Source organism: Planktotalea sp. (assembly GCF_965659345.1).
Taxonomy (GTDB): domain Bacteria; phylum Pseudomonadota; class Alphaproteobacteria; order Rhodobacterales; family Rhodobacteraceae; genus Planktotalea.
On sequence record NZ_CBFHVK010000009.1, the window covers coordinates 112121 to 169791 of the forward strand.

The window sequence follows — 57671 nt, forward strand, 5'->3', positions numbered from 1 at the left end:
TCGTGCCTGACCATGTTTTCTTGGGGCTCACAGCAGGCCAAAACTTCGGACCGCCAAAAATGCGCCCTGCAAAATACCCTGCAACATCACTCACAATAACAACGATCAACAACCATGCCATCCAGACAATGCCAAAGTCATCGCGCAGCGCAATCAGGCTGAACCCCGCAATCAAAATCATCGCAGTGTAGCTCATAAAAATTCGACGGCCTGTAAATGGGCGCGGACCTGCGGACAGCAATGAAAAGCCAACAAAACTTGGGGCTAGCAGCAACGGTAGCAGCAGTGTCGCGTAAGGCGCATAGCTTGCAGCGAACAACGCAAAACCGCTAATGAAGGCAAGCCAGATCGCGCGCTGCGACCCCGCACCGTGCAACATACGCACCAACTCCCACACCATCAATCCGCAAGACAATGATACAAGACCATGTATCCAGACCCCGCCTGCCCAAACCGCGACAATGCCGATTACCAGCATACCAATCGCGCTGAGCAAACGCGGCGCCAGATCGCCCCATTTGGCGCTGGCATCGCTCATACTTTTACGCCGCCAAATCTGCGATCTTTTGTGCCATATTTGGACGTTAGTGCCCCAAACTCTTCTGCCGTGAAGTCGGGCCAAAGTGTATCGATAAACTCGTATTCAGCGTAGGCTGACTGCCATAACAAGAAATTCGAAATTCGTGCTTCACCACTGGTCCGAATTACAAGGTCTGGATCAGGTAAAACACATGTATCTAAATATCTTGGAAGCGTTTCTTCATCTACTGTTTCGGGATCAAGATTGCCGCTAGCAACATCCTGTGCAAGACGCTTTGTAGCGCGCGCAACCTCGTCGCGCCCCCCATAGTTCAAAGCAATAGTAAGATGAACTTTGTCGTTGCCTGAGGTGATCAGTTCTAAATTGTCCATCAACTCAATGAGCTTATTGTTCAGCCGAACCCGATCACCGATAAAACGCACCCGGACACCCGCGTCTGACAGTGCACGCGCTTCTTTTGTGATATAGCGTTGAAACAGCTTCATAAGGCCCGAAACTTCAACCTGCGTTCGCTTCCAATTCTCTGTCGAGAACGCGAAGATTGTCAGGTATTTCACGCCATTGGGGGGACAAGCTTCCACAATTTCGCGAACACGTCGCGCGCCAGCATGGTGCCCAAATAAACGCGGACGACCTCGCATTTGCGCCCAACGGCCGTTTCCATCCATGATGACGGCAACATGTCTCGGACCTGTAGCATCACCCTGCTCTGGGCTTACATCGGGATGACCTGATTTTTCCAGAGCAGCGACCACGCGTTAAACCTGCATGATCTCGGCTTGTTTAACTTCAAGCGCGGCATCAATGGCCTTGATCGCGTCATCAGTCATCTGTTGTACCTCGGCTTCCCAGAACTTTTGGTCGTCCTCAGAAATTCCGTCGGCTTTCGCCTTTTTAATCTGATCCATCCCGTCGCGACGCACATTACGCGTCGAAACCCGCGCGCTTTCAGCATATTGCGCAGCAACCTTAGTCAGCTCGCGGCGGCGCTCTTCATTCAGCTCTGGGATAGGAAGCATAATGATCGTGCCATTTAGTTGAGGATTAATCCCCAAGCCACTCTCACGAATGGCTTTTTCGACTTTGCCAACCAGCCCTTTATCCCAGACGTTAATCGTAACCATGCGTGGTTCAGGAACGTTTACTGTGCCGACTTGGTTGATCGGCGTCATGCTCCCGTAGGCATCGACCATGACAGGTTCCAGCATAGATCCAGAGGCGCGGCCTGTGCGAAGACTGGCAAATTCGGTCTTCAAACTCCCCATCGCGCCTTCCATACGGCGTTGAAGATCATCGGTATCGAGCATGAAATCGTCGGACATAGTGCTTTCTTAGCCTCGCAGAAGTCGTTTTTATTGTTTTAAGTCAGCATTTGCGACTTGTATAGGTCCGTTTCTTTGGCACACGCCTTAAGGCGCTCAATCTTGCACGCGCGTATACGTACCCTCGCCGGCAAGAATGCCTTTAAACCCGCCGGGCTCATCCAGCGAAAACACAATGATTGGCAGGTTATTATCACGCGCCAAAGCAATTGCGGACGCGTCCATCACACCGAGGTGTTTTTGCAAAACCTCATCAAAGCTTACTGTTTCATACCGCTTGGCATCTGCGTGCTTCACAGGGTCTTTGTCGTAAACGCCATCAACCTTTGTGCCTTTAAAGATCGCTTCACAAGCCATTTCATTAGCACGCAACGTCGCAGCAGTATCTGTCGTGAAGTATGGGTTGCCCGTGCCCGCAGCGAAAATACAAACACGTTTCTTTTCGAGGTGACGCACCGCGCGGCGGCGAATGTAGGGTTCTGCGACCTCATTCATAGTGATCGCTGAAATCACACGCGTATGGATCTTTAATCCCTCAAGCGCTGATTGCATCGCAAGTGCGTTCATCACAGTCGCGAGCATGCCCATGTAATCAGCTGTCGTCCGCTCCATCCCTTGCGCAGAGCCTTGCAAACCGCGGAAAATGTTGCCACCACCGATGACCATACAAATCTCAACGCCCATATCGTGAACGGTTTTGACTTCTCGCGCGATCCGCTCAACCGTTGGCGGATGCAGTCCAAAGCCCTGATCACCCATCAACGCCTCTCCGGAAATCTTAAGCATAACGCGGTTAAACGTTGTTCCGTCGGCGGTGGTGAGGTCGGTCATATTGAACTCCAAGTTCTGTGCTCTATTGTGGCGCAAAGTGCCTAACATTTCGACATTGTTCAATCATTGATCTGGGCATTTGAGGTGAATTGTTGGTTTCGCCTTAAACAGCACAGGTAAGAAATTGTCAGAACTAGATATTTCGACCATCGACAGCCAAGCTCCCGTGCTGATCGCGGGACCAACCGCATCGGGCAAATCTGCGCTCGCATTGGAAATCGCTCAGGCGCAAGGTGGTGTTATCATTAACGCTGATGCAAGTCAGGTATTTGACGGCTGGCGCATTCTGACGGCCCGACCAAGCGCAACAGATGAAGCGCAAGCGCAACACCTATTGTATGGACATGTTCCCTTTGATGCGGCCTATTCTGCTGGAAAATGGCTCCGCGATGTCGCGCCTTTACTCAATCGCGAAGGTCAACGTCCTATCATCGTAGGCGGAACCGGCCTATATTTCCTCGCGCTGACAGAAGGACTGTCAGATATTCCTGAAACATCTACCAGCGTGCGCCAACAGGCCAATGATCTGAGGCAAAATGGCGAATTGGCAGACATGATCGATGCTCTTGATGCCGATACGCGTGCAAAGATCGATCTGCAAAACCCCATGCGCGTGCAAAGAGCTTGGGAAGTGCAAACTCAGACTGGCAAAGGCCTTGCACACTGGCATTCGCTAACCCCTGCACCGCTGGTGTCACTGGATCACTGCAGCGCTTTGGTTCTAGATGCTGAGACTGAGTGGCTCAATGCCCGCATCGTGCAACGTTTTGATCTCATGATAGCGCAAGGCGCATTAGATGAAGCACGCGCGAATTTGGAGCGGTATGATCCGGACCTTCTATCATGCAAAGCGATTGGCGCGCCTGAATTGACGGCACATCTGCGCGGCGAATTGACGTTAGACGAAGCGCGCGACGCCGCAACTATCGCCACACGACAGTTTGCGAAACGGCAGCGCACATGGTTTCGGTCACGGATGAAAAAGTGGCGCTCCGTAAGGCTACCTTAGCGCATAAAAGACACATTTTTCGAATTTTATTCTGGAAATTGCAGAGATTTCTTGTCTAAACGCCACACATCTCGTGCTTTGCGCGCTATGAACATAGCATCTGACATCCAGCTCGACATCGGATCTATCGCGACGATCTCGCAGCGCGCGCAAGGCACGGCTTGGCGGCTCGGATTATTCCATGCGCGCGCGCAGCACCTATTGATTTGGGTCACGCGTGGGGCCGCGCGTTGCAATGTCGAAGCACAAAGCGCTGCGATGAGCAGTCACAATGCGCTCTTCATTCCTGCGGGTACGATGTTCTCATTTAACTTTGAGACATCATGCTTTGGTCAAACAGTGGCCCTGCCCGCGAGTTCCTTACTTGATTGGCCGGACGCGCCCCTTTTGCTGCGCGTCAGAGAGCCGCAAGCCCAGTTGACGCTAACGCACTTTGTCGAAGCTATTCAAAAAGAGTTGCTCGACGCAGAGCCCAAAGCGCGCATTGCTGCGGATGCCCACGCACAGTTGATGATGGTTTGGGCGCACCGCTATCAGCTACATCAAAAGGCTTCGCGCGAAGATGCGGCGCGACGACTTCTCAAAGCGTTTTGCGCTTTAATTGCACAGAGCGAACATTCAGATTTTGAGGGTGCAAGCATGGCCGAGTTTGCCGCTAAACTTGGCGTGACACCCACGCATTTAACACGTGTGTGTAAAACCGCTTGTGGCGTGACGGCCGCTGATTTGCTTACACAACATAGCCTTCAACGTGCGCGACGCATGTTAGAAGACGATGGGCTCAAAGCTGTCGACGTCGCCAAGCGACTTGGCTTTTCGACGCCTGCTTATTTCACGCGTTTTATAAAGACCCATACCGGTGCAACGCCGTCTGAGTTGCGAAATCAGGCAAAAGCTTCGCGCATCAAGTCCACCGCCTAATTTATCAAATGATCAAATAACAGAAGGTTCCAAAACGCTTTTATCGGTGTTTTTCAAAGAAGTGCGTTTACCGCTTGCATTTACCGACAATGTCGCATTTTCTAACACAATGTCGCAAACAGACCTTAAAACAGCGAAACTGTGAATTGACCTTAGACGTATTCTAGGGCCGAATGCGACTGGATTGGGGATGGATTTAAACGAGCGCGTGCGCGTCACGCATCGATCAAGTGTCCCCAAGAAAGTTTTAAAGAGAATGTGTCACAGGGAGAACAAGATGACGCACACTACCAAAATCCATCCAGCAGCGAAGATGTACGCTGATGAATTCAAAGCAGGTCTTCTAGATCGCCGCGAATTCTTGACACGCGTGTCCGCTTTGGGTGTTGCAACAGCAACGGCCTACACCATGGGCGGCCTCACGCAGCCTGCGGCGGCCGCAGGCCACGCCAAGCAAGGCGGCACCGTTCGCATGCAGATGGAAGTGCGCGCGATGAAAGATCCGCGTACGTTTGACTGGACGCAGATTGCATTCGTTGCAAACGGCTGGCTTGAGTATCTGATCGAGTATAACTCAGACGGTACATTCAACGGCTGGCTCGCGGAGAGCTGGGAGGTCAACGACGACGCGACTGTTTATACATTCAACATCCGCAAGGGCGTTAAGTGGAACAACGGCGACGACTTCACTGCCGAGCACGTTGCATATAACTTTGCACGTTGGGCCGAGGCAGACGCCGAAGGCAACTCCATGGCGGCACGCGTTGACGCGATTGTTGATCCAGAGACGAAAATGGCCGCCGAAGGCGCAATCGAAGTTGTGGACAGCCACACAGTTCGCTTGAACCTGCGTCAGCCAGACATCACATTGATCCCGGGCATTGCTGACTACCCTGCTTGCCTTGTTCATCCTGATGACAACGTTGAAGACCTGCTTGAAAAGCAGATCGGCACGGGCCCATACAAGAATGACAGCCACGAAGTCGGTGTGAAATCTGTTCTTGTACGCAACGAAGGTCACGACTGGTGGGGCTATGCGGCTGGCAAAGGCGCATTCCTTGATCGTATCGAGTTCATCGACTACGGCACAGATCCTGCAGCATGGGTTGCTGCGGCTGAATCTGAAGAAGTTGACGCGCTTTACGAAAACGTTGCTGACTTCGTTGACGTATTTGACGCACTTGGCTGGGAGAAATCCGAGCTTGCAACAGGTGCAACACTTGTCATTCGTCCAAACCAAGCTGCAACAGACGCAGATGGTAAGGTGATCTTTGAAGACAAGCGCGTGCGTCAAGCGATCGCAATGTGTGTCGACAACGCCGTTCTTCTCGAGCTTGGCGTAGCTGGCCGCGGTATCCCAGCGGACAACTGCCACGTTGGCCCTGTTCACCCAGAGCACGATGCATCTGTAACCCGTCTTCCACATGACCCTGCAAAGGCGATGGAACTTCTGACCGAAGCAGGCATGGCAGACTATGAGTTTGAGCTGCACTCCATCGACGATGATTGGCGCAAGAACACGACAGACGCTGTTGCGGCGCAAATGCGTGATGCAGGCATGAACGTGAAGCGTACAATCCTTCCGGGCTCTACATTCTGGAACGATTGGACGAAATACGCGTTCTCCTCCACAAACTGGAACCACCGCCCATTGGGTACACAGGTTCTTGGTCTTGCGTATAAGTCTGGCGTTGCTTGGAACGAGTTCGCTTGGTCCAACGAAGAGTTTGATGGGCTTTTGGCTCAAGCGAACTCTATCGCGGACGCAGATGCACGCCGTGAAGTGATGGCAAAGATTCAAGCGATCGTGATCGAAGAAGGCGTAACGATCCAGCCATACTGGCGTTCTGTCTTCCGTCACATCCGTCCAGGATTTGTCGGCATGGACATGCACGTTGCATATGCTTCCCAGCTTTATAAGTGGGGCGTTGCTGCATAAGCGAGCTTAACAAAAAGAAACCGCGCTCACCTGTGGGCGCGGTTTTTTTTGATGCCAAAGAGCAGACCACAAAGGTTTGCCAAACCCGTGGATCGCATCTCGATCCGCTTAGCCTTATCAACAGGGGCACGCATGGGACTGTTTATTCTTCGCCGTTTGGGGGTCATGATCCTCACGGCAATCTGTCTGACGTTCATCGTCTTTTTCCTAACCAATTTACATCCGAACCTCGAAAAGCTCGCCAAAACCCAAGGCGAGATGCGCATGAGCGACGAACAAGTTGAGCGCTGGCTCGCAAATCGCGGTTACGATCAACCATTGCCGGTCAAGTACGGCGAATGGCTTGGGGTTTGGCCATCCAAGATTATTGAGACAGATGATGGTCGCACCTATGGGCGATGCCTTGAAACCGATGTGTCCATTGAAGATACGCCGCGGTTTTGTGGCGTGATCCAAGGGGATTGGGGCTTTTCAACAGTCTTCAGAGATGAAGTGTCCAGCATCATCGCCACCCGTTTGTCCCTGACAGGCAAATTAATGTTTTGGGTGATGGTTCTGATGATCCCATCAGCGCTACTGATTGGTGTTTTGGCAGGCATGCGCGAAGGCTCACGCACAGACCGCTCCCTTTCAACGCTTTCAATCGCAACCACGGCAACGCCTGAATACGTCTCCGGTGTTATCTTCATTGCCATTTTCGCAGCCTCCGCATCGCCGCTCAACCAATGGCTCGCCTCGATGGACTGGATCGAAGGTCGTACCTTGTTCAAAGGCACAGCGACCTCTGCGATGGAGAGCGCGAACTTCAATAACTTCTTCCTGCCCGTATTGACCATTTCGCTCTACGGTATGGGATATATCGCTCGCATGACCCGCGCATCCATGGCGGAAGTCATGACAGCGCAATACATTCGCACCGCGCGTCTGAAAGGTGTGAGCTTTCCGAATATCGTGGTGAAACACGCATTGCGCAACGCGCTTATCGCACCGTTCACAGTGATCATGCTACAAATCCCATGGCTTTTGAATGGCGTGGTAATTGTGGAGACCTTGTTCAACTACAAAGGCTTCGGCTGGGTGCTTGTACAAGCCGCTGGCAACAATGACATCGAACTCTTGCTCGGCGTGTCCGTCGTGTCGGTGATCGTTGTTTTGATCACGCAGCTGATTTCAGACATCGGCTATGTTTACCTCAACCCACGCATTAGCGTCAGCTAAGGAATACTGGATATGGAACCGCTTTCTTGGGGCGCAATTTTCGCCGGCATGTTCACCCAGTTGATCCCTGTTTGGATCGCGCTGATTGCAACATTCACACTGTCTATCGTCTACAAGCGTCGTCTTGGGCTTTATGGCAAACTCTTTGACTCAACGATCGGGATGATCGGGTTTGCATTGGTTATGTTCTGGGTTTTCGTCGCCATTTTTGGCGCGATGGACCTGATCTTGACGCATGACCCCTTGTCCCAAGTTTCCGGGATGAAGAACAAAGGGCCAGGCACACCACTGCGCGGCGCTGAAGACGGCGATTACGCGTATTATCTTCTAGGGGGTGATAACCTCGCGCGCGATATCTTTAGCCGCGTGATGAGCGGTGCGACCATCGTGATCTTGATCGCGCCCTTGGCGACGCTGTTTGCTTATATGGTTGGCATCACTTTGGGCCTGCCTGCTGGGTACTACGGCGGTCGGTTCGACACGCTTTTGTCCTTTGTGGCAAACCTCGTTCTCGCCTTCCCTGTCATCTTGTTGTTCTACCTTTTGGTGACACCAGAAATCGTGAACACGGGTCTACCGCAGTATATGGCGATCGTCTTGTTCTTCTTCCCGCTCGTCTTTTTCGCGATCCTGATCCACACGCGCCTTAAGCAACAGCCGCAAAAGAATGTGATCTGGCTCTGTGCGTTTCTCATCCCATTGTCGATCATGTATATCGTGACAATCAACGCACCCGGCACAAAAATTGATGTTCTCGGCCCTGTCGATTTCTTTGATCCTGCGGCAGGTATCTTGGTTGTCTTTGTCTCTGTGGTCTTCGTGAACTCACCAACCGTGTTCAGAATTGTGCGCGGACTGACTCTGGACATCAAACAACGCGATTATGTGTCAGCGGCACAAACACGCGGTGAAGGGGCTTGGTACATTATGCTTTGGGAAATCCTGCCAAACGCACGTGGCCCGCTCATCGTCGATTTTTGTTTGCGTATTGGCTACACCACCATTTTGTTGGGAACCCTCGGTTTCTTTGGCCTTGGTCTGCCACCAGAGAGCCCAGACTGGGGCAGCACGATTAACGAGGGCCGCAAGCTTTTGTCGATCTACCTACACCCGGCTTTGCCGCCTGCTTTAGCATTGCTGTCGTTGGTCTTGGGCTTGAACCTTTTGGCAGATGGCCTGCGCGAAGAAAGCTTGCGTGATTGATTGAGAGGGTGGACGGGGGGCCAGCCCCCTCGACCCCCGAAGTTTATTTGGAAAAATGAAGCTAAGGGTTTGTTTTTCCGCTCCAAAGGGAGACTTGAGAATGTCTAAATTGGATTATGATGGGCCGATCCTAGAGATTGATAAGCTCTCTATTTCATTCTTTACGCGTTTGCGTGAAATTCCAGCGGTGATGGATTTCTCTGTTACTGTTCAGCCCGGCGAAGCTGTTGGCCTCGTCGGTGAATCGGGTTGTGGCAAATCCACAGTTGCACTGGGTGTGATGCAAGATCTCGGCAAAAATGGTCGGGTTGTCGGCGGTTCTATAAAATTCAAAGGTCGCGATCTTGCCGAGATGAGCGCAGAAGAGCTGCGCGATGTGCGTGGCAATGAAATTGCAATGATCTACCAGGAACCCATGGCATCTTTGAACCCTGCCATGAAGATCGGTCGCCAGCTTGCTGAAGTTCCCATGATCCACGAAGGTATCAGCGAGAAAGAAGCACAACAACGCGCGCTGCAGGTGGTCACGGACGTCAAACTCCCCGACCCTGCCCGTATCTTGAACAGCTACCCCCATCAGCTCTCTGGTGGTCAACAACAACGTATCGTTATTGCGATGGCATTGATGTCCAAGCCAGCATTGCTGATTTTGGATGAACCAACGACTGCTTTGGATGTGACCGTCGAGGCGGCGATTGTTGAACTCGTACGCGACCTTGGTAAGAAGTATGGGACATCGATGCTGTTCATTTCCCATAACCTTGGCCTGGTTCTGGAAACTTGCGACCGTATTTGCGTGATGTATTCGGGTGAAGCCGTCGAACGTGGCTCTATTGAGGACGTCTTTGACGAAATGCAGCACCCCTATACTCAAGCACTGTTCCGCTCGATTCCACTTCCCGGCGCGGATAAGAACGCGCGTCCCCTTGTTGCGATCCCTGGCAACTTCCCTTTACCCCACGAACGCCCAAACGGCTGTAACTTCGGCCCGCGCTGCGACTATTTTGAGGCAGGGCGATGTGATCAAAGTGAAATCGCGATGGTCAATGTTGCCGGCAATGATCGTCACGCAACGCGTTGTTTAAAACACGAAGAAATCGATTGGAATGCGCCGATCACGCTTGGTGAGCAAAAGGAAAAGGGCGAAATCGGCAAGGTTGTTCTGAAGATGGACAACCTCAAGAAATACTACGAAGTGTCCGCAAATGCGCTGTTCGGTGGGTCCAACAAAAAGGTTGTGAAAGCCAACGAAACCCTCAGTTTTGAAGCGCGTGAAAGCGAGACACTCGCAATCGTGGGCGAATCTGGCTGCGGTAAATCAACTTTTGCCAAAGTGCTGATGGGTCTCGAAACAGCGACGGATGGTGAAATTCTGCTCGACAATCAAAGCATCGGTAACACGCCAATTGCAGATCGTGACACCAAGACCGTCGCAGATGTTCAAATGGTCTTCCAAAACCCGTTTGATACGTTGAACCCGTCGATGACCGTAGGGCGCCAAATCATTCGCGCGCTTGAGATTTTCAAGATCGGAAACAGCGAAGCGGAAAGACGCGAGCGTATGCTAGAGCTGCTTGACCTCGTCAAATTGCCACGCGCCTTTGCCGATCGTATGCCGCGTCAGCTCTCTGGTGGTCAAAAGCAACGCGTCGGAATCGCGCGCGCTTTCTCTGGTGGTGCGCGCATTGTTGTCGCGGACGAGCCTGTTTCTGCGCTGGATGTTTCGGTTCAGGCTGCGGTGACTGATCTTCTGATGGAAATCCAGCGAAATGAGAAAACCACACTTCTGTTCATCTCCCATGACCTCTCCATTGTGCGCTATCTGAGCGATCGCGTGATGGTCATGTACCTCGGCCATGTGGTTGAACTTGGTACGACAGATCAAGTCTTCTCGCCCCCTTACCACCCCTACACCGAAGCGCTTTTGTCCGCCGTTCCAATCGCAGATACCAGCATTGAGAAAAAGCACATTGTACTAGAGGGTGATATCCCATCCGCAATGAACCCACCGTCTGGTTGCCCGTTCCAAACGCGCTGCGGTTGGAAATCGCAAGTCCCGGGCGGTCTATGTGAAAAAGAAGTGCCGCCAGTGCGCATTCTTGAGGGCAATCACCAAGTGAAGTGCCATCTGAGTGATGAAAAGCTTGCAGAAATGGAACCTGTAATCAAAATCGCCGCAGAATAGGCTTCATTTTTCTAAATAAACTCTGGGGGAATCTGCGCATGCAGATGGGGGCTAGCCCCCCTTTTCCTTCTGTTTTAGCCTCGATACTCTCGTGGTGTCTTTCCCGTGATGCGCAAAAATTCGCGGTTAAAATTCGACTTGGTGTTAAATCCAGAACCTAACATGGCTTCAGTGACGTTCTCGCCCTGCTCCAATGCCAAACATGCGGCTTTGATTCTGAGACCATTGATATAGCGGGAAACATTTTCACCCGTGACACGATTGATACTGGATGACATCGTCTTCGCGGGCAGACCGAGTTTGCGTGCTATGCGCGTCAGTGTCAGGTCTGGATCCAGATAAAGGCGACCCTCCTCCATCAATGTGTCCAAACGCTTAATAATTTCAGCGTCCTCCGGCGTCGTATCTTGGGAAGCACTAGGGGTTACGTCTGTATCAGTGCTTTGCTTAGGCACATCTCCCAAAGCGCGTGACAGGCTAAGCGCACTCAGCAGCAACAGCATACCAGTCGAACCGGCACCAATGATCCAACCACGCCATGCGTCCAAACCGGTGATGATTGCAGCAACAATCGCCAAATCTACGAGCGCCGAACAAATCAGTGCAATTCCTATCCAACGTAAAATACGACCAGACGCTTCTCCGCTCTCAAATCGCACTTGCCCAAGCGCATCAGCTCCTTTCAAAGAGCGCAAGACGATTGCACTGCCATAGCCCAAATATAAAGCTGGGATCAGCGCATCGAGTGCATACGGTTGGACCACCATCGCAACCACCGCGGCACCACCCCACAAAAGGTGAAGCCACAAACGCGATGTCACGGCACTGCCCAAACGCCGCATCGTAATCCACACCAATGGTGGAATAATCGAAGCAACAACCGGTTGGAAAAACGAAAGCGCATTTACTTCGTAGTGCTGAACCAGCGCGATCAAAGCAGATTGCACCGCACAAAGCGCCAGCAGCGCAACAAGCAACATCGAACGTTCCCGAGTCAATAACATCTGAAAGGCCAAAAAACCCATCAAAAGGGCACCGAACATCGGAAGTGGTAGGCTTGGCAGCATTAAACGCGCTCCAAAGGGACTAAAACCGGTTTTGCTACGTCCCAAAACCCGTTTCAGGACGCAAATTCAAGTGGGTTTGGCCAGTTTGAGGACATCAACATCAAATTGGAAAGACCGAAACAATGACTATCAGACGACGTATCACACAGCTCCTTTCAATCACAACATGTGGCGCTGCTGCTCTAATGGGCTTGGGTTGGGCGTTAAGCACGGCCACACCTGAGCCGCGCGAAACATCTGTGGGCTTCACCCAAATGCCTTTGGAAACACAACATCGCGACCGTGCGTTAGACTTGCATATTTGGTACCCTGCAGGCGCGCGCGGGAGTGCGGATTTGATTGCTCAAAATGCGTTGATGTATGGGTTTCAGGCGCAACGCGACGCCTTGCCGGAAAGTGGGGCGCATCCATTGATCGTGTTTTCACATGGCTCGGGCGGTCGCATGACCCAGATCGCTTGGATGGCGACGGCTTTGGCGGAACAAGGGTATATTGTTGCTGGGGTAAACCATCATGGAACCACCTCACGCGACAGTGATCCACATCAGACCGTGCAAACATGGATGCGTCCAAAGGATATGAGCGCAATCCTCGATGCCTTTGAAACAGGCGCAACAGATTTTACCGTCGATATGCAACGCGTTGCGGCCAGCGGTTTTTCCTTTGGCGGATATACCGCGCTGGCAATGGCAGGTGCTCAGGTTTCGAAGGCCCAATTCATAGACTATTGCACAGAGTTCAGCGGTGTTTTGGATTGCGGTTGGTATCAGGACGCTGGCGTTGATTTCACTTCAATAGACGCCTCGCTCTATGAGGCGGATTTCAGGGATGATCGTATCAGCGCGACCATTGCGATCGATCCAGCGCTGCCACGAGCGATGACAGAAAGCTCGCTGCGTGCCATGGAACACCCATCATTGATCATTAACTTTGGTCTTCGCGACGAGATTCCCGCAGGCGTGCGTGCAGATAGCATCGCTGCCACAATGCCAAATGCACTTTACATATCAGCGCGCGACGCATGGCACTTTAGCGGGATCAACGCTTGCAGTTGGCTTGGTTGGGCGATCATCGGGGCCTCAGGACTGCTGAGCGGAGAAGACAACATCTGCGCAGATGCAGGAAGAGCACGCGAAGATGTCCAGCGCGAGGTTCTCGAACCAATTCTCGCCTTTGCGAAAGAGAATATCTAGAGCTACAAAAAGTGGGGCGGCCGTTTAGCTGCCCCAGATCACTTTCACATAGTTGCGCGTTTCCTTATAAGGAGGCACGCCACCGTGTTTTTCAACAGCACCAGGCCCTGCGTTATACGCTGCAAGCGCGAGACGCCAAGAACCGAACTTACGGTATTGTTCTTTTAGATACCTTGCACCGCCCTCAAGGTTTTGCGCCGGATCATTTGGATCAACGCGCAAATACTTTGCAGTGCCCGGCATCAACTGTGCCAGACCTTGCGCGCCCGCATGTGAAACCGCGTTAGGGTTCCAATTGCTTTCTTGCTGCACAAGGCGCAGAAACAAATCCTCTGGAATACCATGTTTGCGCGCCGCTTCCCGCGCCATCTTGGCATACACGCCTTTGTATCGCCCTTTGTACTTTGGTGATTGGCTCTTTGTGCTCCACTTTGTGGGCGTTTCAACTGTCGGGGGCTTGAGCCGCACAGATGCTTTGTACTGTTGCGACGCGCGGTTATCCAAAACCTTGGCCTGCGATTTAAAGAGCTTTTGACGCGACTTTGATGATAGTCGATCCGCGGCAACAGGCGTCGCCAACGCGATGATAAGCAATGCCGAAAGGGCCTTGCCGCCATGCTTTAAGAAAACACTCATCTTTTAAATCTGCCCACCTGTTAACCAGTTGTTGAGCGCAATATAGTGGATTTTCGCCGCTCGCCTAGTGCTGGTGTCGTTATTCCGTTTTTAACCATGATATGGTGGTGTAGGTTCGGCAAAACTCCGCTGACTGAGTCGGTTCGGAGGCTGCACATAGATATCTTAAGGGGGCGTTATGGCCGGTTCAGTAAACAAAGTAATTATCATCGGTAACTTGGGCCGCGATCCAGAAGTGCGCACGTTCCAGAACGGTGGCAAAGTGTGCAACCTGCGCATCGCAACCTCTGAAACCTGGAAAGACAAAAATTCAGGCGAGCGCAAAGAACGTACTGAATGGCACTCCGTTGCAATCTTTTCAGAACCCCTCGCCCGCGTCGCAGAACAGTATCTGCGCAAAGGGTCCAAGGTTTATATCGAGGGTCAGCTTGAGACACGCAAATGGCAGGATCAGTCTGGTCAGGACAAATACAGCACAGAAGTTGTGTTGCGCCCCTATACATCCACACTGACCATGCTTGACGGTCGTGGCGACAATGCCGGCGGCGGCGGTGGTTACGGTGGTGGTCAAAGTGGTGGCGGCGGTTACGATCAAGGTGGCGGCTATGGCGGCGGCAACCAAGGTGGCGGCGGTGGCTATGATCAAGGCGGAGGTTATGGCGGTGGTAGCCAAGGCGGTGGCGGCGGTGCGCCTTCACGCGATTTGGATGATGAAATCCCGTTTTAAAGTAGTCCAAAGCCGGACCGGGGCTCTGCCCCGGACCCCCGGGATATTTATGGAGAAAGGAAGCGTTAACGTTGCTTTAACGCATCCTCTAGAACTGACAGAACTGCATTTTTAGGCACATCAGATGTCACAAAAGCATCTCCAATCCCGCGTGCGAGGATAAAGCGTAACTGCCCATCAACGACCTTTTTGTCCTGCCCCATCAGATCCAAAAGCGTAGCCGCATCAGGCAATTCACCTTCGATATCAGAAAGCTCAACTTTCATGCCCATGTCGCGCAGGTGCGCGCGCACGCGGCTCGGATCCTCTTGTGCGCAAAGACCAAGGCGCGCAGACAATTCAAACGCCAAAGCACAGCCAATGGAAACGCCCTCTCCATGCAAAAGGCGATCAGAATACCCTGTTGCAGCTTCAAGGGCGTGGCAAAACGTATGACCAAGGTTGAGCAATGCGCGATCGCCCTGCTCCGTTTCATCACGTAGCACGATGTCAGCTTTCATCTGCACCGAGCGCCGCACAGCTTCAATACGCGCCGCTTGGTCACCTTCGCGCAATTTGGGGCCATTGACTTCAAGCCAGTCAAAAAACGCCGCATCGCCGAGCATCCCGTATTTCGCGACTTCGCCGTAGCCCGACAGAAAATCGCGTGGCGTCAGTGTGTTAAGCGCATCCGTGTCTGCAAGAACAAGAGCGGGCTGATGAAAGGCACCGATCAGGTTCTTGCCTTGTGGCGCGTTGATACCTGTCTTGCCGCCTACAGAACTATCGACCTGCGCCAAAAGCGACGTCGGCATTTGTATGAAACGAATACCGCGACGCAAAACGGCAGCAGCAAATCCAACCAGATCACCAATAACGCCACCACCAAGCGCAATGACTATATCGCGGCGCTCGATCTTTTGCTCCAAAAGCCATTCAACGCAACGCGTGAATTCGGGCCATGCTTTCGTGCTCTCCCCAGCTGGCAATTCAAGGGCGACCATATCGATTCCTTCAGCGCTCAAACCAGCGCGCAACGTTTCGAGATGCAGAGGTCCGACGTTCGCCTCAGTCACCACCGCGACACGAGGACGTGCTAGAAAGGGCGCAACATGTTTTCCGGCCTGCGCAATTAGGCCAGGTCCAATGCGCACGTCGTATTCACGGCCGAGCAAAGGAACATGAACAGTTTCAAGCATCTGCTTTCTCCAAAACATCAGAGCGATCTTGCAACGCGTTCAAAACGCGATGCGCCATATCTTCGATTGAGTAGGCCGAACTCGCTTTTACAGACACATCAGCCAATTTATAGGTCGGTGAACGCGCCTCAAAAAGTTCGGTTAGTGTTGCTTTTGGATCCGCAGTTTGCAGCAACGGACGGGTGTCTTTGTTGCGCACACGGGACCACAAAAGCGGCAACTCTACTTCCAAACACACTGAAACACCGCGCGCTGAAATCAAATTGCGATTGCGTTCTGCCAAAAATGCGCCGCCCCCTGTTGAGAGCACACAAGGTGTTCCATCCAAGAGCCGCGTGATCACTTCACTTTCGCGCGCGCGAAAAAACGGTTCACCATCACGTTCAAATATTTCAGCGATGCTCATGTTGGCAGCGCTCACAATCTCTGCATCCGAATCAAGGAACGGCACATCAAGCAATTGCGCCAATGCTTTGCCCACAGCCGTTTTGCCCGCACCCATCATGCCGACCAGAACAACCGTTTTATGCAATTTCCAAACCATTTGAGCGAAATCCAATAAATGACGTCGGCCAATGCCCGCCAAATTTCGATTTGTATTCTCAATGACGTGAACTTACCAAAAAGGCCATATATAAACGTGACAAAAGACGGCAGGCAGGCAAGGATCAACCACATGTGGCGCATTATCAAATTGTTGTTGTATCTCGCGATTCTTGCAGGGCTTGGGTTGGTTGCCTATGCCTACCTTGGACCGTTCTTTGGTGCGGATTTTTCTGCGCCTTTGCAAGAAATACGCGTACCGGTGGATTTGAATGGCTCGAATTGATCGCTCATTCGCACTCGCTGGATTGCTATGTACAACGCTGTGCATGCCAGCAATGGCCAATGACCCACTTTCTGCGATTGAATGGCTTGAAAAGCGCCCCAAGCAGATTGTTGTACCGCTGAGCGAACTGCCCCAAGCAGAAGTGATTGACGAACCTGAATTTGCCGGATCAGTGGTAACGCCGCAAATCACGGTGTCCCCGCTCGGCGCACCAGTGCGCGCAGCTGCGGGCTTGCTACCAAGCAACGTAACCGGCTTGCCGCGAACACTTTGGCAAGGCAGCGATGTAGATACGCTAAACACGTTAATGAAAGCGCTTGATGTTGAGCAATATCCTGCCCTGCAATCACTGCTTTATACGCTGCTGCTGGCAGAGGCTGATCCGCCGCAAACGGATCAGGGCGAGAGCTTTATAAAAACAAGAGTTCAAAAGCTGCTGGACCTTGGGGCTTTAGACCCTGCGACCGCCCTTCTTGAGCGTGCAGACCCCGAGCACGTTGAACTGTTCGGGCTCTATTTGGATGTGGCCCTTTTGAATGGCGATGCGGAGGCACCCTGCGCGGCACTGCGCGCGAAACCAAGCCTGAGCCGTGATTTCGCACCTCGCATCTATTGCGATGCACTCGGGCAGAACTGGGACAACGCGGCGCTTATGCTCGCGACTGCGGATGCTATTGGTGCCTTGAAGCCATTAGATGTTGCACTGCTTGAGGGATTTTTAGATCCAGAGTTGTTCGACACTGTACCCGCAGTTCCACAGCGACCTACGGTTTTGCAATTCAGGTTGTTCGAGGCAATTGGGGAAAGCCTGCCAACCTCATCGCTTCCGCGTGAATTTACCGCGACCGATCTTGCTGGCGATGCTGGTTGGAAGCCGCAGCTTGATGCCGCAGAACGATTGGCGCGTGTCGGCGCGATCTCGGAAAATCGATTGCTTGGCATTTATACCAGCCGCATTCCCTCTGCATCCGGCGGCATTTGGGACCGCGTAGAGACGATGCAACGTCTTGAAACAGCTCTGAAATCTGGTGATCCGACGGCTATCCTCAAGCAACTCAAACGCGCTTGGGCAAAAGTAGAAGAGATCGATCTGGAAGTGCCGATAGCAACGCTTTTTGCAGACGCTTTATTGCGCGTGCCAAGCACGGGTGCGGATACAGATCTTATTTCACGTATTGCACTGCTATCGCCTGCCTACGAAAGCGTCGCGCAACGCCAAACAAAAGATCCGACGCTTAAAGTTGCGCAGAGTATCGCGATTGGTGAGCCCAAAGGGGATAACGCTGTCGCCATAAGCGCGGCCATAGAAGCTGGCTTTAGCGGATCCGGTGCCCCTGCTCGATTAAGCGAAATGGTGGCAGATGACCGTCTTGGGGAAGCAATCTTGCGCGCGATGGCCTTGACGGCTTCGGGGGCTGCAGGGGACGCTGCCGCCTTGCAAAACGGTCTCGCCTTCTTGCGCAGCGTTGGACTGGAAGACACGGCGCGACGTACGGCGCTTCAGGTCCTGCTCCTTGGCCAGAGAGATCAAGGGTGATGCCCACACAGGATCATCTGCGCTGGATCGCCACGTTTTTAGATGCTCAAGCCGCCGAACTTGGTGCCGCCAACAACACGCAACTCGCTTATGCGCGCGATCTCAAAGATTTCGCGGGTTGGCTTTCTGGTAAGTCCGTAAGCTTTGACGCCGCAAGCCGCGATGATGTCGAAGCCTATTTGATCTATTGCGATGCTCAAGGTTTGGCTAAATCCACCCGCGCGCGGCGGCTTTCAGCAATCAAACAACTTTATCGCTTCGGCTTTGAAGAAGGCTGGCGGGACGACAATCCAGCCATTCAGATTGCTGGGCCGGGCAAGGAAAAAAGACTACCCAAGACGTTGAGCATGGCAGAAGTCGATGGCCTGCTTGCCGCTGCGCGAGACGTGGGTCGCTCTAAAGCAGATCGTATCCGCAATACGTGCTTGATGGAGTTGCTCTACGCCACTGGGATGCGCGTGAGCGAGTTGGTGTCGTTGCCAGTTGCGGCAGCGCGCGGAAACCCGCGTATGCTGCTTATTCGGGGCAAAGGCGACAAGGAACGTATGGTCCCGCTGTCCCCACCTGCGCGCGATGCGTTGGCGGATTGGCTTGTCCTTTGGGAAGAAACCCAAGAAGTCGCCCGCTTAAAGGGCAAGACCCTCTCTCGCTTTTTGTTCCCTTCACGCGGCAAAGAAGGACATTTGACGCGGCATAGATTCTACATCTTGATCAAGGAACTTGCGGTACATGCGGGTGTTTCACCCGCAAAGGTCACGCCACATACGCTGCGCCATGCTTTTGCGACACATCTTTTGGAGAACGGTGCCGATCTACGCTCGATCCAAACACTTCTGGGACACGCGGATGTTGCTACAACAGAAATATACACACATGTTTTAGAGGCGCGTTTGCAAGAGCTGGTCCTTACCCATCATCCTTTGGCAAAGGATGAGGATTAGCGCTTAAGGTCCTGAGGCAAAACATCTTCTGACGGCCAGATGCCTGTGCGCAGCGCGTCATGATACCCTTGCACAAGGCCTGCATTTTCCATGTCGCGGATCGCCGCATCAACATCGTAGTATAGTCTTTCAAAGCGATACGCACCGCTGTCAGAGATGCGTAGGAATTCAGTCTGCGGCGTTCCATCATGCGGTGGCATTCCAATCACGCCCGCATTTATCCATCGCACCCCTGCGATTTCGCGCTCAAACGCGATGCCAGAATGACCTGCGATAACAACATCAACATCACCGCATAAAATATTCAACGCATCCAGCTCTTCCAAAAAATCCTGTTCGGGCGATGCGCTCCACAAAAACCGCGCTACGTCTGTGACACCACCATGCAAAAGCGCTGTCTTTCGCCCCCTCTGCGAAAAGGTGATAATATCAGGTAATCGGCCCATCCAATCACGCGCATCCGCGTCGACTTGAGTGTTCGCATAAGAATACCAAGCCGCCGACAATAAATCGCATGTGGTACCATCTTCAAAACCGCACCCACAATCCAACGCGTTGGCTGCAAGCTGCTTTTCGCAGTTCCCTGCAAGCACAGACACATCGCTGCTCCTGATCCGCTCAATCACAGCATTGGGTGCACCACAATAAGCCACCAGATCTCCGGTACAGATCAGCGTGCCGCGCGCGGTGTTCAAAAGCGCGTCAAGCGCTTGAATATTAGAATAAGGACCACCAAAAATCGTAATTTCACCGCTCAATTCGCCGAAATCGTCTATGCGCATGTCCCGTTCCCTTGAAGTGCTGACCGCCCGCCCCCATAAGATGAAGAACACAAAGAAAGACAAGCCCGATGGACTCCATTTCACCTGTTCTTGATAGCGCATTTTGGATCACAGCTGGATCAATCCTGCTGTTGTTGGTCCTGTCTGGCTTCTTCTCAGGCTCTGAAACCGCACTTACGGCTGCATCACGCGGCAAGTTGCGCGCGCAAGCAGACAAAGGCTCGCGCGGTGCACAGCGGGCTTTGGACATCACAGAAGACAATGAACGCCTGATTGGCTCTGTTTTGTTGGGCAACAATTTGGTCAATATTCTTGCTACGTCTTTGGCAACAGCCCTTTTCACACGCGCATTTGGCGAAAGCGGTGTCGCGCTGGCGACCTTGGTCATGACGCTGCTGGTCTTAGTCTTTGCGGAAGTCTTGCCAAAGACATATGCGATTACGAACGCAGAACGCGCGGCGGCGCTTGTATCTCCGGTTATTCAATTGGTCGTTAAAATTTTCTCACCTATCGTCTCGGCGGTTCGCTTCTTCGTACGCGGCGTGTTGCGGGTATTTGGGATCCAGACGGATCCTGATAGCCATATCCTTGCTGTTAAGGAAGAGATTGAAGGCGCGCTGAACCTTGGTCACTCCGAAGGTATTGTCGAAAAGGAAGATCGCGATCGCATTTTGGGGGCGCTTGATCTAAGCGAACGTACCGTAGAAGAGGTTATGCTTCATCGTTCAGGGATCGAAATGATTGACGCTGCGAAAGATCCAGCAGCGATTTTACGCCAGTGTCTAGAAAGCAGGCACACACGTCTGCCTGTCTACGACGGTGAACCTGAAAATATTGTTGGCACAATTCACGCCAAAGATTTGCTGCGTTCAATGCATCGCTTGATTGATGCAGATACGGGTTCGGTTGCTGGTCTAACCAAATTCGACATCCGCGAAGTTGCGATGCCGCCTTATTTTGTACCTGAAACGACGACCCTCGACGATCAAATGCGCAACTTTTTGCGCCGTCGCACGCATTTTGCGCTGGTGGTTGATGAATATGGAACGCTTCAAGGCTTGATCACGCTGGAAGATATCCTTGAAGAAATCGTTGGTGAGATAACAGACGAGTTCGACCTTGAAGAGGATGCAGCGCTCGTGCCTGATCAAGATGGTCACTACCAGATCGATGGCGCGATGACGATCCGCGATCTAAACCGCGCCGTTGATTGGAGCTTGCCGGATGATGAGGCGAACACAGTCGCCGGACTGGTCATCCACGAAGCTCAAATGATCCCGACGACCGGGCAAGTCTTTAGCTTTCATGGCTTCCGATTCGAAGTCGCCTCACGTTCGGGCAATCGGATCACTCAACTGAAGATCCGACCGCTCTGATCTTATTTCGCTGCGGCGCGCTTCGCGGCAACTTCCAGCATCGGCTTTAAGTAGTAGCCGGTGTAGCTGCCTTCCACTTCGGCAACTGCTTCAGGCGTCCCTGTTGCAACAACTTCGCCACCGCCATCACCGCCCTCAGGGCCAATATCGATAATCCAATCCGCGGTCTTGATCACATCCAAATTATGCTCAATCACGATGACGGTGTTACCTGCTTCAACGAGTTCATGTAACACTTCCAAGAGCTTACGCACATCTTCAAAATGCAAACCAGTTGTTGGTTCATCCAGAATATACAGCGTGCGCCCTGTGGAGCGTTTGCTTAGCTCTTTCGACAGCTTCACGCGCTGCGCCTCACCACCAGAAAGCGTCGTCGCTTGCTGTCCGACCTTGATATACCCGAGACCAACACGCATAAGAGCGTCCATTTTTTCGCGAATGCTTGGCACGGCTTTGAAAAAATCTTGAGCATCTTCGACGGTCATATTCAAGACATCTGCAATGCTTTTGCCTTTGAACCGGATTTCAAGCGTTTCACGATTATATCGCGCGCCTTTGCATGTCTCACACTCGACATAGACATCCGGTAAAAAGTGCATCTCGATCTTGATGACACCATCCCCTTGGCACGCTTCACAGCGCCCCCCTTTTACGTTGAAACTGAAACGACCGGGCTTGTAGCCGCGCGTTTTTGCTTCAGGCAGGCCAGCGAACCAATCACGAATTGGTGTGAAGGCACCAGTATAAGTCGCAGGGTTTGAACGAGGTGTGCGCCCAATTGCGCGTTGGTCGATATCAATAACCTTATCAAGATGCTCAAGCCCCTTGATCGTCTCACAAGGCGCAGGTGTTTGTCTTGCACCATTCAAACGCATTGATGCTGTCTTGAACAACGTTTCAATCGTCAATGTCGACTTACCGCCCCCCGAAACACCCGTAACACAAACAAATTTGCCAAGCGGGAAATCAACGCTGATATTTTGAAGGTTGTTCCCAGTCGCTTTCACAACTTTAATCTGCTTTTTGTTCCCCTTACGGCGCTCAGACGGCACAGCAATCTCTCGCTTTCCGCTCAAATACTGTCCTGTGACAGAATTTTCATCCGCAACGATCTGAGCAGGCGTCCCTTTAGAAACGACCTGTCCGCCATGCACCCCAGCACCAGGGCCGATATCAAAGACGTAGTCGGCTTCACGAATGGCTTCTTCGTCATGCTCAACAACGATGACTGTATTTCCCTGATCTCGCAGGTTCTTAAGCGTCAACAACAGGCGATCATTGTCGCGCTGGTGCAAGCCAATGGACGGTTCATCGAGCACGTAAAGCACGCCTTGCAAGCCAGACCCAATTTGGCTCGCCAATCTGATCCTTTGGCTTTCTCCCCCACTCAACGTTCCACTAGCGCGCGATAATGTAAGGTACTCTAAGCCGACGTTATTAAGAAAACCCAAACGCTCTTGAATCTCTTTCAAAATCGCTTTGGCAATTTCATTGCGTTGAACAGACAGCGCCGCAGGAACAGTCGCGCACCATTCATAGGCTTCGCGGATCGACATTTGTACGACGTGACCCACGTGAAGCCCTGCAATTTTGACGGCCAATGCTTCCTCGCGAAGCCTGTAGCCTTCGCAGGTGCCACATGGTCTATTGTTTTGATAACGCTCGAACTCTTCGCGAATCCAGTTGCTATCCGTCTCGCGGTAACGTCGCTCCATATTTGGAATGACACCCTCGAAAACGCGCGTCACTTGATAGACACGACCGCCCTCATCATAGCGAAACGGGATCTCCTCCTCACCTGAGCCATAAAGGAAGACTTGTTGAATTTTCTCAGGCAGATCTTTCCACTTTGTGCTTTGGTTAAATTTGTAATGTTTTGCAATGGCTTCAATGGTTTGCAGGAAATATGGCGACTTCCCCTTGCGCCACGGTGCTAAGGCACCATCAGAAATTTTCAGCGCCGCGTCCGGAACAACCAAACGTTCATCAAAAAATAACTCTTTTCCGAGACCATCGCATTCAGGACAGGCCCCAAACGGCGCGTTAAAACTAAACAAACGAGGTTCGATTTCAGGAATGGTAAAACCACTGACAGGGCACGCAAACTTTTCAGAAAACGTAAAACGATCTGGCTCTCCCTCTGCTGGCGCTGTCTCTAGGATGGCAATGCCATCTGCAAGATCCAAGGCGGTTCTCAGACTGTCTGCAAGACGGGTTTCCAGTCCTTCGCGAATAACGATCCGATCAACCACCACATCAATGTCATGACGGAATTTCTTGTCCAACGTTGGCGGTTCATCAAGCTCGTAAAACGCGCCATCTACTTTGACACGTTGGTATCCTTGCTTGCGCAATTCCATAAATTCTTTGCGATATTCGCCTTTTCGGTCACGGATAATTGGTGCCAAAAGATATCCGCGGGTCCCCTCGTCCATGGCCATAATCCGGTCGACCATGTCTTGCACTTGCTGCGCTTCAATCGGCAAACCAGTCGTTGGCGAGAACGGCGTTCCAACCCGTGCAAACAACAGTCGCATATAGTCATAAATTTCGGTCACTGTACCAACGGTCGAGCGTGGGTTTTTAGACGTCGTCTTTTGTTCGATTGAAATCGCTGGACTGAGACCACTGATGTGATCCACATCAGGCTTTTGCATCATATCAAGGAACTGGCGTGCATACGCGCTTAGCGATTCAACATAACGCCGCTGTCCTTCAGCATAGATTGTATCAAAGGCAAGCGATGACTTACCAGAGCCAGAAAGACCCGTGATAACAACGAGTTGATCACGCGGGATATCGACATCAATCGACTTAAGATTGTGTTCCCGCGCACCGCGTACTTCGATATTTTTCAACTCAGCCATTCTGCGCCCCTATGCTCTAGCACTTACACATAGGCAAAGCCGCAGATTCGACCAGCCCTGATGTAAGAAAGACAGGTAGAACAAATCAAGAATATACGGAAGTTTAATCTATTGAAGCGAGATATTTGGAGCGACGACGCGCAAGCAAGAGATGAACCAATATCCCGAAGAAACAGAACAAAATGATAAATCCGATCGTCCCTAAAATACCCGAAACTGCGATGATTGCAGCCAATAGTGGTGGCCCGCAGCTTGTTCCAACGTTTCCCAATTGCGCTATGGCACCCGTCGCATAGGCCCTGTCTTGATCACTTTGATTGAGTTCCGCCAAAGCCGCGAAAGACGCACCTGGTACGATCCCGGTCGATCCAATCAAAACTATGCTCAACGCAACGAACAAAGGATCATTCCCCACCACCAACAAAAGCGGGAACGCACTGATTGCGATCAAAACATAGCCAATAATGACGGCCTGAACCGCACTCACAAAACCGAGCAACACAACGCCAAAGGTGAGCGACACGACGATGGAAGCAAATGGTAAGCTCGCGGATAAGCCCGTTCGCCATTCTGGTGCAACAAATTCAGGGAGATAGGTCAGAAGCGCAATATAAAGGCCCGTATAGAAAACAAACCCCAATGCAGCCGCGCTGAGCCATGGGGATTGATAGATTTTTACATGCAGCTTCAGGAGATTGGCAAAATCAAAAGAGTCATGCGCATCTTTGTTTTTTGAGTGCGCAGCCCCGCTCTTCAACGATTTCGAAAGGCATAGACCAATGATCAGCATGTAAAACGCATGCGATAGCAACAAGCCTTGCAGCCCTGCCCGCGCAATGATCCACGGCGCTATTAATGCGACAATCATGTAGGATAGCCCGAAAAAGGAGCTCCAAAGCGTCATAATACCGGAGCGCGCGCGCAAAGAGCTGTGCCGCGCCATAAGAATTGGGCCAGCAACCACAATGAACAGATGGCTGGCCCCTTCAAAAATACGCAGAATGATCAAAAGGAAGAATGGCATAGAAAACGACTGCAAAGCTGACAAAACAGCGGCAGAAAATATGCCCAAAATGAACATTCGCTTGATGCCCAGTCTAGGGCTAAAAATCCCGCCGACCACGCCAAAAACCAATCCGACGAATCCGACACAAGAAATCAAAAAGCCTAACGCAACCTCACCGACTGGATAGATTTCTCGAAAGACATCAATCGTGACAGCAATCTTACCAAATTGCGCAGCAGCACCCAAGCCAGCGCCCCAGACAAGAAGAACAACCAACCAATGCGTAACGTCTTCACCCCTACTTTGGGCGACGTCCTTGGAATGAGAATTAGATTTTTTGAGCAAGTGCCCATGCCGTAATTGGAAAGTCGGAGTCGTTTGTCAGATCGTCGGTATCTGGTGCATGTTCCGGAGGCCAGACCTCTTCTAGGTTTCGAAGCGCAGCTGCGCGATTGCCCCATTGAGCGGTGCGAATGCCAGCTTCATCAAATCCACTTTCGACAAGCAAGTTTTTCAACCCACGCGCAGACCAGCGCGAGTTGTCTTGAGGCGCCGCATGAAATGGAATGTAAAATGGGGTCGCAATGTAGAAATAGGAGCCGCGTTTCATCATTTTGCGTACGTTTTTCGTCGCGGCATAGGGACGATCAAGATGTTCCCACACCTGATCCGCAATAATCAGATCGAATTTACGCGGGCGCCCGTCCTCACCTTCATAAGGTCCTTTGCAGATATCATATTTGGGATACCGAAATTGTTCGTAGGATCCAAAGTTGAAATACTTCCCCCATTGACCTGAAATTTCAGCAACAGACATTCCGCTTAATGGCAATTCTTTCAGCCAAGACCGGCTTATGCGTCGCATCTCGATGCGGTTCAAAGAGGGCATTTGCGATCCTTAGAAGTGTATCGCACGATCGAAAGCATCAAGAACGCTTTCATGCATCATTTCAGACAAGGTCGGATGCGGGAAGACCGTGTGCATCAGATCTTCTTCGGTCGTCTCTAACTGACGCCCGATCACATATCCTTGGATCATTTCAGTAACTTCCGCACCAACCATATGCGCGCCCAGAAGTTCGCCCGTTTTGGCATCAAAAATTGTTTTGACGAGGCCTTCCGCCTCACCAAGTGCAATGGCCTTACCATTACCCATGAACGGGAAGCGACCGACTTTGATGTCGTGACCGGCCTCTTTTGCAGCCGCTTCTGTCATGCCAACGCTCGCCACTTGCGGATGGCAATAGGTGCACCCGGCAATAGAACCCGGCTTGATCGGATGGACCGTTTTGCCTGCGATAAGTTCCGCGACAAGCACGCCCTCATGCGAAGCTTTATGCGCAAGCCAAGGTGCACCAGCGATATCCCCGATCGCGTAGATACCGTCAACGCCAGTACGGCAATATTGATCTGTCACAACATGCGTGCGGTCAATTGTGATGCCCGCGTCTTCCAAGCCCAAATCTTCAACATTTCCGACGATGCCAACGGCAGAAATGACTGTATCAAAGTCTTCTTGAGTAACCTTGCCGCCCGTTTCGATATGCGCAGTCACTTTGCCTTTGCCACGATCTAGCTGCTTCACCATCGATTTTTCGCGGATTTTCATCCCCTGTGCGGTAAAGCTTTTCTTTGCAAATGCGCTGATCTCTGCGTCTTCAACGGGCAGGACACGATCCATAACTTCGACAACCGTGGTGTCAGAACCAAGCGTATTGTAAAAACTTGCGAACTCGATCCCGATGGCACCTGATCCGATGACCAACAACTTTTTAGGCATGCGCGACGGCGTGAGCGCATCCTTGTAGGTCCAGACCAAATCACCGTCGCCTTCAAGACCAGGCAATTCGCGTGCACGGGCGCCCGTTGCGAGAATGATGTGCTTGGACTTTAGAGTTTGTTCGCCCTTGTCGCCCTTTACCACCACGCTTCCCTTGCCAGCCAATCGTGCTTGCCCCATCACAACAGTGATTTTATTCTTTTTCATCAGGTGAGAAATACCTGATGAGAGCTGGCCCGCCACTTTGCGAGAGCGTTTGACAACAGCGTCCAAGTCATACTCAATCCCTGTGGCGCTAAGGCCGAATTCCTTTGCGCGATGCATCAAGTGAAACACTTCCGCGGAACGCAGCATTGCCTTGGTCGGAATACACCCCCAATTAAGACAAATCCCACCCATGTGTTCACGTTCAATGATCGCAACGCTCAAGCCCAGTTGAGCACCGCGAATGGCTGCGACATAGCCTCCAGGTCCTGCACCAATCACGATCATGTCAAAGGAATCTTGGGCCATTCAGAGCTCTCCTGATTTATAAGTGTCATGGGCAAGCTAACCAGCGTGCGCACAAAAGAAAAGGGTGGCCGACTGATCACCCTTTTTAGAAATCAGGATAGAAGAGACTATGCGCTGACGAGCTGTAGATCGCGTACAGTGGAGCCGTATCCACCCGCGTGAATATACTCTTTTTCAGTCTGCGTGAAACGACGGGACAAAGCATCATTGCGGTAAGGAAAGCGACCAAACTTGCGGATCACTTCGCGATGCGCTTTGGCGTGTAACAAGTTGCTTTCGCCCGTTTTTGGCATACGTTCTTTCATCAAACGAATGCACCGTTCTTGATCGCAAAGGTTTTCAGAATGCATCAAGGGCAGATAGAAAAACTGACGCGCAGGTTCATCAATGCGCATATCCCACTTACGATCAATTGCGATTTTAGCTGCCGCAAGTGCCAAGCGATCTGATGCAAAGGCCTCTCCCGTGTCCCTAAACATATTTCGGGAAAACTGATCGGTCAGCAGGATGTAGGCAAGTGCCCCGCTTGGATACGTAAGCCAAAGACCGAATTTGCCATCCATCGCCGCTTGCCATGTCTCACAAAAACGATCACGAATTTCTTGATCTAGGCTATCATCTGCCTTGTACCAATCTTGTGGCTGTTTCTCATCAAGCCAAAAGCTCAATACGTCATCAGGGGCCGCAATCATTTTATTTCTCCCAATTGGGCGTAAACATTTACAAAAATGTTACATCCACAATAAACGCCGAATCTAGTAACAAAATGCGCCGTTTACGACATAATTAGGGCGAAATTTCCTCCATCTGCTCCTCAATTGCGTTTTCAATCGCAATTTCTTGCGCAACCTCAACAAAGACAGGCGAGGATGACGGCATAATTGCCTGAAACCCTGCTGTTTCATCAACGGACGGTGCGGCACGTTGTGTCATACGGAAGGCCGCGTAAACCGCAATGGCCAACATCAACGCCGCGATAAGACCAAAGAACGCTGCAGGGCCAATGCTCGTCATCAGCCAGCCGGTAAAAATGGGTCCAGAGATCGCACCAAGACCGTTAATAAAGACCATTCCACCAGACGCCGCAGCCATGTCTTCATGTTCAAGAAAGTCGTTCGTATAAGCAAGGAACAGAGAGTATAGCGGATTAGACGTCCCACCAATAAGAAAAGCGGCCAGCAGCAAGATCACGATATTGCCCCCACCAATGACGGCTACGATAGACGCGGCGCCACCCAAAGCTGCGGTCAGCAAGATCAGAAAGCGTCGATCCATCCGGTCAGAGATAAAGCCAAGCGGATATTGCATAAGCAACGCCCCAACATAGAATGCTGAAACGAAGAGTGAAATTTGAGGAATGCTCAACCCTGCTTTACCGCCATAAACGGCCGCCATCCCGAATTGCGCAGAAAACACACCGCCCAGCAGAAACATCCCGACAACACCCAATGGCGATACTTCGTAGAGCTTTTTCAAGGACATCGGTTTTGTTGTATCAAATGCAGGTGTCGGTGTGATCGAAAGTAAAATCGGTGCAAACGCGATCGAAACAAGAACTGACGGAACAATGAACAAGATGTAGCCAGATGGATCGCCAAGCAACAAAACACCCTGCGCGGCAACAATGCCAATCATTTGAACAATCATATAAAGCGACAAGGTCTGGCCGCGGTTTTCGTTCGTGGCAGAGTTGTTCAGCCAGCTTTCTGCTGTAACGTAAACGGCCGAAAAACAGAAACCAATGATGATACGGCCGACCATCCAAGCCTCTGCATTTGCGAGCGCCGGATATAGGATTAAAACCGCTGAAATAAGTGAGCCAAGCGCCGCAAAGACCCGCACATGCCCGACACGTCTGATCATATCAGGCGCAGCACGTGATCCGAACAAAAATCCGATAAAATAAGCCGACATTACGAGCGACATCTCGAAGGTCGAGAAGCCCTCGATTTCGCCACGAACGCCCAAGAGCGTGCCTTGCAAGCCATTTCCAAGCATTAAGAGCATCATACCGAGCAAAAGTGCCCATGAATTTTGAAGAACTGAGAACATCGTAAGCTCCGCTTGAGCGAATGGTTAAGATTCGAGCGCTATACCCGTTCGCACGAAACAAATGGTTTACACGCGACACCTGATGTCGCTGTGGCGAACTATCTTTGGGGGATCAACAGCGAGCTGTCTCCGTAGGAAAAAAAACGGTATTCGTTTTTGATCGCATGGCTGTAAATTTTGTCCATGCGGGTTTTCCCCATCAAGGCAGACACCAGCATCATCAATGTGCTTTTTGGCAAATGAAAATTGGTCATTAGTGCGTCTGCTACGTTAAATTCGAACCCGGGATAGATGAAAATATCGGTTTCACCTTCCCAAGGGGTAATTTGACCATCTTTTGCCGCTGCACTTTCAATCAGACGCAGCGCAGTCGTCCCAACAGGAATGACCCGTCGACCTTCCTGTTTTGCCCGCAAAATTTGATTGGCGGCAGTCGCACTAACTTGCCCCCATTCGGCATGCATTTTGTGGGTCGTGACATCATCCACTTTGACAGGCAGAAATGTCCCTGCCCCAACATGCAACGTCACATGTGCAAACTCGACGCCGCGTTCTTGCAGTTGTGCTAGCAAGTCCGCGTCAAAGTGGAGCGATGCCGTTGGAGCGGCCACTGCTCCGGAATGCTCTGCAAACACGGTCTGATAATCGTCTTTGTCCTGCTCGTCAGCCGCACGTTTGGCGGCGATATAGGGCGGCAAAGGCATCGCCCCAGCCAAGGCCAAAGCCGCGTCAAAATCATCGCCTTTCAAATTGAAGGAAAGGACGCCCTGCCCATCGTCTTTGGCAATCAAAGTCGCGCTCAGATCTTGTGAAAAGACTATAACTTCGCCTTCTTTCACTTTGCGCAAGGGTTTTATCAAAGCGCGCCAATCGCCCTCTTGCGCGCTTGGCTCTAGCAAAGTCACTTCGATCTTTGCCTCGCCTGATCCATGTGCGCTTTCACGACGGCGCAGTCCAAAAAGCCGCGCTGGAATCACTTTCGTGTTGTTCAGCACCAAAAGGTCACCAGGTTCGAAAATTTCCGGCAAATCAAAGACATGCCTGTCCTCAATCACGCCTGATTGAGCCAATAACAAACGTGCAGAAGAGCGCGGCGACACCGGGCGCGTTGCAATCAAGTGATCTGGTAAGTCAAAGTCAAAGTCACTCAGTTTCATGGGCATTACTGACTTAATTTAGGCGGCGGTCTGCGAAAAATCTCGCGAAACATTCCGGGGGTGAACAGGCTCAGTGGATTTACATCAAACTTTGGCGCACTCGCAGGTCCGAGTGCATTGAAGTTGAAGCCAATAAGCCCTTCACCACGGCGGGTAAAGATCGAACCAATTCCGTTAATCACAAAAAACGGCGAGACCACACCCTGCATATCAAGCTGTTTGCTAGCCACGTCGTAGTAACCATCCACCGAAAACCCAAGCGATGGCCCAATTGCGCTGCCCTCGGAAACGACAATCGTTTTTGGTGTAATCCTGAACGTGCTGTCCACATCTGTGAAAACTAGCCCCCGACCATCAAGTTGCTCAAGCAAGCCAATCCCGCTCGCTGCACTCAAAAGGGCCAATGCGGGCGGCGCATCGCGCAAGCGCAGATTTTTGATATTAAGCGTTCCGTCATAATGCCCTGCCGTCGCGCGCGGAAACAAACTTAACGTCATTGCCCCCTCATCAGCGCGCTTTAACAAGCCCGCATCGCTCAAGGTTGCGCCCGCATTTGAGCTTGTGATCTGTACGGCTGTTCGCCCTTCGCGGGGCGTCGTACGGCCTGTGATCCGTCCTTTACCGTTCAATCGCGCATTGAAAGTCCCGTTGAGACCGCCACTAGATTGAAACTGACCTTCGAAATTTTGCAACTCGATCTCTTTCGTGACTTGCAACCTTGAAAGCGAAACCTTCAAAGGCGTCGCACCAGCACTGGCCGCGCTGTCTTGCGCAGGAATGCGACGCAGATCCAAAAAGCCGCCATTCAGCGATACGGCAGGCGGCACATTGCGCCCCCGCCCTGTCAGCGTCACAGGAGAGTCGAGCCAATCACCTACTTGAACGCGCCCGAATTGCGCGCGCTCCAACGTGCCCGAAGAGCTTATCGTAATCGAGCCATTCGCCGTCAAACCCGGCGCATCGAAAGCCAAGCTCTCCACGACTGGTGGCCCAGTCTTTTCGCTTCCAAGAAGTCCGCGCACATTGAGTGATCCGCGCGCATCGGCGGACTTACGATATCCAAGCGGCGCAATGGCCACATTCAGCCCACGCAAGTTGGAACTCAACGCAAAGCGCGCAGGTAAATTCGCACGCAGATCCAGCGTGACGTCGCCACGTCCTTTGCCCGAAATCGAGCCGGGTGGTAATCCAATATTAAACGTTTCAACAAATTGCGCCGACAGTTCGACTTGGCCATTCAACTGACTGCCCGCTCCTGGCTTGCCAAGCGGCATGCGCCAGCCGCCCTCGACTGGCACGGCATCAATGCGTCCTGCCCCAGTAAGCGTGATTTCATCGGTCTTCGCGCGCAAAGTCAGTTTATCTGCCGCAATAATGCGCCCTTTAACCAAACGATCGCTTCGAACCTGCGAAATGTCACCCGCAATGTCAAAATTGATTTCAGAGGCTGGGATTTTCTGTTTCAGCGCGAAGCCAATATCACCGCGTAAGTCTGCACGCCCTTCCGCCAGATCTACCGCTTGCCCCGCCTTGCTCAGAAACGAAAACGGGTCTTGATCAAGCAAGGATAGGGCCGCTGTGACGCTGCTGTTTGTAACCAGCTTTACGTTTGCGGGCGCGCCACGCAGACTTACATCAGGAATTTCGAAAACCGTTCCGCTCACGTTGATACGTCCACCTTTAGGGGGCGTCACATAACCTGCCTCTGTTGCGGCTAAAAACCGTGATCCTTCAAGGCGCACATATCCCCGTGCCTCTGTGATTGCAGGCATCGACTTCATAAATCGCAGCGACGCATCCTCATAAGCGAAATCTAGATGTACATCAGGGGGCGTATCCGGCAGCGCGCGAAATGCGAGGCGGGCATTGTTGATGTCGCCCTTTAGGATGTTTTGCTCGATCCAATCGTGGGTTTTTGGCTTCACACTATCCGGCCAGACGTCTAGAACTCTCGTGATATCAAGAGTATCAGCGCGCGCATCAAGGGCAACGCGCCAGCCCTCGTCGCCAATGTCAGCGCGACCATTTGCAATAAGCGTTTGATCGCCCTCGCGCAGAACCAACTGACCGATATCGAGCCGAAACGGATCAAAGACGATCCGCATGTCCAGATCAGCCTGCTCTAACGTCACAGGGGTTTCGTAAAGCTGGTTGGGATTTGCGCGCACGCTGGTTAATCGAAACTGGCCCAGCAAAGCCTCTGGCCAGCCCTCTGGCGCATTTTGAAGCCGCGCCCGCCCTTCGCCGCGTGCTTCAAGCCACGCAGATTTTACACTGACTTCGGAAAACTCAAGCGTGTTTTCATTGGGATCAAAGGCGAAATAGGCCTGCGCGCCATCAAATGGAACCGGCTTTGCTTCATTCTCAGGCTGCACCACGCCTGCACCAATTCGCAACGTCGCATTCAATGGCCCCAAAGCACCAGCGTCATCAACTTCTGTACGCAATGAGCCAGAAATAGGTGCACGCAAGGCTTCCATCCACGCGAGCGCGCCGCTTTGACTTGCAATATCTTCAGATGGAGCGTCAGCAAGCGCGACCCCTATGCGCGCAGCTGGTGAGCCGATTTCGCTTTCATAACTTAACTCTAAAGTGGTTGCGTAATCTTGTCCGCCGAGCAACGCAAAATCAGCACCAATCGAGAGAACATCGTTCTTCGCCGAAACGCGCATACGACCGCCATCAACCGTCCACGCACGACCCGCACGTGCATCTTCATAGAGCACTGTCAGGCTCGTGGCATTCACATCGCGCAAATATCGAAGCTCAGGTTGCACAAGCAATTGATCAAGCCTTTCAACCAACTCGATCAAACTGCCCCCTTCGCCGCTCGCCTGCAGCGCAGAGCCTATGGTCAAATCAAAGCCGCCGTTGCGATCACGACGCAGCTTTATCAATGCCCCCGATAGCGAAATTTTCTTGGGCAAAAACTGACCCCTTAACGCGGCTGGAAAAGACGCGCGTACGCTAAGTTCCCCCAAGGAAGCAAAGGGCAAACCCGTGTCATCTTGAACGCTGACATTCTGAAAGAAAACACGTGGGCTCAGATCAGAGCGCTCAACGCGCAAAGACATTGTGCCAATGCCAACGTCCACACCAGGCAAAGCTTCCGCAATCTTGCGATCTATCTGGGCTTGAAGCCAATCAGGTGCTTCAATGTCTCGCCCAACAAGCAAGAGAAAGCCAATCGCCAGTGCCACGGAAAAGCCGCCCAAACCCGTCAAGATCGCACGTGTCGCGTACCATCCCCAAGGGTGTTTGACGCGCACATCCGGATCGGGCACATCTTCAGGCGTCTGCGGCGCATCGCTCATATCTGTTGGCTAAGCCCTTCGCGTCAAAGCTGGCGTTCTCTTGATCCGCCTCTTCTAATATGAAACGTAGTGCAAGCAAAACCAAGGGGATGAAGAATGATTGATATCGGTGATAAAGCGCCTGACTTTAACCTACCTGCGAGCGGCGACAAATCTCAATTAACTTTGGCGGATGCCAACGGGCCATTGGTGCTGTTTTTCTACCCACGCGATGACACGCCTGGCTGCACGAAAGAAGCGATTGCTTTCACAGACATGGAAGCCGAGTTTTCAGCTCTTGGCGTCACAATCTGGGGAATTTCAGCGGATAGCGTTGCCAGCCATGAAAAATTCGCGGCGAAGCACAATCTCTCGATGCCTTTACTTGCAGATGAAGAGAACACGGTTTGCGAAGCTTTCGGCGTCTGGAAGGAGAAGAACATGTACGGCAAAAAGTTCTTTGGAATTGAGCGTGCAACGTTCCTGATAAATGCAGACGGCACAATCGCCCAAGCCTGGCGCAAGGTAAAAGTACCTGGCCATGCGGAAGCTGTACTCGACGCGGCGAAAGCCCTCGCCACATGAAACCTTTGGCGCAGATGGCGCTTGATGTGTTGCAAACCGCTGATGGCCGCGAAAAGACAGCGTTGTCGCATAGGTACGCGGCAGATTGGCGCGCAGCACGCAAAAACGGGAATGCTGTTGAGATCGGCACAGCCAATCCGCCCATGCATCCTGCCCGCCCGTCTGCGCCAGAACTTCTCTCTCCGCGCGATGTGCCGCGCCGCAAGCCTGGCTCGCCTGACGGCCGTATCGCTTTGCTTCATGCTGTCGCGCATATCGAACTCAACGCAGTCGATTTACATTGGGACATTATCGCCCGATTTAGTCATATCCCGCTTCCCATAGGATTTTATGATGATTGGGTGAGCGCGGCGGATGACGAATCCAAACACTTCAATTTGATGTGCGACTGCCTTGAGGAAATGGGGAGTTTCTATGGTGCATTGCCTGCCCATGCCGGCATGTGGCGCGCAGCTGAAGACACCGCTGAGGACTTTATGGGGCGGCTTGCCGTTGTTCCAATGGTGCTAGAAGCGCGTGGCCTTGATGTGACACCGGGCATGATTAAAATCTTTAAAAATGCCAAAGCCACAAATGCGGTGACGGCACTCGAAACCATTTATGCAGAAGAAGTGAGCCATGTCGCTTACGGTTCTAAATGGTTCAATTTCATGTGTGGCCGCGAAAATCGCGATCCCAAAGAGGTGTTTCACGCGCTCGTACGCAAGTATTTCCACAGCACTTTGAAACCGCCCTTTAACGAAGAAAAGCGCGCGGATGCAGGCATTCCGCCGGATTTTTACTGGCCTTTGACAGAAGATTTACCGACAGAACAAGCAGATTGATCTAAGCGTCAACCCATTGAGTTCGGCGATTTATTGCCACAATTTGCCTATAAAACGTGCCACATTCGCACAGTAGTGTCCAAATAACTTGCGCCGTTGCACCCTGCTGGCTATTCAAGCTCTCAAGGTGCCGTGGGACATTCACTCAAGTCCCAAAATGAGCGCTATATGTTGGGCTGGGACGAAAAGGGATGCTGGTTTGCGAAAACGGCTTTCGATGAAAATTAATGGGCTCTTAGAGCGTCAATTCCCCGAACGCAGGTTGTTCCTGCGTTCTGATACAGACACGCGTTTTATCCGCCTGCGTCCTGTGACGCAGATGATCGGGTTTGCGGGTGCTGCCGCGATTGTGGCTTGGGCCATCATTGCAACATCAATTCTGTTGATGGACAGCATTGGGTCTGGAAATTTCCGTGACCAAGCAAAACGCGATCAAAACGCGTATGAGCGCCGCTTAAACGAACTATCTGCGGAACGCGATTCTCGCGCGGCGGAAGCTTTGGCGGCGCAAGAGCGCTTTAATGCTGCGTTGAGCCAGATTTCGATCATGCAATCTGAACTGCTGACCTCTGAAACGCGCCGTCGCGAATTGGAAACCGGCATTGAAGTCATTCAAACGACGTTGCGCAAAACGATGAAAGATCGTGAAGCCGCACGTGAGCAAGTGGCTGAGCTTTCAGACGGAGGGGCCACCTCTTCCGGTACAAGCGCTACGGACGACGCTGCGGTAAATTTCTTGACCACAGCTCTCGAAGCGACGGCGCAAGAACGTGATCAAGTTGTTGCTGACGCGCAAGACGCGCTTATCCAAGCGGATGAGATGAAAGCCGAAATTGAACAGATGGCCGACAAGAACGACCAGATTTTCCGGCAGCTCGAAGAAGCAATGACAGTTTCTGTCAAGCCGCTCGACAAGATGTTCCGCGCCGCCGGTATGAATACCGACCGCATTCTTAACGAAGTGCGCAAAGGCTATTCCGGCCAAGGTGGTCCTTTGATGCCGCTGAGCTTCTCGACACGTGGCAGTGCTGAAACCGCTGATACGAACCGTGCGAATGATATCCTCAAAGATATGGATCGCTTGAACCTTTACCGGATCGCGGCACAAAAGGCGCCCTTTGCGAACCCTGTTAAAAGCGCGTTCCGCTTTACATCAGGCTTCGGTCGTCGCTGGGGCCGTATGCATAAAGGCACTGACTTTGCTGCTCCGCATGGCACCCCAATCTATTCCACAGCCGACGGCGTTGTAACCCACGCGGGTTGGTTGTCTGGCTACGGGAAGTTGGTAAAAATTCAACACCAGTTCGGGATCGAAACCCGCTACGCCCATTTGTCAAAATTTCGCGTGAAGGTTGGACAAAGGGTCTCGCGCGGGCAACGTATTGGTGATATGGGCAACACAGGACGCTCTACTGGCACGCATCTACACTACGAAGTTCGCGTCGGCGGGAAAGCTGTCAATCCGATGATATTCATTAAGGCTGCAAACGATGTTTTCTAAAAGCAAAATCAATGAACCTGGCCCAAAAGCAGACGGTTCGACACCTAGCACAGCTGACGCACCAGCATCTGCGGCCCCTGCCGTTCCACCACGCTCGTCAGAATTCAAAGCGTCCGCACCAAAGGCAAAGCCGCCTGCGTCAACGCTGTCCGCTGATCTGCACATCACTGGTAATCTCAAGACAACCGGCGACATTCAGGTTGAGGGCACCGTAGAGGGCGACATTCGTGCGCACCTTCTCACAATCGGTGAAAGTGCAACGATCAAAGGCGAAGTCATTGCTGATGACGTTGTCATCAACGGTCGCATTGTTGGCCGCGTCCGCGGCTTGAAAGTGCGCTTGACGTCTACCGCGCGTGTTGAGGGTGATATCATCCACAAGACAATCGCGATTGAAAGCGGAGCACACTTCGAAGGCTCCGTGCAACGTCAAGACGATCCGCTCAACACCAAAGGCGCGGGCAAAGTTCCAACAGGCAGCACTGCGCCGAAAGCAGAGTGATCTTTGCACCTATCAAGAACTCAGAAAAGGGTCGCGTTTCGCGGCCCTTTTTCATGTCTACACAACACCAAACAGGCCAATCATGAGCGGCAAATACGACGCATTCTTTTCCAATACGACTGCCGTGTCGCCACCTGAAAACCCGCTCGAGCGTTTGGGCTGGTCCAGCTTTTTTGCGCAACAAACCGACGCTGACACACTTTTGCAAACCCCACCCGTACGCGTCACATCTGTGCACCGTAGCGGCTTGCAGGTCCAAGGTGCTGAGATCAATGCAGTGTTACCCCCGCGCAAAGATGCGACTGTGGGCGACTGGTTTCTCTACGATGCAGAGCTTCTTGCAGATAGCCAGTTGCTCGAACGTAAAAGCTTGATCAAGCGTCGTTCCCCTGGAAAAGACCGATTTGAGCAACTAATCGCGGCGAATATAGACACGGCGTTTATCGTCACCTCCTGCAACGCGGATTTCAATATCGCGCGGCTTGAGCGCTACGTCGCCCTTGCTTTTGATGCGCATGTGACACCGGTTATTTTGCTGACCAAACCGGACCTGTGCGACGACCCTGACCCGTTCAAAAGCGAAGCAAAAAGCATCTCTGACCTTGTCGCCGTTGAAGTGATCAATGCTAAGTTGGACACTGCGTCTGAACAACTCGCCCTATGGTGCAAAAAAGGCCAAACCGTTGCATTCCTTGGATCTTCGGGCGTTGGTAAATCCACGTTGTCCAATGCTTTGGCTGGCAATGAGAACATCGAAACTGGCGCGATCCGCGAAATTGACAGCAAAGGTCGTCACACCACCACACGCCGTGAATTGCATTTTGTAGACAGCGGCTGCGCTGTGCTCGACACGCCGGGTATGCGCGAGTTGCAACTGACCGATGCTGCCGCTGGTGTGGGGGATCTGTTTGCCGATCTTGAGACCCTGCAAACCCAGTGCAAGTTTCGCGATTGCGCGCATGACAGTGAACCGGGATGTGCTGTGAAAACCGCCCTTGCCAATGGCGACATCGATCAAGCACGTGTCACGCGCTGGCGACGACTTGTGGCGGAGGACGCGTTTAACACCCTGTCCTTGTCTGAACGCAAGCACAAAGAAAAAGACTTAAGTAAGATCATTAAGTCATTGGATTTAAAGAATAGAAATGAGCGACCTAAGTAAATTTATAACAAGGTCTGGCCATTTTTCCCTTGTTTTAACTTTGCAAAGTCAGACGTTGTTCAAGCAACACGCGCGGATCACAGGACATGATTTCATAAGTGTCGTTCAAACATAGCAACGTCTGCTGTGGATAGGTCTTCGCACACCTGAAATCCGTTCTTAATAAGCACACGAACTGATGCGTCATTGCCTTTCGCAACGCCACCGCGCAGGATGACGTGTTGGCTTTGAGCGATGACGCCCGCGACGAGTTCCGACGCATAGCCATGACCCCATGCAGCTTCTTTAAACATATAACCAATTGAAAAAGCGTTTGTTTTTCCGTCACTCTGGTCCATTAAGAACAAAAGACCTTGTAGTTCTTTGCTATGATACATGCGCACCGTGTAAATTAGCGCCGCATCCTTGCGCTCTTTGATCCAGTCAGAAATTGCGCTTTTGCCATCACCCAAAGCGAGCTGTGGCGGTAAAAACTCAACAACACGTGGAGTGAGCATGTTCACGAGATCACGTTCCAACGCTGTGCGCTCTTGCGCGTCTTCCAACGCTACACGCCAGTTTTGCACGCACAATCGCTCAGTGGTGAAGGTCTTAAACAGTGTCGCCCCCTACTCTTCCAGATCGGCACCCCAATACAGAAAATCTAGCCAAGTCTGGTGAAGTTCTTTTTGCACGCGGGCCAGTTTGCGCCCAACTTTATCCAATTCATGCGGTGATGGCGCGCGCGGTTTGCGTAGCAGTTTCATCCCCGCCTCACGCGGCGTTTTGTTGGCTTTGCGCAAGTTACACGACTGACACGCCGCGACGATATTCTCAAACGTCGCAGGCCCTTTTCGAGAGCGCGGAAGGACATGATCAAAGGTCAGATCTTTCGCCGCTTTTTTCGTCCCGCAATACTGGCAGCAAAACCCGTCGCGCAGGAACAGATTGTAACGCGTGAACGCGGCATTCTTGCGTTTGTGATATTGGCGCAGACATACAACAGCTGGCACCTCAAAGGCTTTAGACGCGCTGCGCACTGTCAATTCTTCGTATGTTTTGAGTTGGATAACACGGTCTTGCAACACAGCTGTCATCGCTTCTTGCCAAGACCACGTGGACAAAGGCATCCAGCTGAGCGGTTGCATGTCCGCATTCAAAACCAGCGTGCGATGCGTGTTAAGCTGATGCACATGCGGGTCGATTTCAATCAAGTCAGTGTTCATGCCAATTCCCCTTTGACAGGGTCATTTGGCAAGCGGCTTTGGCCGCCTTTAAACGATACTTTTTTGAAGCTTACATCCCCCATAGCCTACGCCGAGGAGCAGAATTAGCCCTGCTCCTTCCGACAATCACTATATCTAGGGAAAAACGTCTGACAAGCCGTAGAATTACGGCGTGTTTCAGAGACGTTTAAAGGTTCAGTTTGTCGCGCATGAACGCCAATGCAACGGACAGGCCATCAGGTGCAATACCGTGCGCTGTACCCTTCATAATATGCGCGTAAACGTCCTCAAAACCCGCTTTTTGCAATGCATCCGCTGCATCAGGAAGGGATTGAACAGGCACCACATCATCTGCATCGCCATGCACAAGCAGGATTGGCGGACGTACAACGACTTCATCGGCCAACAACTCAGGAGAAAGCAAACGACCAGAAAAGCCAACAACGCCAGCAACCGCATCTTCACGGCGTGGCGCGACATGCAGGCTCATCATTGTGCCTTGGGAAAAGCCGAAAAGAACGACCTGCTCAGGCAGCACATCCTCATCCACCATCAGAGCATCCAAAAATGCGTTTAGGTCTTCAACAGCGGCGTTCATGCCGCGCTCGGCCTCTTCTTCAGATGAGTTATCGATCCAAGGGATCGGGAACCATTGATAGCCCATCGGAGAACCAGCACAGTCTTCAGGCGCATCCGGAGCAACGAAAAGCGTGTCAGGCAGATGTTCCCCCAAAGGGTCCGCAAGCCCGAGCAAGTCCGCGCCATTGGCACCGTACCCATGCAAGAAAACCACGACGGAGTGCGTTTCACCCGAAACCGGCTCGCGCCGCTCTGCATTTAAAACTCGTGTCATCTGATCCCTTCCCGTGATTTTACAACGCGGTAGTAGGCCCAAAGCACGCGCGCTGCAACCGAACGCCAAGGTGACCAGTCTGCTGCGATCACTTTCATTTGCTTTTCTTTGGGCCGTTCTTCCAGCTCGAGCAATACGCGCGCGGCTTCTTGCAGGGCAAGATCCCCGTGCGCAAAAACATCAGCGCGACCAAGACTGAACATCGCGTAAATCTCAGCGGTCCATTGTCCGATACCTGTGACTTGCGTAAGCGATTTGATCACGGTCTCAGACGGCATATCGCGCAATGCATCATAGTCTATCCGGGCCTCGGCCAAAGCGCGGGCATAGCGCATCTTTTGCTGACTGAGCCCGGCTGCACGCAGGTCATCATCGCTCGCTTTGGCAATCGTGTCTTCAGTTGTCAGCTCAAGCCCAACCATGCGCCCCCAGATCGCATTTGCAGAGGCCACAGACACCTGCTGACCGATGATCGCGTTCAAGAGCTGGTCAAACCCTTCCGGCTTTAACCGCAACGGCAAAGGCCCGGTTTGCGCAAGGGCCGTTTTGAAACGCGGTTCAGAACTCGCAAGCCAGTCCGCCCCTTCAGCGACGCAAGTGTCTCCAATGATGATCCGTTCATCCATGCGCCTTACCCCACTCTATGGCCTGTTCAATACGCGACACAGTTGTTGCCACTGGCATCTTCGGGCGTTTGATCATGCCAACCTTGAGTTGAAGAGCGCGTGCCGCTTCAAGCTTGGAAAAGCTAGCACTGCCGCCTGCGTTTTTCACGATGAGCCAATCGACATTCAACCGTTTAAACAACGCAATCTCGTCAGAGACAGAAAATGGCGGTCTTCCGATCAGGTATTCGCCGTTTTCAAACGGGAACGCGCCGTCAGGCGGATCAATTTGGCGACAAATCAACCTGCATTTGGACAATGCAGCAAAGCGGTGAAGCGTTTTGCGCCCCGTCGCTAGAAAGACGGTTGAGCCCGCTTTGATGTGCTGCGCCGCGTCACTTTCGTCAGACAATTCAGTCCAATCATCTTCAGCATTCGCCGCCCACGGGGGTCTGAGGTATAAACAATAGGGCACGGCAAGGTCAGCACAGACCTGTGCTGTGCGCGAGGTGATGTTGTTGGCAAACGGATGTGTCGCATCAAGAACCGCAGTTATTTTCGCATCGTTTAAAAAGTCACGAAAACCTTGTGTGCCGCCAAATCCACCAATGCGCGTTGGCACAGCCTGCTGCTTTGGCTTGCGAGTTTCACCAGCTAAAGAGACCATTAAATCAACGCCTTGCCCATGCAAATCTGTTGCGATCTGGCGACCCTCGCCCGTTCCTGATAGAATAAGAAGCGTCATGCGCGCGCCAACACCTCACCCTTACGATCTATGACGACCACATCCGCCAACACGCTCTGGGGTAGCATTGAACGGATGGTCACCAGCGCGTTTTGTGCAACCCACTCAGCCATGGGCGCGCCTACGGCCTCGTAGGCTTGCAAAGCGGTGTTCATGTCAGCAACGTCTGCACGTCCTAAAACATCGGCCAACGCCTTCAGATCAACCTGCGAGCGCCCCGAATGCAAATCCCTCGCGCCCTGTGCAAGCTTGGTCATTTTGCCGATACCGCCACCAATCGTGACGCGGGGCAGCGGATGTTTTGCGAGGTATTTCAACAAACCTCCGGCAAAATCACCCATATCGAGCATTGCATGATCTGGCAGATCGAACATGCGCTGAACCACCTGCTCACTTGTTGCGCCAGTGCATCCTGCGACATGTGGCAAGCCTTCTGCAAAAGCCACATCAATGCCGCGATGGATGGAGGCAATCCAAGCGGCACAACTGAACGGGCGCACAATACCCGTCGTGCCAAGGATCGACAGACCACCGACAATTCCAAGCCGCGGGTTCCACGTTTTAAGCGCAAGCTCTGCCCCATTGGGGACGCTTAACGTAATTTCAACATCAGGCTTTTCGCCCAAACGTGCGGCGGTGTCTTGCACAACCGCTTGCATCATGTCGCGTGGAACAGGATTAATCGCTGGTTCGCCGACCGCGATGGGCAGACCGGGTCGTGTGACCTCTCCGATCCCTGTGCCGCCTTTAAAGACAACACCGCCGTTAGACATAGAAACACGCGCTTCAATCAACGCATGGTGTGTGACGTCAGGATCATCGCCCGCATCTTTGATCACTGCCGCACAGGCCCAGCCGTCGCCCATTTTGCTTTGGGCAATCTCGAACACTGGCGTTTCGCCGCGTGGAAGCGTAATTTGAACCGACGCCGGCACACGGCCTTCCCACAAGCCACCAAGTGCCGCTTGCACAGCAGCCGTCGCGCAAGCGCCTGTGGTCCAGCCACGGCGTAACTCAGTATCAGGCTTTCTACTCATCACACAGACTATAGGCGCGCATTTATGTGCCGCCAATTCCTCATTGCATGTCGCTTGCCCACTTTCGCAAGTTTTCTGCAAAGGCCATAAGGGGGTATGAGCGATTCACTTACATCCCTGCCCGTCTTGCCGGGCAACGACTGGCCCGAGTTCCAACCCGGTTGGGTTTGGCTTGCGGGCGCTGGCCCCGGTGATCCGGGACTTTTGACGTTGCACGCGCTTAACGCGCTGCGTCAGGCTGATGTAGTGGTCTATGATGCACTCGTGCAGGATGCGATCCTTGCGTGGGCCCCGCAGGCTGAACATATTTATGCAGGAAAGCGAGGTGGCAAACCCTCTGCCAAACAGCGTGATATTTCACTGCATCTGGTTGAACTTGCGCGCGCGGGCAAACGCGTTTTGCGACTTAAGGGTGGCGATCCTTTCGTCTTTGGACGTGGCGGCGAAGAAGGCCAGACGCTAGTGCAGCACGGCGTTCCTATCCGTATTATCCCAGGTATTAGCGCAGGTATTGGGGGCCTTGCCTACGCAGGCATCCCTGTGACGCACCGCGATGTAAACCAATCTGTAACCTTTGTGACAGGCCATGATCAGACAGGCGACACACCGTCGTCGTTGAACTGGAAAGCCATTGCAGATGGCGCGCAGGTCTTGGTGATCTACATGGGCATGAAGCATGTGGATCGGATTGCAAACGCCTTGCTAGACGCGGGCCGTGATCCCGATGAACCCGCAGCTGTTGTTACATCCGCGACAACGCCAGAGCAACATGTCTTGGAAACGACGCTAGGCACGATGGCGCATGACATTGAGCAAGCACAACTCAAGCCACCGTCAATCTTGTGCATCGGGCGTTCTGTTTTGATGCGCCAAACGCTGGATTGGCAGGCTATTGCACAAGGGCTTGAGCCTCGTAATGTTGATCCGTTGGGACGAGGCAGACCCGCCGAAGCATCATGAAAACGGGCACCGGTTTCATTGTTGCGGCACCGTCTTCCGGTTCTGGAAAAACGACCATCACACTTGGATTACTACGCGCATTCAAACGCTTAGGCGTCCAAATGCGTGGTGCGAAGTCTGGTCCTGACTACATTGATCCACGCTTTCATGAAGCCGCATCAGGTGCGCCATGCTTCAACTTAGACGCTTGGGCGATGACGCCTGAGCGCATAATGTCGCTCGCACGGCCTAACGCGCCGCTGATTGTCGAGGGCGCGATGGGACTGTTTGATGGCGCTCCGCCCGATGGACGCGGATCGGTTGCCGACCTTGCGCGCTTGTTGAAACTTCCTGTGATCCTGGTCGTCGATGCGGCCCGCATGGCGCACTCGATCGCGCCACTTGTGTCTGGCTTTGCACATTACGATCAGGACGTTCGTATTGCTGGTGTGATTTTGAATAAAGTGGGAAGTGAGCGTCACGAAAAGATTCTGCGGAGCGCGCTAGGGCCTTTGGGCATACCCGTTTTGGGCGCGATCCCTCGCAGCGCACAAATTTCCACGCCCTCGCGCCATTTAGGGTTGGTGCAAGCGCAAGAGCGTGATGATCTTGAACACTTTATCGAGCAAGCTGCTGATATCGTGGAACAAAGCGTTGATCTCAACGCCTTATCAAGCATTGCAGCGCCGCTACAAGATACCGATTTCGTTAAACGAACCGCGCCGCCTGCGCAGCACATCGCTATTGCCTCTGATCGCGCTTTTGCATTCGCATATCCTCATTTGTTACGGGATTGGCGCAACGCTGGCGCAGAACTTACGTTCTTCTCTCCGCTTGCCAATGACGCTGTCCCAGAAGCGGATTTCGTCTTTTTGCCCGGCGGGTATCCTGAGCTTTACGCAGATCAACTCGCAAGCGCTGACCGATTCATGAGCACATTGGGCAAACATGCTTTAATCAAGCCAATTTACGGCGAATGTGGCGGCTACATGGTATTGGGCGAAGGCTTGATCGACAAACAAGGCGTTCGGCATGAGATGGCAGGCTTGCTAAAGCTCGAAACATCTTTTGCACAGCGTAAGCTCCACCTTGGATACCGCGTGTTAGAAGCGGATCGAGGCCTGTTCAAAGGCAAATGGAGCGCGCATGAATTTCATTATGCAACGACAAAACGCGCGCAGGGAACGCCCTTGTTCAGAGCTCAAGATGCGGAAGGCACAGCCCTTCCTGACATGGGATTGATCAACGGACATGTCAGTGGATCTTTTGCACATATTATAGATTGTGCATGTGAGTCCTTGTGAAGACTGCGCAGCAGCACTAATGCTTTGACATGACTCAAGCTGTTTCCTCTCCCCGCCGCACTGTATTCATCCTAATTCTAGCGCAAGCGCTGCTTGGGGCGCAGATGCCGATGCTTTTCACGATCGCAGGACTAGCGGGTCAGTCCCTCGCATCTAACATCTGCTTTGCCACGATGCCGATTTCAATGATCGTGATCGGCTCCATGTGTGCTGCAACGCCGATTTCTTCGGTAATGCAGCGATATGGCCGCCGTGCGGGTTTCTGGATTGGCACTGCGGGCGGTGCGTTGGGTGGTCTAATCGGTGCAATCGCGCTTTATTATGCGAACTTTCCGCTCTTTTTGCTCGGCAGCTTTTTCACTGGCCTCTACATGAGTGCACAAGGCTTTTACCGCTTTGCTGCGGCCGATACTGCCTCCGAAGCGTTCCGACCCAAAGCGATTTCATACGTGATGGCGGGTGGCCTTGCGGCTGCAATCATTGGCCCGCAATTGGTGAAGTTTACCGCGGACGCATACGTCGTGCCCTTCCTTGGAACATATTTGGTTGTGATCGCGATCAACGTGATTGGCTCTGCTCTCTTTTTGTTTATCAACATCCCCCCTCCCGCAGCCCCTGATGCTGACGCCCCAGCGGCCAAAAGCCGTTGGGAACTGATCAAAACGCCGCGCATCGCAGTCGCTATGATTTGTGGAATGGTGTCTTATGCCTTGATGAACCTAGTCATGACGTCGACGCCATTGGCCGTTGTCGGCTGTGGATACACGACCAACACCGCAGCAGATGTTGTCTCGGGCCACGTCCTTGCGATGTTTATTCCGTCGTTTTTCACTGGCCATTTGATTGCGCGCTTTGGTGTGGAAAAAATCGTCGGTTCTGGTTTGATCATTCTCGCAGCCGCTGGCGCTGTCGCTTTGCATGATGTGGAGCTTGAAAACTTCTTTATCGCGCTCGTCTTACTGGGCATTGGCTGGAACTTTGGCTTCATCGGAGCCACCGCAATGCTGACCGCGGCACACGGACCACAGGATCGTGGCCGTGTACAGGGCATGAACGATTTGTTCGTTTTCGGCGGTGTCACCATGGCATCGCTCGCTTCTGGTGGTTTGATGAACTGCTCTGGCGGCGACCCTGTGCAAGGTTGGAACGCTGTCAATCTGGCGATGATCCCGTTCTTATTGCTCGCAGGGTCCGCGCTTATCTGGCTGATGATGCGCCCGAAAGATCCGTTACCAGCGACCTAACAGTGCCGCCTTTGAAAGCCTGAACGACCCTTGAAGTGCACCTACGTCAAGGCGGCCATCACCAACTGCATGTGGGTGTGACGCTGCTTGTTTCAAAATAGGTTCGGCGTGGGCCAGCGAAATGCAGGCGGCTTTGGCAAGCTTAGTGCGCCCTACCCGAGCACGCTTCAAACGCTCCAGACCGATCTGTGCCAGCTTAACAATCGCGTCGGCTCGGCCATCTAGTAATGGCACGCGCTTGGCGTCTTCGAGTGCTGGGATCGCTTGGAAAAAACCTGCAAGCCCAGCAGCGTATCCTGCATCCTTAGCAACCTCAAAATCAGCAGCCCCAAGTGCATCACATGCAGCAAACAGCAGTCCGCCTGATGTTTGCTCTAGGTAGGTCGTGAACGCAGCTTCGTCCTCGAACGGATCTTTATAAATGTCCCACCTACGGGCAGCGATCAGAGCATCGAGCGCCTCTGCCCCTTTTTTACTAAGAACACGCGCCAGCGGTGTTGCAACTTCATGGCGACGCGCATCTTGTTCTGTGACGATTTCTTCCATCACATCGCGCCACCATTGCAAGCGCATTTCAGCAATCATCGGTTCCTGCGTCACCCATGGGGCACGGGTGATTTCAACATTCGCAGCGTAAATCGGGAAAAGTACTGCGCGTGCGGCCGCGGGCGCCGCCATTGCTGCGCGGAAGCGAAATGGATCGCCCTTTTCCACAATAGCCGCACAGGCGTGCCAATCAGGAGCCTCGTTCACTTGAACACCGCCTTGATCGCTTCGGCGGTTTCATCAGCATCAATGATGCCAAGGTGATCCACACCATCTACGATTTTATATGTGCCTTTGTCTGTCACAGCGCTCATTACCTCTTCGTATTTCTCCGCATAGAACGCTTCGTCCTCACTGCCAACCACGAGGGTGAATTCCGGCATTGCGGTGATGTCTTTTAAGTAATCCGCACGCGGTGCAAAACCAGTGTTCAGACGGTAGGAATATGCTGTCGTCGCAAGGTTTCCATATGGGCCATCCGTGACTTCTGCAGGCATGTTAAACTGGATTGCGGTCAAATGGTTGAGCGCAGTCACGCCAAAGCCGTTCAAAATGCTCAACCCAATGACGCGACGCAAAAGCACATGTGCCCAGCCACCTGACGCTGGACGCGTTGAGGGCGCGTCATGTTTCAGAAACGGCGCAAGCAAGACAGCCTTGTCCATCAAAGCGCCATGCGCGCCACCTGCAAAGCGCACCACAAGACCGCCCCCAGAGGAATGACCGAGTAGAACAACCTTCTGTCCATCAAGCGCTTCAGACGTAATCAAGTCAGCCAAGTCGTCTTCCATTTGACCAATGTAGTCCACATCGCCACGACGCTCAGGCGTTGCACCATGACCGCGCAAATCGACGGCAAGCACATGTGCATCCTGTGCAAGAGTTTGCGCCACTTCATTGAATTGCAGCCCATTCCAACCCGATCCATGCACCAGAATGAGCAACGGTTTGGACACATCTTGCGCGCCATATTTACGCACTGGCATTTGCCAACCATCTCGCATCGCAATCATCTCAGGCTTTGGCGCAGTTGTCAGATTTGAGGCCATCGAAGCTTCGAAGTTCAGCGTTTCACCGTTCTGTACGTCTTTCATTTTCATTGGCCATTGCGATGCAATTAGGCCGAAAGATATCAGCGCGGTAATCACTAAGCTTACCGCAAGAAACTTCAATAATGTCATAAGCATGTTAGTCGTCTTTCACGTAAAATATGTCATGGACCGAACAGTCCAGAGCGATAGAAATCTGCAACGCAAGCAGCGTTGATGGTGTGAACACACGGTTTTCAATCGTGTTGATGGTTTTGCGTGAGACACCGACGGCTTCCGCCAATGAGGCTTGGGTAAACCCCTTCTCGGTGCGATGCGCTTTGAGAGTGTTGTGCAGCTCTGCCATGTCTCAGGACCGCAATGAAATGATGCAAAACGCGAGCATCGGCGACGCGCCGTAGGCCGTCCCAAAAGCCGCAACACCAGTGCTTTGTGAGATCATCCCTTTTGCAACGGCAACTGCGGCCAGAATGAACAAAACAATGCCAAACCAATAGGAGAATTGAACAGACAGCCCCCATTCACGTTTATAAAGCTCATCCATGGCGATGCCCGTGTTGCGTTCACCTGCAACAAAAGCAGACACCCAAATGACGACAGACGCGGTTATTCCTGCTGCCGCCGGACCCCAAACTGTAAAAGGTTGTGGCGTGTTCCAAAGAACCGCAAGCAGCGCGTAAGCGGCGCAAATAGCCCCCGCCAAGCCAAGCACAACCAAACGAATGCGGGCAAGCGTATCAGCATTCATCACTTAACCCTCCGCCAGCTTAAGACCAGCAATGCCGATCACGATCAAAGCGGCACTCGCAAGGCGCAAAGGACTGGCCGCTTCGCCAAAAGCAACGATGCCAATGATAAAAGAGCCAACAGCGCCAATGCCCACCCACACTGGATAAGCCGTGCCAAGCGGCAAAGACTTCATCGCATAAGCCAAGAGCCAAAAGCTCGCGAAGGCGGCAACCGCCACGATCACGCTATAAAGCGGCTTGCTAAACCCATCTGACGCTTTCAGCGCGGAGGCCCAAACCACCTCGAGCCCACCAGAAATTGCAAGTACCAACCAAGCCATCACAGCCTCCATGCAACCTATGGGTGACATGAGTAGCTAAGGTGACATGTAACGTCAAGGTTACTCGATTACTTTTCTTTCGTATCGTGAATGAGCTTCCACTGGATCGCATCGAGCAAAGCCTCAAAGCTCGCGTCCACAATATTGGGCGATGCCCCCACTGTGCTCCAACGATTCCCTTTAGAATCAGCGCTGTCGATGATCACGCGGGTGACCGCTTCGGTGCCGCCTTGGGTAATGCGCACCTTAAAATCGACAAGACGCATATCGTCGATCATCTCTTGGTATTGCCCCAAATCCTTCGCCAAAGCTTTGGACAATGCGTTCACAGGACCCCTGTCAGAACCGGTTTCATCCATAGATTCGCTGACAGAGAGCTTCTTTTCACCGTCGACTTTCAGCACGACGACGGCCTCGGAAAGCGAAATCATCTTGTCATATTTGTTCTTACGTCGCTCAACGGTCACCTTGTAGCGTTTGACCTCGAAAAATGTTGGAAGCTGACCCAGCGCTCTGCGCGCGAGCAGCTCAAAACTCGCTTGCGCTGTGTCGTAAGAATACCCCTGCGACTCGCGCTCTTTGATCTCATCAAGCAAGAAACCAAGCGCTGGATCCCCTTTAGCAACGCTGAGCCCTGCATCCGAAAGTCGTTTGCGCAGGTTTGATTGACCAGCTTGATTCGACATTGGAATGATGCGTTCGTTGCCGACGATTTCCGGCTCGATATGCTCATATGTGCTTGGGTTCTTGAGGATCGCCGACGCATGAAGCCCCGCTTTATGGGCAAACGCGGACGAGCCGACAAACGGCGCTTGGCGCAATGGCACACGGTTCAAAATATCGTCCAGCGTGCGCGAAATCTGCGTGAGCGTTTGCAAGTTTTCCAGCGGCACACCTGTTTCAAACGCACTGGCGTAGGGTTCTTTGAGCAACAAGATAGGAATGAGAGTTGTCAGATTGGCGTTGCCGCAGCGTTCCCCCAAACCGTTAAGCGTCCCTTGAACCTGCCGCGCACCCGCATCAATCGCCGCGAGCGAACAGGCCACCGCATTCGCCGTATCGTCATGGGTGTGGATGCCAATGTTGTTGCCGCTGATCCCTGACGCAATCACCGCTTTGGTGATCGCATTGATTTCATTGGGTAAAGTACCACCATTGGTGTCACACAGCACAACCCAACGCGCCCCTGCTTCGATGGCGGTATGCAGCGTTTCAAGCGCATAGTCAGGATCGGCTTTGTAGCCATCAAAGAAGTGCTCGGCATCGAACAATGCTTCGCGGTCCTCGCCGGTGATGTGCGAGATAGAGGCAGCGATGTTGGCCGTATTTTCTGCCTTGGTGATACCGAGCGCGTCGGAAACGTGAAAAGCTGACGCTTTGCCAACGAGACAGACCGCGCCTGTTTCGGCTTGCATGACCTGCGCCAAAACGTCGTCATTTTCAGCAGAGCGTCCGGAGCGTTTGGTCATCCCGAACGCCGTCATTTTGGCGCGGGTCTTTGGTGCTTTCTCAAAGAATTCGCTGTCTGTCGGGTTCGCACCCGGCCAGCCGCCCTCGATATAGTCGAGGCCTAGCTGATCGAGCATTTCTGCGATCTGGATTTTCTCCTGCGTGGAAAACTGCACACCTTGGGTTTGCTGCCCATCGCGCAAGGTTGTGTCGTAGAGGTAGAGTTTTTCTTTCATCGCACTGCGCTTTCCGTAAGTCCGTGCTCTTGGCACGGACGGCCCCCGACCGCCCCCATGGGCGGGGGCTTCAGCCCCACCCGCGGTCGGGGGCTGTCCTGTATTTGGCAGAAATTCATAGGAGGCCCTCCAGTTTTGAAGGGTCAAAAGTCGAAGTAGGAAGAAGTTCAACGGCTTCTTTCGACATGCGGACCTCCACGCCCGCTTCAGTTAGCGCACGCTTTAAGGCATCTAGCGCCGAAAAGTCTTTGCTTTGCATCGCTTTTTCACGCGCGTTGCCCAGTTTTTCAGAGAAAACACTGAGGTCGACAGCACCTTTATCGATCCAAGCGCCCATTTCATCACCGAGCAAACCAAGCAGCGCTCCAGCCGACTTCAACTCAGCGACATTCCCGTCATTCGCGAGTTTGTGCATCAGTGTAAGCGCTCCAGCCGTGTTGAGGTCATCAGACAAGGACAAGAGGATATCTTGAGGCACGTAAGAGCCATCAACATTTTCGACCAATAACCGCCACTTCCTCAACGTCTTCTCCGCCTCTTCCCGCTTCTTCTCTGTCCAATCCATAGGCTTGCGATAATGCGTGCTTAGCATCACGAAGCGGATCACTTCCCCCGGCACGCCTTGGTCGAGCAAATCGCGCACGGTGAAGAAGTTGCCCAAGGACTTGGACATCTTCTTGCCCTCGACCTGCAACATCTCGTTGTGCATCCAAATATTCGCAAAATCGTGGCCAGCGCATTTAGACTGAGCAATCTCATTTTCATGATGCGGGAACATCAAATCATTGCCGCCCCCGTGAATATCAAAACTCTCACCAAGCAATTCATGCGCCATGGCAGAGCATTCAATATGCCAGCCCGGACGCCCCTTGCCCCATGGGCTATCCCAACCAGGCGTGTCGGCATCAGAGGGTTTCCAAAGCACAAAATCCATCGGATTGCGCTTGTAAGGTGCGACTTCAACGCGCGACCCTGCGATCATATCGTCAATGCCACGACCTGAAAACTTGCCATAATCCGCATAACTTTCCACCGCGAAGAGCACATGACCTTCCGCCTCATAGGCGTATCCCTTGTCGATCAAATCCGCGCTCATCGCGACCATCGGCGCGATATACTCAGTGGCACGGGGCATGTGGGTCGGGTGCAGTGCACCGACAGCGTCCATATCAGACAAATAAAGACCAATCGTACCATCCGTGATTTCACGAATGCTTTGTCCCGTTTCAGCCGCCCTTGCATTGATCTTGTCATCCACGTCGGTGAAGTTGCGCACATATGTGACGTTCGCTTCGCCGTAGACATGGCGCAAAAGACGAAAGAGCGTGTCAAAGATGATCACAGGGCGCGCATTTCCAAGGTGCGCACGATCATATACCGTCGGGCCACAGACATACATCGACACTTCACCGGATTTAACCGGCACCAGGTCCTCTTTTTGACGGGTCTTGGTGTTGTGCAGTGTGATCTTGGTCATGTCACAAGTCCTTTTGGCGCGCGCGAATGGTGCAGCGGACTTAGCAACTCAGATCAATGAAAGAAATGTAAAACCAGCCCGCCTAACGAAGTTAGTGGGAAATACAGCAGATAATTGTGGTGTTCTTTGTCTGGTTCATAGGTTTCGCATAGCGATATAAATCTCATCCGTCCAGTGTGTTGACGAATCCTGCGCGGCTTGGCCATGTGAAGCGTCGCGCTTGAGGAGCATAGCATGCCAATTTTGTCCCCCACTTTAACCAATATTTCCGAAGGTGGATCAGATGGATGGGAAATTCTAACCCGCGCCCGCGAGATGATTGGGTCGGGTACACCTGTGACGCAGCTCACAATTGGTGAACATGACATTCGCACCGATCCGAGCATTTTGGCGGCGATGGATCAATCTGCGCGTGGCGGTCACACAGGATATGCGATGGTCCCTGGCATCACAGAATTGCGCACAGAAGTCGCCGCAAGGGTCCAAGCGCGCACAGGTGTTGCAACACGTGCAGAGAACGTAATGATCACGCCTGGCGGGCAATCTGCACTTTTTGCCAGCCATCTTGCTGCCTGCCCATACGGTCAAAAGGCGCTCTATCTTGATCCATATTACGCCACCTACCCTGGCACATTGCGTGGCATTGGCGCAGTGGCGACGCCTGTTCAGGTCCACGCGGAAAACAGGTTTCAACCGAAAGCCAGCGATATAGAACCCTTCGCTCAAGGAGCCGCAAGCCTGTTGATCAATTCGCCCAATAATCCGACGGGCGTGATCTACACACGCGACACGCTGGAAGGAATCGCAGATCTGTGCAAGCGCCACGATCTTTGGCTGATTTCTGACGAAGTTTATGACACGCAGGTATGGGAGGGCGAACACCTCTCCCCGCGCGCACTGCCGGACATGGCGGAACGCACACTTGTCATCGGTTCGATGTCGAAAAGCCATGCAATGACGGGAAGTCGCTGTGGTTGGATCGTCGGGCCCGAGGAAGCGATTGCGCATATTGCAAACCTTGCGACGCACACGACCTACGGCGTTGCTGGCTTTATCCAAGACGCCGCACTTTTTGCGCTGCGCGAAGGTTCAGAGCTAGAGCAAAAGATCGCAGCACCGTTTGAACGTCGTCGCGCGATCACGCTCGATATTCTCAAAGACCAAAACCATATTACCCTGATCCCAGCGGACGGCGCGATGTATGTGATGCTTGATTTGCGCGCCACTGGGCTAAGCGGTGAAGAGTTTGCCAATCGTTTGTTAGACGAAAAGCACATCGCGGTGATGCCCGGCGAAAGCTTCGGCAAAGCGGCGGCCGGACATATCCGCGTTGCGATGACGATTGATGATGAGCAGTATGGCGCTGCACTGCGCACGCTTTGTGCTTTCGCAGCGGAGCTTTGTGAATAAGCAAACTTAAGCTATGCTCTGGGCATTCACCTTTAGAAAGCCTTTTGAAATGACACGTTTGCTTGCGATTTTAGCCTTTATTTTCACGGCCAACACGGCCTTTTCCCAGTCATATCCGGATTACGCCTCAACGACTGTGAACGATTACGCTGGACTTTTGGACGATGCGTCCGAAGCGCGTTTGGTTAAACAATTAGAGGAATTGAAGAAAGACACTGGCGTTGAGATGACCGTTCTAACGTTATCGCGCCAAGAGATGTTTGCGCCAGATCAAACGCTTGAACAATTTGCGACAGGCCTGTTTGATGAATGGGGCATTGGGGATAAGACACGCAATGACGGTGTTTTGGTGATGGTTTTGCACACGGATCGCGCCATGCGTATTGAGCTTGGCAAAGCATATGGGCGCGATTGGGATCGCACTGCGGCGCGTGTCATAGATCGCTCATTCTTACCCGCATTTGCAGAGGACCGCTATCAGGACGGTATCGAAGCTGGTGTGACGGAAACTATCAACACCATCGTAACCCCCTTCCTTGCGGGCGAAGACGCACCCAGCGGAAGCGCTGAGAACAACTGGGTCTGGGCAATTGTTATGGCAGTCGTCGCTGGCATGGGCGCACTGATCTTCAAAGACAAATTCGTAAAGCTAAAGAAATGCCCCGAATGCGGTACGCGCCACTTGAACCGCACACGTCATGTCAAAAATAAAGCCACCAAAACCTCGACTGGCGATGGCGATATGATTACGGAATGCTCAAATTGCTCTTATCGCTCAGTGGTTCCCTACACGATCAGTCGGGTCAGCTCTTCAAAAAGCTCAAGCTTTGGTGGCGGCTCTTCCGGTGGTGGCGGTGCAAGCGGTAAGTGGTAAGGTCTGAAAACGACCTTTCGTCGCATTTAGCGTAGCAGACGCTCAAAATTCGCTCTCAACTCGTCTTTAGAACGTAGGGAGTAGGCGTTTGATTAGCTCGATTTGGAAGCTCACATTAACACGTGTGACGATTGGTGCCCGCCGCGGACGTGCTGCGCGCGGGCGGCCCTGACGAAAGCTTAAACCTTTTCCTCAGTCCGTTTCGAAAGTCTACACTATGAATGATCAATCCCCATCCCGTCGCGCTGGCGGTCGCTCTGCCCGCCGCGAAGCTCGTTCCAACAAGTTGCCCGATCACATGCGCCCTATTCGCGCTGGCATGGAGGGTGGAAAATACAAACCGCTCTCAGACACTGATGTCGAGAAGATCCACCAAGCCGCTCTCACCGCGTTAGAGACGATTGGCCTTGCCGATGCGCCCGCGTCTGGCGTTGAAATCTTAACCAAGGCTGGCGCAATTCTTGGCGATGACGGGCGTATTCGTTTCCCGCGCGCGTTGGTCGAGGATGCTTTGGCGAAAGCCAACCGCGATGTGACGCTTTTCAGCCGCGATGGTTTGAACGATCTCGATTTGTCAGGGCAAAGGGTGCATTACGGAACCGCTGGTGCAGCCGTGCACTTGGTCGATGTTGAAGGCAACGAGTACCGCGAAAGCACGCTGCAAGACCTGCATGACGCCGCGCGCATTTGCGATGTCCTCGACAATATCAATTTTGTGCAGCGCCCTATGGTCGCGCGCGACATTCTGGATACGATGGAGGGCGAGCTGAACGCGATTTATGCCTGCATGAGCGGCACGACAAAACACGTTGGCATTTCCTTTTCCGAGGCGAGCATCGTGCCCCATGCAGTCGAAATGCTTCATCAAATCGCTGGTGGCAAAGATAAGTGGTTAGAGCGCCCTTTCATGTCGAACTCGAACTGCTTTGTCGTTCCTCCGATGAAATTCGCAACCGAATCTTGCGAAGTTATGGAAGCCTGCGTTGAGGGCGGCATCCCTGTTTTGCTTTTGTCGGCGGGCATGGCTGGCGCAACTGCGCCGTCTACGATTGCAGGCGCTATCACCCAAGCCTGTGCGGAATGCTTGGCAGGTCTGGTATACGTAAACGCCATCAAACCAGGGCATCCAGCGATTTTTGGCACATGGCCTTTCGGTTTGGATTTGCGCACAGGCGCGATGTCTGTGGGCTCGGGCGAGCAAGCTTTACTGTCTGCCGGCTGCGCGCAAATGCATGCGTTTTACGGGATCCCGGGCGGTGCTGCTGGCGGTGCGTCAGATTCCAAAATGCCCGACATGCAGGCTGGATGGGAGCAGATGTGCTCTAATGTGATGGGCGGTCTTGCGGGCCTGAACATGGTCTATGAAGCGGCTGGGATGCATTCGTCGCTTTTAGGATTCTGCCATGAAAGCTTGATCCTCAGCGATGATCTTATTGGCCAAGCCATGCGCTGTGTGCGCGGGATTGAGGTGAACGATGAAACCCTCGCGCTCGATCAAATTGCAGACGTTTGCATGGGTGGCCCAGGTCACTACCTAGGAACGGATCAAACTTTGGGACGCATGCAGATCGATCACGTCTACCCAACCCATGGCGATCGAACGTCGCCCAAAGAATGGGTTGAGCTGGGTAAGCCGGTGTTGCTTGAAAAAGCCAAAGCCAGAAAAGAAGAGATTTTGGCAACGCGATCTGCCGCAAGATTCGATGCGGCTTTGGACAGTGCTATCCGTGAGCGGTTCAAGATCTATTTGCCCGCGTAATCTGGGTTTATTGGCAAGAAAAAGCCGCGTAACGTGCTCTATTAAGGGTGCGGCGCTATTTCACTGGCCTTTTGAGCGGCGTCCCTATAACGGGGGCGCAACTCAGTTAAAGGCAGACCCAAATGGACCTTCGCAATATTGCGATTATCGCACACGTTGACCACGGCAAAACGACGCTTGTTGACGAACTTCTTAAACAATCCGGCGCATTCCGCGAGAACCAAGCAGTCGCAGAGCGCGCCATGGACAATGACGCCATCGAGCGCGAGCGCGGCATCACGATTTTCGCCAAGCCCACTTCCGTCGAGTGGAAAGGCACACGCATCAACATCGTGGACACGCCCGGCCACGCGGACTTTGGTGGTGAAGTTGAGCGTATTCTGTCCATGGTTGACGGTGTTGTCTTGTTGGTAGACGCGGCAGAAGGCCCGATGCCACAAACAAAGTTCGTGACGTCCAAAGCTTTGGCGCTTGGTTTGCGCCCGATTGTTTGCTTGAACAAAGTAGACAAGCAAGACGCCGAACCTGATCGCGCACTAGATGAGTGTTTCGATCTATTTGCGTCTTTGGATGCAAATGACGATCAACTTGATTTCCCACATATGTATGCTTCTGGCCGTAATGGTTGGGCGGACAATGAGCTTGACGGTCCACGCAAAGACTTGTCGGCTCTGTTTGATCTCATTGTGAACCATGTTCCAAAGCCACGCCAGATTTCGCGCCAAGACGAAGACTTTTCCATGTTGGCGACAACGCTTGGCTCTGACGCATTTGTGGGACGCTTGCTAACGGGTCGCGTTGAAAGCGGTAAGTTGAAGGTTGGCGCGACTGTTCAAGCGCTGAGCCGTATTGGCCAAAAAATTGAACAGTTCCGCGTGACACGCATTCAAGCGTTCCGTGGCCTTGCAGAGCAAGACATCGATGAGGCATTGGCAGGCGACATCGTCTCCATCGCAGGCATGTCCAAAGCGACGGTTGCAGACACGATTTGTGCGTTGGCCGTTGACACCGCCCTGCCCGCACAACCAATCGATCCGCCCACTATCACAGTTACTTTTGGTATCAACGACAGCCCACTGGCAGGCCGCGATGGTAAAAAAGTACAATCGCGCGTCATTCGTGATCGCTTGATGAAAGAAGCGGAATCCAATGTTGCGATTAAAATCGGAGAAACACCCGGTGGCGAAGCGTTT

54 protein-coding genes (2 of these 54 running past the window's edge) are annotated in these 57671 nt (G+C 52.7%); 24 read left to right on the plus strand and 30 right to left on the minus strand.

What is annotated here, in order from left to right; translation table 11 throughout:
* The 4 genes from ACTG3Z_RS09245 to pyrH all read right to left on the minus strand — a co-directional run.
* Positions 1–538, minus strand: the 5' portion of a protein-coding gene (locus ACTG3Z_RS09245; RefSeq protein ID WP_439142705.1) for a phosphatidate cytidylyltransferase. 281 nt of this gene lie to the left of the window's left edge; the window shows 538 of its 819 coding nt (coding positions 1–538); its start codon is at positions 536–538; the stop codon falls past the left edge of the window.
* Entirely contained in the window at positions 535–1284 is a 750-nt protein-coding gene (gene uppS, locus ACTG3Z_RS09250; RefSeq protein ID WP_439142793.1) for a polyprenyl diphosphate synthase, read from the minus strand. The genes ACTG3Z_RS09245 and uppS overlap by 4 nt, the downstream gene beginning before the upstream one ends.
* A gap of 15 nt (positions 1285–1299) precedes the next feature.
* Positions 1300–1863 carry a ribosome recycling factor gene (gene frr, locus ACTG3Z_RS09255; protein WP_439142706.1) on the minus strand — a complete coding sequence of 188 codons (564 nt, stop codon included), beginning with the start codon at positions 1861–1863 and terminating at the stop codon, positions 1300–1302.
* A gap of 96 nt (positions 1864–1959) precedes the next feature.
* Positions 1960–2694 (minus strand): UMP kinase, encoded by a 735-nt coding sequence (gene pyrH, locus ACTG3Z_RS09260; RefSeq protein WP_439142707.1) that lies wholly within the window; start codon positions 2692–2694, stop codon positions 1960–1962.
* Between the two features lie 124 nt (positions 2695–2818).
* Here pyrH and miaA point away from each other — a divergent pair, with 124 nt between their 5' ends.
* The 6 genes from miaA to ACTG3Z_RS09290 all read left to right on the plus strand — a co-directional run bounded on the left by miaA (position 2819) and on the right by ACTG3Z_RS09290 (position 11169).
* Positions 2819–3703: a tRNA (adenosine(37)-N6)-dimethylallyltransferase MiaA gene (miaA, locus tag ACTG3Z_RS09265; protein WP_439142709.1), complete on the plus strand. Its 885-nt coding sequence runs from the start codon at positions 2819–2821 to the stop codon at positions 3701–3703.
* A gap of 51 nt (positions 3704–3754) precedes the next feature.
* Positions 3755–4624 carry a helix-turn-helix domain-containing protein gene (locus ACTG3Z_RS09270; protein ID WP_439142710.1) on the plus strand — a complete coding sequence of 290 codons (870 nt, stop codon included), beginning with the start codon at positions 3755–3757 and terminating at the stop codon, positions 4622–4624.
* 277 nt (positions 4625–4901) lie between these two features.
* On the plus strand, positions 4902–6563 hold the full coding sequence (locus ACTG3Z_RS09275; RefSeq protein WP_439142712.1) for an ABC transporter substrate-binding protein: 1662 nt from the start codon (positions 4902–4904) through the stop codon (positions 6561–6563).
* 132 nt (positions 6564–6695) lie between these two features.
* The gene (locus ACTG3Z_RS09280) at positions 6696–7781 is read left to right on the plus strand and encodes an ABC transporter permease (protein ID WP_439142713.1); all 1086 of its coding nucleotides are present in this window, start codon (positions 6696–6698) and stop codon (positions 7779–7781) included.
* A 12-nt stretch (positions 7782–7793) separates the two neighbouring features.
* Positions 7794–8984, plus strand: a complete 1191-nt coding sequence (locus ACTG3Z_RS09285; protein ID WP_439142715.1) for an ABC transporter permease — start codon at positions 7794–7796, stop codon at positions 8982–8984.
* Between the two features lie 100 nt (positions 8985–9084).
* Positions 9085–11169, plus strand: a complete 2085-nt coding sequence (locus ACTG3Z_RS09290) for a dipeptide ABC transporter ATP-binding protein (protein ID WP_439142716.1) — start codon at positions 9085–9087, stop codon at positions 11167–11169.
* 74 nt (positions 11170–11243) lie between these two features.
* On the opposite strand, the gene ACTG3Z_RS09295 is transcribed toward ACTG3Z_RS09290, so the two are convergent.
* Positions 11244–12173 carry a helix-turn-helix domain-containing protein gene (locus tag ACTG3Z_RS09295; RefSeq protein ID WP_439142718.1) on the minus strand — a complete coding sequence of 310 codons (930 nt, stop codon included), beginning with the start codon at positions 12171–12173 and terminating at the stop codon, positions 11244–11246.
* A 185-nt stretch (positions 12174–12358) separates the two neighbouring features.
* Here ACTG3Z_RS09295 and ACTG3Z_RS09300 point away from each other — a divergent pair, with 185 nt between their 5' ends.
* A complete protein-coding gene (locus tag ACTG3Z_RS09300; protein ID WP_439142720.1) occupies positions 12359–13429 on the plus strand; it encodes an alpha/beta hydrolase family protein in 1071 nt (356 codons plus the stop codon).
* 24 nt (positions 13430–13453) lie between these two features.
* Here the strand turns inward: ACTG3Z_RS09300 and ACTG3Z_RS09305 are convergent, their stop codons facing one another.
* Positions 13454–14065, minus strand: a complete 612-nt coding sequence (locus ACTG3Z_RS09305) for a lytic transglycosylase domain-containing protein (RefSeq protein WP_439142721.1) — start codon at positions 14063–14065, stop codon at positions 13454–13456.
* Between the two features lie 178 nt (positions 14066–14243).
* Between ACTG3Z_RS09305 and ssb the strand changes: the two genes are divergently transcribed.
* A complete protein-coding gene (gene ssb, locus ACTG3Z_RS09310; RefSeq protein WP_439142722.1) occupies positions 14244–14792 on the plus strand; it encodes a single-stranded DNA-binding protein in 549 nt (182 codons plus the stop codon).
* A 65-nt stretch (positions 14793–14857) separates the two neighbouring features.
* Here the strand turns inward: ssb and aroB are convergent, their stop codons facing one another.
* The gene (gene aroB, locus ACTG3Z_RS09315; RefSeq protein ID WP_439142724.1) at positions 14858–15970 is read right to left on the minus strand and encodes a 3-dehydroquinate synthase; all 1113 of its coding nucleotides are present in this window, start codon (positions 15968–15970) and stop codon (positions 14858–14860) included.
* Positions 15963–16514: a shikimate kinase gene (locus ACTG3Z_RS09320; RefSeq protein WP_439142725.1), complete on the minus strand. Its 552-nt coding sequence runs from the start codon at positions 16512–16514 to the stop codon at positions 15963–15965. Before ACTG3Z_RS09320 ends, aroB begins: the two co-directional genes overlap by 8 nt.
* 132 nt (positions 16515–16646) lie before the next feature.
* On the opposite strand from ACTG3Z_RS09320, the gene ACTG3Z_RS09325 reads away from it, so the two are divergent.
* The 3 genes from ACTG3Z_RS09325 to ACTG3Z_RS09335 are packed head-to-tail and all read left to right on the plus strand — an operon-like array spanning position 16647 to position 19277.
* Positions 16647–16799, plus strand: coding sequence for a hypothetical protein (locus ACTG3Z_RS09325; protein WP_439142726.1), 153 nt, complete (start codon positions 16647–16649; stop codon positions 16797–16799).
* Positions 16786–18336: a hypothetical protein gene (locus tag ACTG3Z_RS09330; protein WP_439142728.1), complete on the plus strand. Its 1551-nt coding sequence runs from the start codon at positions 16786–16788 to the stop codon at positions 18334–18336. Before ACTG3Z_RS09325 ends, ACTG3Z_RS09330 begins: the two co-directional genes overlap by 14 nt.
* A complete protein-coding gene (locus ACTG3Z_RS09335; protein ID WP_439142730.1) occupies positions 18336–19277 on the plus strand; it encodes a site-specific tyrosine recombinase XerD in 942 nt (313 codons plus the stop codon). Before ACTG3Z_RS09330 ends, ACTG3Z_RS09335 begins: the two co-directional genes overlap by 1 nt.
* Here the strand turns inward: ACTG3Z_RS09335 and ACTG3Z_RS09340 are convergent.
* Positions 19274–20059 (minus strand): metallophosphoesterase family protein, encoded by a 786-nt coding sequence (locus ACTG3Z_RS09340; protein ID WP_439142732.1) that lies wholly within the window; start codon positions 20057–20059, stop codon positions 19274–19276. The two genes, ACTG3Z_RS09335 and ACTG3Z_RS09340, sit on opposite strands and share 4 nt — an antisense overlap.
* A 68-nt stretch (positions 20060–20127) precedes the next feature.
* On the opposite strand from ACTG3Z_RS09340, the gene ACTG3Z_RS09345 reads away from it, so the two are divergent.
* Complete coding sequence (locus tag ACTG3Z_RS09345; protein ID WP_439142734.1) at positions 20128–21435, plus strand: HlyC/CorC family transporter; 1308 nt, start codon at positions 20128–20130, stop codon at positions 21433–21435.
* A gap of 2 nt (positions 21436–21437) precedes the next feature.
* Here ACTG3Z_RS09345 and uvrA read toward each other — a convergent pair whose 3' ends face one another.
* The 8 genes from uvrA to ACTG3Z_RS09385 all read right to left on the minus strand — a co-directional run bounded on the left by uvrA (position 21438) and on the right by ACTG3Z_RS09385 (position 34124).
* The gene (uvrA, locus tag ACTG3Z_RS09350) at positions 21438–24302 is read right to left on the minus strand and encodes an excinuclease ABC subunit UvrA (RefSeq protein ID WP_439142736.1); all 2865 of its coding nucleotides are present in this window, start codon (positions 24300–24302) and stop codon (positions 21438–21440) included.
* A 103-nt stretch (positions 24303–24405) separates the two neighbouring features.
* A complete protein-coding gene (locus ACTG3Z_RS09355; protein WP_439142737.1) occupies positions 24406–25653 on the minus strand; it encodes an MFS transporter in 1248 nt (415 codons plus the stop codon).
* Positions 25637–26197, minus strand: a complete 561-nt coding sequence (locus ACTG3Z_RS09360) for a dihydrolipoamide dehydrogenase (RefSeq protein ID WP_439142739.1) — start codon at positions 26195–26197, stop codon at positions 25637–25639. The genes ACTG3Z_RS09355 and ACTG3Z_RS09360 overlap by 17 nt, the downstream gene beginning before the upstream one ends.
* A 9-nt stretch (positions 26198–26206) precedes the next feature.
* Entirely contained in the window at positions 26207–27601 is a 1395-nt protein-coding gene (gene lpdA / locus ACTG3Z_RS09365) for a dihydrolipoyl dehydrogenase (protein WP_439142740.1), read from the minus strand.
* Positions 27602–27708: 107 nt separating this feature from the next.
* Positions 27709–28293, minus strand: a complete 585-nt coding sequence (locus tag ACTG3Z_RS09370) for a DUF924 family protein (RefSeq protein WP_439142741.1) — start codon at positions 28291–28293, stop codon at positions 27709–27711.
* 94 nt (positions 28294–28387) lie between these two features.
* The gene (locus ACTG3Z_RS09375; RefSeq protein ID WP_439142742.1) at positions 28388–29653 is read right to left on the minus strand and encodes an MFS transporter; all 1266 of its coding nucleotides are present in this window, start codon (positions 29651–29653) and stop codon (positions 28388–28390) included.
* 98 nt (positions 29654–29751) lie between these two features.
* Entirely contained in the window at positions 29752–30810 is a 1059-nt protein-coding gene (gene queA, locus ACTG3Z_RS09380) for a tRNA preQ1(34) S-adenosylmethionine ribosyltransferase-isomerase QueA (protein ID WP_439142743.1), read from the minus strand.
* Positions 30811–30815: 5 nt separating this feature from the next.
* A complete protein-coding gene (locus ACTG3Z_RS09385; RefSeq protein WP_439142745.1) occupies positions 30816–34124 on the minus strand; it encodes a YhdP family protein in 3309 nt (1102 codons plus the stop codon).
* Positions 34125–34220: 96 nt separating this feature from the next.
* On the opposite strand from ACTG3Z_RS09385, the gene ACTG3Z_RS09390 reads away from it, so the two are divergent.
* The 5 genes from ACTG3Z_RS09390 (at position 34221) to rsgA (ending at position 38677) form a co-directional block, all read left to right on the plus strand.
* Positions 34221–34688 (plus strand): peroxiredoxin, encoded by a 468-nt coding sequence (locus ACTG3Z_RS09390; RefSeq protein ID WP_439142746.1) that lies wholly within the window; start codon positions 34221–34223, stop codon positions 34686–34688.
* Positions 34685–35512: a ferritin-like domain-containing protein gene (locus ACTG3Z_RS09395; RefSeq protein ID WP_439142748.1), complete on the plus strand. Its 828-nt coding sequence runs from the start codon at positions 34685–34687 to the stop codon at positions 35510–35512. Before ACTG3Z_RS09390 ends, ACTG3Z_RS09395 begins: the two co-directional genes overlap by 4 nt.
* A 199-nt stretch (positions 35513–35711) precedes the next feature.
* The gene (locus tag ACTG3Z_RS09400) at positions 35712–37013 is read left to right on the plus strand and encodes a DUF5930 domain-containing protein (protein WP_439142750.1); all 1302 of its coding nucleotides are present in this window, start codon (positions 35712–35714) and stop codon (positions 37011–37013) included.
* Positions 37003–37515: a bactofilin family protein gene (locus ACTG3Z_RS09405; protein ID WP_439142752.1), complete on the plus strand. Its 513-nt coding sequence runs from the start codon at positions 37003–37005 to the stop codon at positions 37513–37515. Before ACTG3Z_RS09400 ends, ACTG3Z_RS09405 begins: the two co-directional genes overlap by 11 nt.
* Positions 37516–37597: 82 nt before the next feature.
* Positions 37598–38677 (plus strand): ribosome small subunit-dependent GTPase A, encoded by a 1080-nt coding sequence (gene rsgA, locus ACTG3Z_RS09410; RefSeq protein WP_439142753.1) that lies wholly within the window; start codon positions 37598–37600, stop codon positions 38675–38677.
* 92 nt (positions 38678–38769) lie between these two features.
* On the opposite strand, the gene ACTG3Z_RS09415 is transcribed toward rsgA, so the two are convergent.
* The 6 genes from ACTG3Z_RS09415 to ACTG3Z_RS09440 form a co-directional block, all read right to left on the minus strand.
* The gene (locus ACTG3Z_RS09415; protein WP_439142755.1) at positions 38770–39243 is read right to left on the minus strand and encodes a GNAT family N-acetyltransferase; all 474 of its coding nucleotides are present in this window, start codon (positions 39241–39243) and stop codon (positions 38770–38772) included.
* A gap of 42 nt (positions 39244–39285) precedes the next feature.
* Entirely contained in the window at positions 39286–39882 is a 597-nt protein-coding gene (locus tag ACTG3Z_RS09420) for an HNH endonuclease (RefSeq protein ID WP_439142756.1), read from the minus strand.
* A 187-nt stretch (positions 39883–40069) separates the two neighbouring features.
* Complete coding sequence (locus ACTG3Z_RS09425) at positions 40070–40735, minus strand: alpha/beta hydrolase (RefSeq protein ID WP_439142758.1); 666 nt, start codon at positions 40733–40735, stop codon at positions 40070–40072.
* A complete protein-coding gene (locus tag ACTG3Z_RS09430) occupies positions 40732–41361 on the minus strand; it encodes a DNA-3-methyladenine glycosylase family protein (RefSeq protein WP_439142759.1) in 630 nt (209 codons plus the stop codon). The genes ACTG3Z_RS09425 and ACTG3Z_RS09430 overlap by 4 nt, the downstream gene beginning before the upstream one ends.
* The gene (locus tag ACTG3Z_RS09435; protein WP_439142760.1) at positions 41354–42085 is read right to left on the minus strand and encodes a cobalt-precorrin-6A reductase; all 732 of its coding nucleotides are present in this window, start codon (positions 42083–42085) and stop codon (positions 41354–41356) included. Before ACTG3Z_RS09435 ends, ACTG3Z_RS09430 begins: the two co-directional genes overlap by 8 nt.
* Positions 42082–43122, minus strand: coding sequence for a cobalt-precorrin-5B (C(1))-methyltransferase (locus ACTG3Z_RS09440; RefSeq protein ID WP_439142763.1), 1041 nt, complete (start codon positions 43120–43122; stop codon positions 42082–42084). The genes ACTG3Z_RS09435 and ACTG3Z_RS09440 overlap by 4 nt, the downstream gene beginning before the upstream one ends.
* A 96-nt stretch (positions 43123–43218) precedes the next feature.
* On the opposite strand from ACTG3Z_RS09440, the gene cobA reads away from it, so the two are divergent.
* From cobA to ACTG3Z_RS09455, 3 genes are read left to right on the plus strand one after another with little or no spacing between them, the layout of a single operon-like run.
* A complete protein-coding gene (cobA, locus tag ACTG3Z_RS09445; RefSeq protein ID WP_439142766.1) occupies positions 43219–44082 on the plus strand; it encodes a uroporphyrinogen-III C-methyltransferase in 864 nt (287 codons plus the stop codon).
* Positions 44079–45365, plus strand: a complete 1287-nt coding sequence (locus ACTG3Z_RS09450; protein WP_439142768.1) for a cobyrinate a,c-diamide synthase — start codon at positions 44079–44081, stop codon at positions 45363–45365. Before cobA ends, ACTG3Z_RS09450 begins: the two co-directional genes overlap by 4 nt.
* A gap of 29 nt (positions 45366–45394) precedes the next feature.
* A complete protein-coding gene (locus ACTG3Z_RS09455) occupies positions 45395–46609 on the plus strand; it encodes an MFS transporter (RefSeq protein ID WP_439142770.1) in 1215 nt (404 codons plus the stop codon).
* On the opposite strand, the gene ACTG3Z_RS09460 is transcribed toward ACTG3Z_RS09455, so the two are convergent.
* The 7 genes from ACTG3Z_RS09460 to cysS form a co-directional block, all read right to left on the minus strand.
* Positions 46595–47362 carry a squalene/phytoene synthase family protein gene (locus ACTG3Z_RS09460; RefSeq protein ID WP_439142771.1) on the minus strand — a complete coding sequence of 256 codons (768 nt, stop codon included), beginning with the start codon at positions 47360–47362 and terminating at the stop codon, positions 46595–46597. The genes ACTG3Z_RS09455 and ACTG3Z_RS09460 overlap by 15 nt on opposite strands.
* On the minus strand, positions 47359–48342 hold the full coding sequence (locus ACTG3Z_RS09465) for an alpha/beta hydrolase (protein ID WP_439142772.1): 984 nt from the start codon (positions 48340–48342) through the stop codon (positions 47359–47361). The genes ACTG3Z_RS09460 and ACTG3Z_RS09465 overlap by 4 nt, the downstream gene beginning before the upstream one ends.
* Position 48343: 1 nt before the next feature.
* Positions 48344–48550, minus strand: a complete 207-nt coding sequence (locus ACTG3Z_RS09470; RefSeq protein ID WP_375265752.1) for a helix-turn-helix transcriptional regulator — start codon at positions 48548–48550, stop codon at positions 48344–48346.
* 3 nt (positions 48551–48553) lie between these two features.
* On the minus strand, positions 48554–48952 hold the full coding sequence (locus ACTG3Z_RS09475; protein ID WP_439142773.1) for a hypothetical protein: 399 nt from the start codon (positions 48950–48952) through the stop codon (positions 48554–48556).
* Positions 48953–48955: 3 nt separating this feature from the next.
* A complete protein-coding gene (locus tag ACTG3Z_RS09480) occupies positions 48956–49273 on the minus strand; it encodes a DMT family transporter (protein ID WP_439142774.1) in 318 nt (105 codons plus the stop codon).
* Positions 49274–49341: 68 nt separating this feature from the next.
* Entirely contained in the window at positions 49342–50958 is a 1617-nt protein-coding gene (gene cimA / locus ACTG3Z_RS09485) for a citramalate synthase (protein WP_439142775.1), read from the minus strand.
* A 115-nt stretch (positions 50959–51073) separates the two neighbouring features.
* The gene (cysS, locus tag ACTG3Z_RS09490) at positions 51074–52435 is read right to left on the minus strand and encodes a cysteine--tRNA ligase (protein WP_439142776.1); all 1362 of its coding nucleotides are present in this window, start codon (positions 52433–52435) and stop codon (positions 51074–51076) included.
* Positions 52436–52669: 234 nt separating this feature from the next.
* Between cysS and ACTG3Z_RS09495 the strand changes: the two genes are divergently transcribed.
* The 4 genes from ACTG3Z_RS09495 to typA all read left to right on the plus strand — a co-directional run.
* Positions 52670–53845: a pyridoxal phosphate-dependent aminotransferase gene (locus ACTG3Z_RS09495; protein ID WP_439142777.1), complete on the plus strand. Its 1176-nt coding sequence runs from the start codon at positions 52670–52672 to the stop codon at positions 53843–53845.
* Positions 53846–53894: 49 nt separating this feature from the next.
* Positions 53895–54719, plus strand: a complete 825-nt coding sequence (locus ACTG3Z_RS09500) for a TPM domain-containing protein (protein WP_439142779.1) — start codon at positions 53895–53897, stop codon at positions 54717–54719.
* A gap of 217 nt (positions 54720–54936) precedes the next feature.
* Positions 54937–56478: a trimethylamine methyltransferase family protein gene (locus tag ACTG3Z_RS09505; RefSeq protein WP_439142780.1), complete on the plus strand. Its 1542-nt coding sequence runs from the start codon at positions 54937–54939 to the stop codon at positions 56476–56478.
* A 122-nt stretch (positions 56479–56600) separates the two neighbouring features.
* Positions 56601–57671 carry the 5' portion of a translational GTPase TypA gene (typA, locus tag ACTG3Z_RS09510; RefSeq protein WP_439142781.1) on the plus strand. The gene runs 750 nt beyond the window's last position, so only the first 1071 of its 1821 coding nucleotides appear in the window; it begins with the start codon at positions 56601–56603; the stop codon falls past the right edge of the window.

Excerpts from the sequence above, each read along its gene's own strand:
- ACTG3Z_RS09375 (WP_439142742.1), bottom strand. The coding sequence starts at position 29,653 with ATGTTCTCAGTTCTTCAAAATTCATGGGCACTTTTGCTCGGTATGATG.
- frr (WP_439142706.1), bottom strand. The coding sequence starts at position 1,863 with ATGTCCGACGATTTCATGCTCGATACCGATGATCTTCAACGCCGTATG.
- ACTG3Z_RS09500 (WP_439142779.1), top strand. The coding sequence starts at position 53,895 with ATGACACGTTTGCTTGCGATTTTAGCCTTTATTTTCACGGCCAACACG.
- lpdA (WP_439142740.1), bottom strand. The coding sequence starts at position 27,601 with ATGGCCCAAGATTCCTTTGACATGATCGTGATTGGTGCAGGACCTGGA.
- ACTG3Z_RS09435 (WP_439142760.1), bottom strand. The coding sequence starts at position 42,085 with ATGACGCTTCTTATTCTATCAGGAACGGGCGAGGGTCGCCAGATCGCA.
- ACTG3Z_RS09390 (WP_439142746.1), top strand. The coding sequence starts at position 34,221 with ATGATTGATATCGGTGATAAAGCGCCTGACTTTAACCTACCTGCGAGC.
- ACTG3Z_RS09280 (WP_439142713.1), top strand. The coding sequence starts at position 6,696 with ATGGGACTGTTTATTCTTCGCCGTTTGGGGGTCATGATCCTCACGGCA.
- ACTG3Z_RS09360 (WP_439142739.1), bottom strand. The coding sequence starts at position 26,197 with ATGCCCTCTTTGAACCGCATCGAGATGCGACGCATAAGCCGGTCTTGG.
- ACTG3Z_RS09325 (WP_439142726.1), top strand. The coding sequence starts at position 16,647 with ATGTGGCGCATTATCAAATTGTTGTTGTATCTCGCGATTCTTGCAGGG.
- ACTG3Z_RS09430 (WP_439142759.1), bottom strand. The coding sequence starts at position 41,361 with ATGGATGAACGGATCATCATTGGAGACACTTGCGTCGCTGAAGGGGCG.
- cysS (WP_439142776.1), bottom strand. The coding sequence starts at position 52,435 with ATGACCAAGATCACACTGCACAACACCAAGACCCGTCAAAAAGAGGAC.
- ACTG3Z_RS09345 (WP_439142734.1), top strand. The coding sequence starts at position 20,128 with ATGGACTCCATTTCACCTGTTCTTGATAGCGCATTTTGGATCACAGCT.
- ACTG3Z_RS09395 (WP_439142748.1), top strand. The coding sequence starts at position 34,685 with ATGAAACCTTTGGCGCAGATGGCGCTTGATGTGTTGCAAACCGCTGAT.
- ACTG3Z_RS09475 (WP_439142773.1), bottom strand. The coding sequence starts at position 48,952 with ATGAATGCTGATACGCTTGCCCGCATTCGTTTGGTTGTGCTTGGCTTG.
- ACTG3Z_RS09370 (WP_439142741.1), bottom strand. The coding sequence starts at position 28,293 with ATGATTGCGGCCCCTGATGACGTATTGAGCTTTTGGCTTGATGAGAAA.
- ACTG3Z_RS09385 (WP_439142745.1), bottom strand. The coding sequence starts at position 34,124 with ATGAGCGATGCGCCGCAGACGCCTGAAGATGTGCCCGATCCGGATGTG.
- ACTG3Z_RS09455 (WP_439142770.1), top strand. The coding sequence starts at position 45,395 with ATGACTCAAGCTGTTTCCTCTCCCCGCCGCACTGTATTCATCCTAATT.
- cobA (WP_439142766.1), top strand. The coding sequence starts at position 43,219 with ATGAGCGATTCACTTACATCCCTGCCCGTCTTGCCGGGCAACGACTGG.
- ACTG3Z_RS09505 (WP_439142780.1), top strand. The coding sequence starts at position 54,937 with ATGAATGATCAATCCCCATCCCGTCGCGCTGGCGGTCGCTCTGCCCGC.
- ACTG3Z_RS09470 (WP_375265752.1), bottom strand. The coding sequence starts at position 48,550 with ATGGCAGAGCTGCACAACACTCTCAAAGCGCATCGCACCGAGAAGGGG.
- ACTG3Z_RS09295 (WP_439142718.1), bottom strand. The coding sequence starts at position 12,173 with ATGTTATTGACTCGGGAACGTTCGATGTTGCTTGTTGCGCTGCTGGCG.
- pyrH (WP_439142707.1), bottom strand. The coding sequence starts at position 2,694 with ATGACCGACCTCACCACCGCCGACGGAACAACGTTTAACCGCGTTATG.
- ACTG3Z_RS09305 (WP_439142721.1), bottom strand. The coding sequence starts at position 14,065 with ATGAGTGTTTTCTTAAAGCATGGCGGCAAGGCCCTTTCGGCATTGCTT.
- ACTG3Z_RS09320 (WP_439142725.1), bottom strand. The coding sequence starts at position 16,514 with ATGGTTTGGAAATTGCATAAAACGGTTGTTCTGGTCGGCATGATGGGT.
- ACTG3Z_RS09340 (WP_439142732.1), bottom strand. The coding sequence starts at position 20,059 with ATGCGCATAGACGATTTCGGCGAATTGAGCGGTGAAATTACGATTTTT.
- ACTG3Z_RS09465 (WP_439142772.1), bottom strand. The coding sequence starts at position 48,342 with ATGCTTATGACATTATTGAAGTTTCTTGCGGTAAGCTTAGTGATTACC.
- aroB (WP_439142724.1), bottom strand. The coding sequence starts at position 15,970 with ATGCTTGAAACTGTTCATGTTCCTTTGCTCGGCCGTGAATACGACGTG.
- ACTG3Z_RS09480 (WP_439142774.1), bottom strand. The coding sequence starts at position 49,273 with ATGGCTTGGTTGGTACTTGCAATTTCTGGTGGGCTCGAGGTGGTTTGG.
- ACTG3Z_RS09495 (WP_439142777.1), top strand. The coding sequence starts at position 52,670 with ATGCCAATTTTGTCCCCCACTTTAACCAATATTTCCGAAGGTGGATCA.
- rsgA (WP_439142753.1), top strand. The coding sequence starts at position 37,598 with ATGAGCGGCAAATACGACGCATTCTTTTCCAATACGACTGCCGTGTCG.
- uvrA (WP_439142736.1), bottom strand. The coding sequence starts at position 24,302 with ATGGCTGAGTTGAAAAATATCGAAGTACGCGGTGCGCGGGAACACAAT.
- ACTG3Z_RS09405 (WP_439142752.1), top strand. The coding sequence starts at position 37,003 with ATGTTTTCTAAAAGCAAAATCAATGAACCTGGCCCAAAAGCAGACGGT.
- ACTG3Z_RS09420 (WP_439142756.1), bottom strand. The coding sequence starts at position 39,882 with ATGAACACTGACTTGATTGAAATCGACCCGCATGTGCATCAGCTTAAC.
- ACTG3Z_RS09285 (WP_439142715.1), top strand. The coding sequence starts at position 7,794 with ATGGAACCGCTTTCTTGGGGCGCAATTTTCGCCGGCATGTTCACCCAG.
- ACTG3Z_RS09290 (WP_439142716.1), top strand. The coding sequence starts at position 9,085 with ATGTCTAAATTGGATTATGATGGGCCGATCCTAGAGATTGATAAGCTC.
- ACTG3Z_RS09275 (WP_439142712.1), top strand. The coding sequence starts at position 4,902 with ATGACGCACACTACCAAAATCCATCCAGCAGCGAAGATGTACGCTGAT.
- ssb (WP_439142722.1), top strand. The coding sequence starts at position 14,244 with ATGGCCGGTTCAGTAAACAAAGTAATTATCATCGGTAACTTGGGCCGC.
- ACTG3Z_RS09300 (WP_439142720.1), top strand. The coding sequence starts at position 12,359 with ATGACTATCAGACGACGTATCACACAGCTCCTTTCAATCACAACATGT.
- queA (WP_439142743.1), bottom strand. The coding sequence starts at position 30,810 with ATGAAACTGAGTGACTTTGACTTTGACTTACCAGATCACTTGATTGCA.
- ACTG3Z_RS09450 (WP_439142768.1), top strand. The coding sequence starts at position 44,079 with ATGAAAACGGGCACCGGTTTCATTGTTGCGGCACCGTCTTCCGGTTCT.
- ACTG3Z_RS09335 (WP_439142730.1), top strand. The coding sequence starts at position 18,336 with ATGCCCACACAGGATCATCTGCGCTGGATCGCCACGTTTTTAGATGCT.
- ACTG3Z_RS09330 (WP_439142728.1), top strand. The coding sequence starts at position 16,786 with ATGGCTCGAATTGATCGCTCATTCGCACTCGCTGGATTGCTATGTACA.
- ACTG3Z_RS09425 (WP_439142758.1), bottom strand. The coding sequence starts at position 40,735 with ATGACACGAGTTTTAAATGCAGAGCGGCGCGAGCCGGTTTCGGGTGAA.
- ACTG3Z_RS09440 (WP_439142763.1), bottom strand. The coding sequence starts at position 43,122 with ATGAGTAGAAAGCCTGATACTGAGTTACGCCGTGGCTGGACCACAGGC.
- cimA (WP_439142775.1), bottom strand. The coding sequence starts at position 50,958 with ATGAAAGAAAAACTCTACCTCTACGACACAACCTTGCGCGATGGGCAG.